This window comes from Brucella intermedia LMG 3301 (assembly GCF_000182645.1).
In the GTDB taxonomy this organism is placed as follows: domain Bacteria; phylum Pseudomonadota; class Alphaproteobacteria; order Rhizobiales; family Rhizobiaceae; genus Brucella; species Brucella intermedia.
Window position 1 is genome coordinate 1,488,358 of sequence record NZ_ACQA01000001.1, and the last position, 57,671, is coordinate 1,546,028.

Below are 57,671 nucleotides of genomic sequence, written 5' to 3' on the forward strand. Positions count from 1 at the left end.
GCCAAGGCCTGCGCAATGTCATCGCCGCCGGTACGCATATTCGACGTGCCCCATGCGGTCAGGCCGAAAGACGTCGGCCATTCCCCATGATCCTGTGTGTAGCGGGTGATCAGGAGTTCGGCCGATTTGCGACCAAGTTCCCATGCCGCCGGAGTGGGAACGGCCCGACTGTCGGTAGAGAAGAAATTGCGACCGGTCGGCAGTACATCGGGGCGACCACGCGTCGGCGCGCCGGAGGGTCCCGGCGGCACAAATCGCCCATCGAGTGCGGCAAGAAACCCGTCTATCTCCGAAGGCCCGCATGAAACGACCCTGGGGCGCAGATGCTCCTCTATGGATTGCAGCACCGCCCGCGTCTGCGACCAGTCTTCGGGGCAGTCCGTTTCACCCGCAACAAAACTCGCGGCCAGCAGTTCGATACGTTCCACCGTATCGCCTGCTATGCGCCACGTTGCAGGGCTTGCGACGCACAGGAGTTCCTGTTTGGGCCCGGTCCAGGCTTCGGCCATATTGCAATCGAGCGGATCGAATGTTTCGCCAAGTCCACAATCCGCAGCGATTGCCCGCTGGAGACTTTGATCGCCCGGCGCACCACCGAGCGCAACCGGAACACCGCGCGGCACCCGGGCCAGCGCGACCAGAAGATCAGTCAGTAGCCTGCCTTGAGGTGCAAGTCCGAAAATATGCAGCCCGTCGCGTATCTGCATTTCCTTCAGATCGCAGAGATAGGCATCGAGCTTTTGCAAAGCCATGTCTTCATCGTCATGATCGTGGATGCCCGCATCCCGATCGAGCCCGATGTCGCGCACGAGATCGAGTATCTGTCCTTTCAGCCCCAGCAGGCGGCGAGGATCGACACCGGAGGCCTCGTAATATTCGTCCACCAGCGCTTCCAGATCTTTCAGCGGACCATAGCTTTCGGCGCGTGTCAGCGGCGGCGTCAGATGGTCGATGATGACCGCACCGGCACGACGCTTGGCCTGCGTGCCTTCTCCGGGGTCATTCACGATGAAAGGATAGATATGGGGGGTGGGACCAAACACGGCTTCAGGATAACAGTTTTCGGACAGCGCAAGCGCCTTTCCCGGCAGCCATTCTAGATTTCCATGCTTGCCCATATGCACAATGGCATCAATGCCTGCGACCTCGCGCAGAAACGCGTAGAAGGCAATATATCCGTGTGGAGGCACCAGATCGGGCGAATGGTATGTCTCTTTCGGATCGATATTGTAGCCGCGCGCGGGCTGAATACCGACAAAGGTTTCACCCAGCCGCATTAATGGCAATGCGAAAGCGACAAGTTCCTTCGCAAAGTAAGGATCGTTTTCCGGCGCACCCCAGCGATCTTCAATCTCTTTCTGAATCGCAATGGGAAGTCTTTTGAAGAAAGCCTTGTATTGATTCAGTGAAATCGTTTCGCGTATCTCTCGCCCGTCACGCGCAGCATTGGTCGGACCAGCCGTCAGGGCGCGCATCAAAGCATCCCCGTCCACCGGCAGGTCAGAGAGGGAATAGCCGCCATCCGCCATCGCGTGCAGGACTTCGACCGTCCCGGCTGGCGTATCGAGCCCTACCCCGTTTCCAAGCCGCCCGTCACGGTTCGGATAATTCGCAAGAATAAGCGCAACACGTCTTTCTTCGGGTGATTTCCGTTTCAACCGCACCCAGTTTGCCGCAAGTCGCGCCACAAAATCCACGCGGTTTTCATGCGGCTCGTGGGCAACGATATTCGCCTCCACTGCCGCGTCGAACTGTTTGGCCGACTTGAAGGAAACCGCACGTGAAAGCACGCGCCCGTCCACTTCCGGCAAGGCGACATTCATCGCCAGATCGCGCGCCAGCAGCCCTTGCTGCGACGATTCCCAGACGGACTTCGGCGTACCGGAAAAGATGACTTGGAGCACCATGTTGCCGCGCTTGTCGAGCACGGTCGGCTTGCGCTCGGCCCCCGGCGAAGAAATCGCAAATCCCGTGGCATTCAATACGATATCCGGCGGACAATCCTCAAACAGACCATCGACAACGGCTGCTGACAATCGATCCTTGAGGCTTGAGACGAATATCGGAAGCGGGTTGATGCCCCTTGCCTGCAACGATGCGATCAGCGCATCGACGGGCTGCGTCTGTCCGCTTTGCACCAGCGCCCGGTAAAAGATGATGGCAGCGACAGGTGCTTTTGCGTCGCTCCAGTGCTCGCGGATGCTGTCCAGCGACGATACATGGTCTCCCGGCCACCACAGACCAGCCTTGAGCAGAGGTGCGGCACTCTCCGGCTTCTCGGAACCTGAAATCAGCGCGGCGCAATATTGAAGAAATGCGCCCGTATTCGCTGCCCCGCCTTCGATCAGATACTGCCAGAGTTCATTTCGATCCTGGGCAGAGATGGTCGAAAACCGGTCCAGCCCGTGGTCCGGTTTGTCGTCTCCCGGCAATACGGCAATCTTGATGCCATGATTGACGGCGCAGGCATGCAGCGCTTCCAGCCCGTAAGGCCAATAGGTCTCACCGCCAATGATGCGCACCACGATAAGGCTCGCATGTCTGGCCGTACGCTCCACATAGGCATCCACCGACATGGGATGAGTGAGGGTCAGGAAATTGGCCAGCCGCAAACTCGGCAAATCCGGCGCGAGCCTGTGCGCCTGCGCCAGACTGGCCAGTTCCGTATCGGCGGCGGAAAGGAACAATATCTCTCCCGGCGTCTGGCCGAGATCGACGGCCTCATTGCCGTCGCTGATTGTTCCTTTCTGTGCAAGGAGAAGATGCATCGGTCAGCCGGCGTCTTTCACTGCCTTGGCGATGGCCGCCTCATCAATGTCATGCAACCCGATCACGACCAGTCGCGTGGAGCGCGCCTCATCCTTGCCCCATGGACGGTCGAAATAATGCTCGATGCGCGGGCCGACTGCTTGCACAACCAGACGCATCGGTTTGCCCGGCACATCGACAAAGCCCTTCAGACGAAGAATGTCATGTTCCGCGATAACCGCTTTCAGCTTATCCGCAAATAGCTTGGGATCAGCGACAGAACCCGCTTCAACCACAAAACTCTCGAATTCGTCGTGATCGTGCTCGTGTCCATCTGCATGATGGATTTCATGGTGAGACTTGCGGTTGGCGATATCGTCTTCAGTGCCGACACCAAGACCGAGCAGAACATCGGCGCCAAGCTTGCCGAAGCTCGCAGGAACCATATTCACGCGGCGGGGCGAACGCTCGGCGACATCGGCCTTGACGCCTTCCAGTCTTGATGAATCGATCAGATCGGCCTTGTTGAGAACGATAAGGTCGGCTGCATGAATCTGATCCTCAAAAAGTTCCTCCAAGGGGCTTTCATGATCAAGGGATTCGTCCGCTGCCCGCTGGGCATCAACCTTGTCGTGGTCATCAGCGAAACGACCTTCGGCAACAGCTGCGGCATCGATCACCGTCACCACGCCATCGACAGTCACCTGCGTCTTGATCTCCGGCCAGTTGAAAGCCGCGACCAGCGGCTGCGGCAAGGCAAGGCCGGAGGTTTCGATCACGATATGATCGGGGCGATCAGCGCGATCCAGAAGCTTGGTCATGGTCGGGATGAAATCATCGGCAACAGTGCAGCAGATGCAGCCATTGTTGAGCTCGATCACATCTTCCTCGCGACAGGTCTCGATACCGCAGCCTTTCAGAATACCGCCATCGACCCCGAGATCACCGAACTCATTGATGATCAATGCAATGCGTTTTCCGTTGGCGTTTTCCAGCAGGTTGCGGATCATCGTCGTTTTGCCCGACCCAAGAAAACCCGTGATAACAGTTGCGGGAATTTTCTGTCCCTGCATTGATTTATCCCTTCATCTTCAGCGGCAACCCTGCCGCTATCAAATAAACTTCATCCGCAACCGCGGCCACTGCCTGATGCAGAAAGCCTGCGTGGTCGCGAAATTCCCGTGCCATGCGATTTTCCGGCACGATTCCAAACCCAACTTCGTTCGAAACAAAAACCACAGACCCCGCGAGGTTAGGCAGCATGGCGACAAGTCCTGCCGTCTCTGCCGCTATGTCGCGCTCGGCCATCATCAGATTGGTCAGCCACAGGGTCAGGCAATCGACCAGCACGAACCGGTCTACGGCAACATGCAGCGTGAGTGCACTGACGAGATCGAGCGGCTCTTCTACTGTCTGCCAGTCGGATCCACGTCGGTCCCGATGAATGGCAATGCGGTTTTCCATTTCGTCGTCGAAGGCGCGCCCTGTTGCAAGATAGAGCGGCTGCAGCCCCGAGGACTGCGCCATTTTCTCGGCATAGGACGACTTACCCGAACGGGCTCCGCCAAGGACCAGAACCGATTTTCCCGGCGAAGCCATTTTCGTCAGCCCTCAATCTCGGACGATGCATAATGCTGGATGAACCCGCCGAGCGCGAGGCCGATCACCGCCCACATGAACAAGTTGGTCGCCAGCGAGGCGACCGCATATTGCGACGCAAGCAGCGCGGGAACGGGAGACGAGATATCTTCCGGATGCGGTGCTCCATAGAGCTGTGGCGCAGCGATCAGAACCAGCCCCAGGATTTTCGCCCAAATTTCCTGACGCAACACGACGAGATATATACCGAGACCGCTCAGCACCACGGCAGCAATCCACCAGAGCTGCCGCTCTGCCAGATCGGCCGCAGGCATTGCCGGCAACTCCGGCGAGAGCCCCAACGCAGGCAGAAATGCCACCGCGAAGAAGCCTGCAACGCCCCAATAAATGCCATTCTGCACGGTAATACGACGTCCGAGCAGCAACGCCACGCCGCCAAGCAGCAGGGCAAAGCCAGCCCCCGCAACAAGATTGGCAAGGATCGTGTTACCCAATCGTCCGAACGGCAGTTCGGCACCTTCCTCTTCGGCATCTAAGGTAACAGCGCCATGATCATGCGGTGCGGCCTCGCCGTGGCTATGGCCACCACCAGTTCCTTCGAAAGTTTCAGCCTGCAGGATCAAAGGCACTGTTTTCAGATACATGGCAGGCGTAACCAGCAACCCGGCCAGAAGACCGGCGGCGAGCGTCGCCAGCAAATAACGGATCAACATTTCTGTCCCCAATAGCAATTCCGCGCTGATGGCCGTCCACCATCAAGCTTTGCTCAACTTCAATTCTGACAGCTATTCGACTGCTCAGTGGCAGGGAAAACCATAGGAATGGCGCGTATCGTGTGCCGAATCGTGCAGCGTATCGGAATGGGCAAGCCCTACGCCGTAAATCAGGAACGCGCCAAGAAGCAGCGAAACAACAGCCGTGCCCAGACGGGCAGCGAGCGGCATTGCGAGTGTGCTGGAAACAGAATTCTGAGTACGTGCAGCCATGACAACCTCCGTGCAGGCAGCAGGGAAAAACCTCCCATGGGGTGCGGGCTCAATGCCTCACGCAACAGGCAGGTCTCCTGGCTCACGGGTCGCGGGGATTGAAGCTACCTTCCCAGAGGCCTTTTGCCTCCAGTGGTTACCGGTTATCCGGTTTGCCTCATCCCTCTCCGCTCTACAGTCGCGGGGTCGGCTGCGATAAAGACGCCCGGATTGGGTCCGTCCGTCGCATTCCCTTTTTGGTATCGCCGGGTTTCGTCCCGACAAAAACCTATTGCATGGTTTGATATTAGGCTTTCGCCCCACCGGCGTCAATCGCGGCAGAATATCTGCAATCTCATTTCAAATTAAACAACGCGTCGATATTGAGACATTCTTCCAGTCCTTCGGCCAGCTCATTCAATGCATCTTCGACGCCGACGCGATAGTTTACCGAACTGCTTCGCACACCAAGCCTCTCCAGAAATTTTCGCCGAAATTCGTCCGCATTGAAAACACCATGGAGATAGGTTCCCATAATCCGGCCATCCAGCGATATCGCGCCATCGTGATGCTCAGCTAACCGGGCGAAAGGCCGCGCCATATCCGGTCCGGTCGTGCGACCGATATGGATTTCGTAGCCCTCCAGCGGTACATTGTGCAGACAAGAAGTCGCTTGCACATTGCGGACCACTTTTTCAGGCGCCATCACCGTTTCTATATCGAGAAATCCGAGGCCATCGATGTCGCGCACATGCCCTTCGATACCAGCAGGATCGCTGATGTGGCGACCAAGCATCTGAAATCCACCACAGATACCCAGCACGTGACCACCCCGTCTCACATGGGCGGACAACTGCCGATCCCAGCCATTGTCCCGAAGCGCCATCAGATCAGCTATCGTAGACTTGGTTCCGGGCAGAATGACGAGACCCGCATTGGCGGGAATACTCGAACCGAGCGGCACCATGACCACTTCCACATCCGGCTCAGCTTTCAGCGGATCGAGGTCATCGAAATTCGCGATGCGCGGCAACATCGGCACCGCGACCACAAGCGCCTTCTTGTGCCCGGCCACAGCACGTTCAAGAACAACCGAGTCCTCGGCAGGCAATCGCGACACTGCTTTCAGCCAAGGCACCAGCCCAAATGAACGCCAGCCGGTAAACCTGGTAATCGCGGCCAGCCCGTCATCAAAAAGCGAAATATCGCCCCGGAACTTGTTTATCAGGAACCCGCGAACCATCGCGCGATCCTGTTCGGAAAGAATGGTGTGCGTCCCTACAAGAGAAGCGATCACTCCGCCCCTGTCTATATCGCCGACGAGAACGACCGGAACATCGGCCTGCGTAGCGAATCCCATATTGGCGATATCACCAGCACGCAGATTGATCTCGGCAGGTGATCCAGCCCCCTCCACCAGCACAAGGTCTGCGCCTTCGCTGACATGAGCGAATGATTCCATGACCGCTGCCATGAGCTGCGGTTTCAATTCCTGATAATAGCGCCCGCGCGCCTCGCCTCGCACCTGCCCCTGTACGACGACCTGGCTGCCCATGTCGGTCTGCGGCTTCAGGAGCACCGGGTTCATATGGACGGACGACGGTACTCCGCAAGCCAGAGCCTGCAGCCACTGCGCCCTGCCGATTTCTCCGCCATCATCGCTGACTGCCGCATTGTTGGACATGTTCTGCGGCTTGAACGGTCTGACTTTGAGACCGCGATTGCGTGCAACGCGGCATAATCCGGCAACAAGAACACTTTTGCCGACGTCCGAACCCGTACCTTGAAACATGATTGCGCGTGCCATGGAAAGGTGCGTAGCTTAAACTCGAGGCGCTGGCAACGGCATGCCGTTCGGCCACCTTCTATGCAAAAATGCGCATCAGTTTATTACAAATGTGAGCAACATTATTCCAATGGAGCGTTGGCAGCCTCACCCGGTTATGATCTAGTTCGGCGGAGGGGTACGGTGCTACAGGGAGGAAACCATGGATGCTGCCGACCAGAATCAGTTCGAACTGAACGAAGATCAGCTTGCCATTCAGGATATGGCGCGAGCCTTCGCCAGTGATCGTGTCGCGCCGCATGCATTGCAGTGGGATCGTGACAAGCATTTCCCCGTCGATATATTGCAAGAGACGGGACCGCTCGGCATGGGCGGCATTTATGTGCGTGAAGATGTAGGTGGCTCGGCGTTGAAACGGCTCGACGCGGTGCTCATTTTCGAAGCGCTGGCAACCGCATGTCCTTCATTCTCGGCCTTCGTCTCCATCCACAACATGGCCGCATGGATGATCGACACTTTCGGAAACGAAGAACAGCGGCAACGCTTTCTGCCGAAGCTCACGTCGATGGAATCGCTTGCGAGCTATTGCCTGACAGAGCCCGGATCAGGTTCGGATGCTGCAGCGCTCAGAACACGCGCCACGCGCGATGGTGACCATTATATTCTCAACGGCTCCAAGCAGTTCATTTCTGGTGCTGGCGCAACAGATATCTATGTGACAATGGTGCGTACCGGCGAGGACGGTCCCAAGGGAATTTCCACCATCGTTGTGCCAAAAGATGCACCCGGCCTTTCTTTCGGCGCCAATGAATTCAAGATGGGTTGGAATGCGCAGCCGACGAGAACCGTCATTTTCGATAATTGCCGCGTTCCGGTTGAAAATCTTCTAGGTGAGGAAGGAACCGGTTTCCGCATCGCAATGGCAGGGCTTGATGGGGGGCGGCTCAACATCGCTGCCTGCTCGCTCGGTGGCGCACAGTCAGCGCTCGACAAGTCGCTGGAACATTGCAGCCAGCGCAAGGCATTCGGCCAGACGATTGACCGATTTCAGGCGCTGCAATTCCGTCTGGCCGACATGGAAACCGAACTCTCGGCCTCGCGTCTTCTTCTCTATGCCGCAGCCAGCAAGCTTGATCGTAAAACCCATGACGCAGGAAAATGGTCCGCGATGGCCAAACGCTTCGTCACGGACACGGGGTTTGATGTAGCAAACGAAGCGCTCCAGCTTTTCGGCGGCTACGGCTATCTTCATGAATACGGGATCGAAAAGCTTGTCCGTGATTTGCGCGTGCACCAGATTCTCGAAGGCACGAACGAAATCATGCGCGTCATCATTGCACGCCAGATGATCGGGCGCTGACTGAATTAATAATCGCCAAGGGAGGAGTTCATTATGGCCAAAATAGCATTTATCGGCCTTGGCAATATGGGCGGGCCAATGGCCGCAAACCTCGTGAAAGCCGGTCACACCGTGCGCGGTTTCGACCTTTTGCCGCAACATCTTGATGAAGCAAGGAAAAACGGTCTCTCGGTCGCCTCGAGCGCCCAGGACGCAGTTGCTGACGTGGACGTGGTGATCACCATGTTGCCGGCGGGAAAGCATGTTCTCGCCGTCTATGAAGACATTGCACCAACGGCGCGCAAAGATTCACTTTTCATCGACTGTTCGACAATCGATGTGGATTCGGCGCGCAAGGCACATGAACTGGCCGCAAGCCACGGACATCTTTCCATCGATGCGCCGGTTTCCGGCGGCACCGGGGGCGCTTCCGCAGGCACATTGACTTTCATGGCTGGCGGAAGCGACGAGGCGTTCAGGCGCGGCGAACCGATCCTACAGCCCATGGCCGGAAAAATCGTGCATTGTGGTGGCGATGGCGCGGGACAGGCCGCAAAAATATGCAATAATATGATACTCGGCATATCGATGATCGGTGTCAGCGAAGCCTTTGTTCTTGCGGAAAAGCTGGGGCTTTCACATCAGGCCCTCTTCGACGTGGCTTCGACCTCATCGGGGCAATGCTGGTCGCTGACGACCTATTGTCCTGTTCCCGGCCCCGTTCCTACGTCGCCTGCCAATCGAGACTATAAACCCGGCTTTGCCGCAGCCCTGATGCTGAAAGACCTCAAGCTCTCTCAGGAAGCCGCTCAAAGCGCTGGCGCTGAAACGCCGCTTGGAGCACATGCGCAGGAACTCTACGGTCTCTTCGCCAGCGAGGGCCACGGCGGCGAAGACTTTTCAGGCATCATCAATTATCTGCGCGCTAAATCTGGAGCAAGGTAAACAAATCCCCATGCAAAAAACTTGCATTGTTTAGATTTGCTTAAGTGTCTGATAACCGTACGGTAACGATGTTGAGCTAGAAAGGAGCAAGAGGCGGTTCACACCGGCTCGACGCTCCGGATCTGGTACTGCGTACCGGAGCTCAGTATATCCCGCCAGTGTATTGTTCGGCGGAGATGCCATGCGTAATTGGCAAAACCGTGCACCTTTGGCAGCGCGGTTTTTGCCGTTCCTGGCCTGAAAATACTGCCGTATCAGCACTAGGCTCAGGAACTGTTAATTTGACGGAAATGGTGTGAGGCTCGCAGCTTTTGTCATTTCCATTGCTGGTCTCCATTAAATTGTTGGGTCGTGAGCCTAGACCTCTTGCCCCCACGTGATTGCCCAATTACACGCCTTTGTTACAAAGCTTTTTGAGCCGTCCGATTGAAATCCGGACATAATCCTGTGAAATGCAGTGTGCCTCCACTGGCGCGCCTGCACAGGCCATATTTTATTCGGGGCAATGAGTTTGACCGCACAACGATCAGCCACCGCTGTTTCCAGCGCAGACAGGAAACTCTTCGGCCTGCCCGTGGCTGTCATTTTCGTGCTGTGCTATTTTGCGTTTCAGGCCGTTCTTGTCACTGTTGTTTCGAACGGTGCCGGTCTCGATGACGCTGAACAGCTGGCGAATATCGGCTATCTGGACTGGGGCTATGGCGGATCGCAACCCCCTCTCTATACATGGATTACCAACCTGGCGGCGTCATTGCTCGGCACCTCGATGCTCACGCTGCAGATCGTCAAGTTCAGCCTTCTCGCAAGCCTGTTCCTCAGCGTTTACGGCGCGATGAAGTTGCTCGGTTTTTCGCGCATGATTGCGTCGGCCAGCATGCTCGGATTGTTCCTCATTCCGCAAATCGGATGGGAATCGCAGCGCGCATTGACGCATTCAGTTGCAGGTACCGCCGGTTGTGGCTGGGCATTTCTCGCCTTTGCCTGGCATATGCGGGCGCGTCACGCGGGGTCTGCTGCCGCTCTTGGCGCCGCGATGGCTGCGGCACTTCTCGGCAAGTTCAACGCGTCCTTTTTCCTGATCATGCTGATTGTGACGGGCCTTCTCATGCCCGAATATCGCCGGATACTGCTCTCCAGGCTTAGTCTCGTAACGGTTCTGGCATTCGCGATCTGCTTCGGGCCAACCGCGACCTGGATGCTGGCGCACAAATCGAGTGTCATGGCGCGTGCGAGCAAGTTTGAGATCGGCGCTTCCGGCAATCTGCTCTTCGACAGGCTGATGGGCGTCGAAAGCCTCATTGAAGCGGCATTTCTATTCTCGATCCTTGCAATCGCGATTGCTGGCATTATCGCGCTTATTCACTGGAGAAAACGTACCGCACCCGCAACCTCGCTGACCACCGGCGAAAAATTTCTCCGTCTCCTCATCTTGGTCGGGCTGGTTATTGTGCTTGTGGGTGTTGTGGCGACCGGTGCGAATAACGTGAAAGACCGCTGGCTGCAGCCAGTGCTGTTTCTGACTCCGGCACTGATGGCGAGCCTTATGGGGCGTTATCGGATCGGAGATCGACCTTTGATCGACTATGCCGTCGTCAGCGCTGTTGCCGCGCTGATTGTTCCGCCGGTGTTGAGCTACAATCTGACCTACGGCTCCGGCTCACCGCCTTACGGCCAACTCGACTATCGACATCTTTATGAGGAAGTGCAGGCGAAAGGCCCATTCAAGACGATCCTGACGGACAATGCCCAGATACCGGGCAATTTCAGATTGTTTGATTCTGCCTTACGAGTAGTGCACCCAGAAACACCGGATACCAGAGCGCATTTGACGCCACCTGTCCTCGTGATGTGGTTTGGGGGGGCTGAACCAAATGAGCGCATTGCCGCCTTGTTGCAGAACGCAAATATAGCCGTGCCTGATGAAAACATCGTAACCACGGACGTTGTATACAAAACCCGGCCCGACAAGCATATGACGGTCAGCTATTTTCTGGTGCCGTAGCGAAATGGCCCGGGTCTTCCCGGGCCATTTGTTCTTTATTCTACGGTATCCTGGACCGCATGTGCGGTACTCTTTACATCGCGGCCAACGCCTCGAACCGTGTTTGCGCAGGAGGCGAGCGTAAATGCGCAGAGAACGATAGCTAATGGGACAAGTCGGGTCAGCTTCATGACAGTCTCTCCAATGGGATGCGCGTTTCTGCCCTTTTGAAGGAGCAGACGCCTAGAGTTCCAAGCCTATTCAAACCAGTTATGCCTCCCGCCGCATACAAGCCCCTGCTCGGCAGCTGGCGGTGAAGCCGATTCACTCGGCTGTCACACAAGAAATCTAGCGCAGCGTTTTTCACTGGCAAGAGAATGCTTTAGTCCTATCCCAATAAACTGCGATCTTCATCAGCATGCACGGAAGGTCTCGAACCGCCCGGAGCGACGATAACCTTCGAAAACACTTCGCAAATGGTCGGCGACAACCTGAATATGCGGACCGGCTTCCGGTTTCACAACCATGCCAAGCTGATAGCGGCCAAGAGCAGGCAGGCCGTGCTCAGGCCCCAAAGCAACGATTCCCTCACTCAACAGCGTTTTACCGAAAGGCGCGATGGCAAGATCAGCCATGATCGCCGCCCGCTGCCCGGTTGAGTGTGAGCTCATATAAGCGATCCGATAAGGACGCCCGCTGCTTTCAAGCGCTTCAAGCGCATTGCCCCGCCAGGCGCAGCCCTCTTCCCATATGGAGAGCGGCAAAGGGTCCCGGCGATAAGCCGTACCACACTTGGCGCCTGCCCATACCAGTTCTTCGTCCAGCAGAACTTCCACATCGCCTTTGTTGGGCACGGTGTGGGAAATATTGATCAGCGTCACATCCAGTCGGCGCTCGTCCAGCCGCTTGCGCAGGTTGCTGCTTTGGTCGATCACCACATCGACCGTTACCCCCGGATGGCTTTCAGAAAAACGCTTCAACACGAGAGGCAGGACACATTCGCCAATATCGTCCGGCGAGCCCAACCGGACCACGCCGGTCACCGTGGGCGCAACGAATTTCGACACCGCTTCGCGATTGAGAGCCAGAAGACGCCGCGCATAGCCGAGCAGAATCTCACCATCGCTGGTCAACGTGACCGAACGCGCGTCACGGTCGAAAACCGCAACTCCCAGCTGTTCTTCCAGTTTCTTGATCTGCATCGAAACAGCAGACGGCGTGCGGAACACCGCGTTCGCCGCTGAAGAAAAGCTTCCGGTATCGGCAATCGCCACAAATGTGCGCAACACATCAATATCGAGCATCGGAAGGGGATGTTGAACGGGCGCTGTCATGACGGACTCCGTTTCTAGCACTTTGTTCAAATTTTCTGATCTTAATCCTTTCTATATTTCGTTTGATTGAACGTCAAGCGGAATACATATTCAGAGCATCAACAAGGCGAGCTGCAGCGAACGCATCAACCGGACTTTCTGAACGAGGAGAGAGAAAATGACCGTTCAATGCCAAACCGCTTCCCATGGCAAGGCGGCGACAGTTCGCTTCCTGCCAACTTGGACCGTCACAAATGCGCCGTCATGGCTTCTGGAACTTCACTCCAGAGTACGGCAGCAGCTGCAAATCTGGGCTTACGAGGGACGCGTGAAGCGCAGCCGCCGGGTGCTGGAATCATTGCCTGAACACATACTGCACGATATTGGCTGGCCCAACGTGGATGACCGGCTGGCCGGCACCCCGCGAAATCCGGCCGAGTTCCCGCGCAAAAACTGAAATCGATTGAGGGCGACCATGCGGCCCGCCCTCAATTTCCCGACATTGAAATACCTTTTCGCGGCAGGCATTTAGCCGCACTTTGCAACCTACCCGTTCTGTGTCTCAATAGAACACTATCTTGTTTGCGTCATCACCTGCCCCCTGTGAATCCGGGTATGCGCGACAAGATCGCCGGTCTGAAAGCGACCGGATAGAAACCGGGCCCCAAATGACCCGGAGTCGTGACGGAGACACAAGGCCTCAGCTGCGTCGGGAACCGCGGCCAAAGCCTTCGAGAATGGGAACGATCGGGCATGATCCAGGCTTCATCGGTTAAGCGGTCTATTGTCTTTTTTCTTGTTCCAAATTTTTCGATGATTGCTTTCGCAACGGCCATCGAGCCATTGCGCATTGCAAATCGAATGCTGGGCTATGACGCCTATCGTTGGCGACTGACATCTGTCGACGGAAAGCCGGTGACGGCCTCCAATGGCGTGGAATGCGCTGTCAACGCATCGCTAGAAGACGAGCGGCGCTTTTTACAGCGCGAACAGCGTCCATCGATGGTGTTCGTCTGTTCAGGCGTCTACGTAGAAGAATTCAGGAACAAATCAGTCTTTGCGTGGCTGCGCGAGGAGTATAATCGCGGTGTTGCCGTCGGCGGGCTTTGTACCGGCGCCCACATACTGGCGGCAGCCGGACTTCTATCCGGAAAGCGCTGCGCAATTCACTGGGAAAATCTTCCGGGTTTTTCGGAGGCTTTCCCCAAGGCGGAAGTCTATGCCGATCTTTTTGAGGTGGATAGCAACCTCTACACCTGCGCCGGTGGAACAGCTTCTCTCGATATGATGCTGAAACTGATTGGCGACGATTTCGACGCGAACCTGGTCAACAAGATTTGCGAGCAGGCCCTGACCGATCGTGTTCGCAGCCCACAGGATCGCCAGCGCCTGCCACTGCGCGCCCGCCTCGGCATTCAAAATTCGAAGGTACTGACCATTATCGAGATGATGGAAGCCAACCTTTCGGAACCGCAGGCGCTGATCAATGTCGCCCATACGATCGGCCTGTCCCGCCGGCAGGTTGAACGACTTTTCCGCCAGGAAATGGGCCGATCTCCGGCGCGCTATTACCTCGAAATCCGGTTAGATCGGGCACGGCACCTGCTGCTGCAATCGTCCATGCCGGTCGTTGAGGTTGCAGTTGCCTGCGGTTTCGTATCCGCGTCGCATTTTTCCAAATGCTACCGGGAACTCTATGGGCGCTCGCCGCAACAGGAACGTGCAGAGCGCAAAATGCTCGTCGCTGCCTGAGCACGATATCGAACGGGAACGGTGTCGGCTCTTGAACGGGAGGGCCCGGCACTTCCGGCTTTCGAAAGAAAATCAAAACCATACAGTTCTTTTCGGAATCAATTTCATAAGGCGTGCTGTGTGCCACCTCGGATGGGCGAACACGTCGCGAACAGAACAGCATCTTTCCGCCATTCGGCGATTTCCAGAAGCTGCCATGCAGTCGTCTGGCGCTGCGAATATGTCGTATAAAGGCAAATGTCACGGCCAGCCAACGACTATGGTTTTGTGAAAATACCAACTAGGGTCGCATAAAATGGCAGAGTTTCCTAAGAAGGCGAAAGTTGTGATTGTCGGGCTGGGCGGTATCGTCGGGGCTTCGGTTGCACATCATCTGATCGAGCGGGGCTGGGATGATATCGTCGGCATCGATAAATCCGGCATTCCGACCGACATCGGCTCGACAGCCCATGCGTCAGACTTCTGCTATGCGACGAGCCACGACTTCCTTTCCTGCTGGACGACGCTCTATTCCATCGATTTCTACGAAAAGATGGGGCATTACGCGCGCGTCGGCGGTATCGAAGTGGCGCGCGTTGGCGACGATGCCCGCATGGACGAAATCAAGCGCAAGGTCGCATCGGGCAAGGCCTTCGGCACCCGCGCGCGGTTGATGGAACCGGCGGAGATAAAGGAAAAGTTCCCTCTCATCGAGGAGAGCCTCGTTCAAGGCGGCCTGTGGGACCCGGATGCCGGCCTGGTTATCCCACGCTCACAGACCGTTGCCGGCAAGCTGATCGATCAGGCAGAGGCCGCAGGCAAGCTGCAGAGTTTCGCCAACACGCCTGCACAGTCGCTGATCGTGGAAAACGGTCGCATCAAGGGCGTCGTCACGCATCGTGGCACCATCGAGGCCGATTATGTCATCATCTGTGCGGGACTTTGGGGCCGCCTGATTGCCGAAATGGTTGGCGAAGACCTGCCCGTCATGCCGATCGATCATCCGCTGACATTTTTCGGTCCCTATACCGAGTTCGAAGGAACGGGCAAGGAAATCGGCTGGCCGCTCATGCGCGATCAGGGCAACTCGGCCTATATGCGCGATACGGGCGATCCAAAAACCGCTGAAGGCGGACAGATCGAATGGGGCTATTACGAAGAAAAGAACCCGCGCTTGTGCCATCCGCGTGACCTTCTGGAAAAGCACGAAGCGCGTCTCTCGCCATCGCAGCGCGACCTCGAAATGGACCAGATTCTGGAACCGCTGGAGCGGGCAATCGAACTGACGCCCATTCTGGGCGAACTCGGCTATAATGAAAGCCACTCCTTCAACGGCTTCCTGCAAGTCACGACCGATGGCGGTCCATCCATGGGCGAAAGCCAGAAGGTGCGCGGCCTGTGGTATGCCGTCGCCATCTGGGTCAAGGACGGTCCCGGCATGGGCAAACTCATCGCCGACTGGATGACCGACGGCCGCACATCCATCGACCATCACGCCATCGACTATTCGCGCTTTTATCCGCATCAGATGACGGAACAGTACATCTGGGACCGCTGCACGGAAACCGCGATGAAGGTTTATAATCCGGCAGTTCACCCGCGCGAACCCTTTTCAAAGGGCCGCAACATCCGCCGCTCGCCATTCTACGAACGAGAAGTCGAACTCGGCGGCTATTTCATGGAATTGGGCGGATGGGAGCGCGCGCATGGCTATGCCGCCAACGAGCACCTGCTGGAGAAATACGGCGACCGCGTACCGGTGCGCGAGAACGAATGGGACAACCGCCATTTCTGGCGCGTTTCCAATGCCGAACATCTCGAACTCACCGAAAACTGCGGCATCATCAATCTCTCCCACTTCGCCATGTACGATATCGAAGGCCCCGACCATGTCGAACTGATGGAGTGGCTGTGTGCCGCCAAGATTGGCGGCGACGCCAATATCGGCAAGGGTATCTATACCCACTTCCTCGATGACGAAGGCATGGTGCGCGCCGACTTCACGGCAATCCGCATGGCTGATCGTATCCGCATGATCAATGGCGCCGATGCCGGGCCTCGTGACTTCCACTATATGCGCCGCGTAGCCGAAGATAAGGGCTTTGACGTCACCATCATTGATGTGACCGAAAAATACGTCACCATCGGCATATGGGGTCCGAATGCGCGTGAAAACCTGAAAAAGGTGGTTGAGAACCCGGAAGGCCTTGATGCGGAAAACTTCCCGTTCGCTGCCATCAAGCCTATCAGGATTGCAGGCAAAGACGTTACCGCCTTCCGCATTTCCTATGTCGGCGAGCAGGGCTGGGAACTGCATATGCGTTACGAAGACGGCCTCGCCGTCTGGGATGCGCTTCGCTCCACCGGCGTGATTGCGGTTGGTGTCGAAACCTATGCCAACACGCGCCGCATGGAAAAGAGCCTGCGCCTGCAGAATGCCGATCTGCTGACCGAATACAATCTTCTGGAAGCAGATCTTGCCCGTCCCAAGGTCAAGGAAGCTGACTTCCGCGGCAAGGCAAAGCATCTGGAATACCGCGCCCGCGAGCACCAGCCAGCGATGCTCTGCACGCTGGTGATGACTGACAATCTCGATAAGAACGGCGTGGCCCGTTATCCGGTCGGCATCATGCCGGTACAGGACCCTGAAACGGGAGAGACGCTTGTCGACGAGTTGGGCCGCCGGTCTTTCACCACATCCGTCGCTTATGGCCCAACCATCGGCAAGAATATTGCTCTTGCCTATCTGCCCTGGGCTTATTGCCAGGAAGGCCGCAAATTGAGCGTGGAATATTTCGGTGAGACTTATCCGGTCGAAGTGCGCTCTATCGGTTATAAACCGCTCTACGATCCGGAAAACTTGAAACCTCGAAGCTGAACACTTTTAATAAGAAAAGCCGAGGGTGTCGCCTCGGCTTTTTTATTACCGGAGGAATTGTTATTTCAGTGTTGCCTTGCCACCGCTGATCGTGATCTTTTCATCACCGGTCAATGCTTCACGATCCCCATTGGGAAAGGTCACAAAACAACCTGAAGCGCAGAAATCCACCGTCTCACCCGGCGCGACGATCATTTCGCGCTTGGAAGCGCCTTCCGTAACCACAACCGTCTGAGGGCCGCTATCATTATTGGATATCTGGGCAGCGTAGGCGCCGCCAGTCGAGACCGCAAAACCAATTGCTGCACCAAGAACAAGTTTGCCCAAACTGTTGAGCTGATTTGTGTTCATATCGTCCCGACCTTTCTATCGCTCCCGCTGCGATATATCCTCTGTCGCGTGAGCCCTATTGCCCTGAGACAGCCCTTTATAAGCGGACAAAACTGAACTGCAACTGAACGCAATGTTCATCAAGCGCGATCATCGTCCTTGTCCTTGGCTTCCGGCTTTTCCGCACTTGCCTTTTTTGTCCTGACCGCAGACGAATTCTCTCTTTCCTGCTGCATTAACCCGGAAAGTTTTTCGATTTCCGGCACGCTGAGGACGAGATCGGTCGAGGATGACGACAGATGCAGTCCTTCTTCGTGGAAACGCTCGACGATCTGGAAACGCAGCTCATTCTTGATGCCGCCGGTCGATGTAATATCGGCTACATGGGCATAGATATCAAAAACCATCAGTGAATCGTTCATGCTTTGAAAAGCGACGAAAGGCTCCGGATTCTTCAAGATTGATGGATGGCCACGAACGATTTCCAGCAGCAATGCATGAACCCGGCGCGGTTCCGCAGTATAGGAGGCCTGCACGTTGATATCGATGCGTCCAAGCTTGTTGCGATGGGTCCAGTTGCCAACGTTACCATTGATAAGCGTCGAATTGGGCACGATGATCGACTGCTTCTGGAAAGTTTCGACTTCCGTTGCACGCACGCTGATCTTCTTGACGATACCGCTGACCGTGCCGGCCTCCACCCAGTCGCCGACCTTGAAGGGACGCTCGGCGAGCAGGATGAGACCTGAAACAAAGTTCTGAACGATATTCTGCAGGCCAAAACCGATACCGAGTGAAAGACCACCAGCAATAAGGGCGAGGTTCGACATGTTGAACCCGGCTGCCGATATCCCCATCAAGGCCGCCAGACAGAGACCGACATAGCCTATGACCGTGCGGATCGAATTGCGTACGCCGGAATCGACGCGCCCGCGCGCCATGACACTGTTGTCGAGCCAGTTCTGGAACCATCGCGTCAGCAGATAACCGATCACAAACAGCAGCACGCCTGACAGCAGCCCCATCAGCGAGATTGACATATTGCCGATCTGGAAGCCGGTCATCAGCTGATAGAACGTGCTTTTCAGTTCCGCCCACTGGAAGCCCAGCTGCATCAGAACAAGCGGAATACCGATCAGCGCCACGACGAGATTGATCAGGATGCCCGCTGCGAGGCCAAGCTGATCCAGCGTCGCGTCATCGAAATGAAAGCGCTCCCGCATTGCCCTGCCGATCTGGCTGGATGCAAAAGCCTGCTCCTCGGAAATCGCACGCCCGGTCAGGAAACCCATATACATGGTCACAAGGAATGCGCCCGTCACCACGATTTGCTGCGATATGAAGCGCGCCATGCCTATATAGCCGAAGACAGCAGTCAGAATAGGCAAAAGCCCCAATATGATGAGGAACGTTCTGAACGCACGCGGCCACGACCGGACAATGCCATCCTTTTCGCGCTCAACGGGCTTCAGGAAAGCAATTGCCAGAATAAGGACACCGACCATTACGGTAGCGAGCAGGCTTTTCGCCATCGTCAGCGACAGCGGCGAGGAAAGTATCTGATTGACCGTTCCGAAGAAGGAATCGAGCCCGCTTGTCAGCGCCGTTCCCGTTATCAGCCAGCCCAGAACACGTCCCGGACGTGGCGCGACCGGAACCAGCCGCCATTGCGGCATATCAGAGCTGATGCAGGCGGATGCCAGCCTGTGGATGAAGAAAACCAGCCCGAGCACCAGAAAAAGTGACTGGAGAAGAGATGCAATGTCGGTTCTCAAGACATTGAAATAATTCAGAAAAAAGTACGTGGTCGCCAGGAATACACCGACAGCCGCCGATGGTATCACCGTAGACCAGAAGGCCACCGACAGTCGGCTCAGATAGGAGGGCGACTCCACCGTTGGATCACGCTGATACAGCGTTCCCAGAACGCGCCGCGCACCCAGCTGGATGACCAACGCGGCTACGAACGCAAAAAAGGCGGCGGCGAGAAACGAATTGAGCTTGAACGTGCTTACAAAGCGCCACCATGACTGGACGATGCGCCAGAGCGATACCATTTGAGAGCTCGCCGCCGATGCAACCTCAGTCCCAAGCGTCGTGTCGATGTTCACGCGCTGGGAAAGCGTCCTTGCAAAAAGATCCCGGCGCATATCCCCGATTTTTGCGGACATCTGGTTGACGGAAAGCGACGTATCTTCCGTCTCGCCGACAATCGCATTGATTTCCGCCTTTTCGGAGGTCAGCCGGGCACGTTCTTCGCTGACGATGGCCGGTTCAGGCGGCTGATCGCCCGACGGCGCTGGCCCCAGCTGTTCCAGCCGCGTGTTGATTTCGCTTAGACGCGGACGGAATGAAACACCGGCATCAAGAAGCTTCTTTGAAAGAGAATCCAGCTGGAGCTTGAGGTTGGCGAGCGTTTCATCGTTTGAAGCCGCCTTGGGAAGCTGATCGCTGATCCGTTTCGTCTGCTGCTTCAGATCGTCGATAACGGGCCTTTGCTGCTTGACGACACTGGAAACCGGCGTCGGCGTTTGTTGCTGATCAGTGACAGCAGGCGTTTGCTGGGCTGTATTGCTTTGGGGAGCCGCAACTGGTGCGGCTTGCGTCGCAGCCGGTGTCGGCTGCTTACTGTCCTGTGCGATGGCGGGCGCAAGGCTCCCCGGCGACAGAACGCCGATCAGAAGAGAAAATGCAAGAACACGAAACGTCGATGAATATGCCAATTCAATTCTGCCGTTAAACAAGACATGGTTTCAACATAAAGCGCCCTAAAACGGATGCAAGGCGTGGCTGTTTACAAGATTTCACCGCGCGTAGGAAGCGGACAGATACCGTATAAGACAAGCCGTGATGCCAGTATTTCCTTGTTCCCGCGAACACAAATGATTAATGAGGATTCGCAATGAGTGTGAAAAGCTGGCTCGACTCCACGGATAGACTCTAGAGAAAGTCTTGGCGATTTGATGAAGGGGATGACAAACACGGAACAGCACAAACGGCATGGCTTCATGCTGTTCGTGACCTGCGTTCTGTCTTTTACCGCTTTTCTCTTTGCCGTCGATTTTTCGTCCATTGATGAGGATGCAGCCCGCAGCCATGCCGGCGGGATCGTAGCAAGACAGGTCGAAGGCAGTCCGGCGACACCTGTTCGCCAGCAGTCCGCTCCCTCACCCCAGCCCATGCGGGCAATCCTGATCGAAGCCATAGCGGCCAAAATCAAGACAGCTTATCTCGATGGCACCGGGGCGGCCCTGCTTGTTGCTTCGGCAGGCGTGATACTGCCAGAGACGAAATCAGCCGAAGCGGCGCAGAATTTCCCGCGTCTCGCGGTCTTGCAGAGACATTTTGGCTCTGCCCGTGCGCCTCCGAAAAGCGCATAATACGCCATTCTTGATGATTGGCCCTTACCAATCCTAACGCCCGTAATAAACAAAGCCCGCACCGCCACTCAGTTAGTGGCAATTGGGGCGCACCAACCGGAACCTTAATCCATGCGTACTTCGAAATGGGTGGTTGCGCTGTATAGCCTGATCGTTGTGATCGGCGTTATCATCGCCTTGCCCAACTTTTTTACCCAGAAGCACCTCGACGCGATGCCGTCCTGGTTCCCGAAGCGTCAGGTCACGCTCGGTCTCGACCTGCGCGGCGGCTCCTATCTCGTGCTTGAAGTTGATGCCGCTGGTCTGAAAAAGGACCGTCTGCGGACCCTGCTGGACGATGCCCGCAGCAAGCTGCGCGCCGAGCGTATCCAGCCGCAGTCCATCCGCGCAGTTGGCGATGCCGTTGTCGTCACCATTCCCGACGCCGATCAGCGTTCCAAGGCGGAAACTGCACTGCGCACCTTGATCTCGCAGGTCAACACCAGCGGTTTCGGCACTGCGATCAACGACATCGATGTCGCCTCGACCGACAACCAGGTGCGTCTGACCCTGACCGAGGCGGGCTTCAACTACCGTCTCGACGCCGCTCTCCAGCAGAGCCTCGAAATCATCCGTCAGCGCGTTGACCAGGTCGGCGTTGCCGAGCCTTCCATCCAGCGTGTGGGTTCGGATCGCATCGTCGTTCAGCTTCCCGGTCTCCAGGACCCGGCACAGCTTCGCCAGCTTCTCGGAAGCACGGCGAAGATGAGCTTCCACATGGTTGCTGATGCCAATCCGAACGATCCGCCGCCTCCCGGCGTAACGATCATGCCGGATTCCAAGGACCCGAACATCAAGTTCCCGATCGAGGATCAGATCGCCCTTTCCGGCGAGCGTCTCACTGACGCGCGTGCGGGCTTCGACCAGCGCACCAATGAGCCGATCGTCTCCTTCCGTTTCGACAGCCTTGGTGCCCGCCAGTTCGCGGACATTACGACCAAGAACGTCAATCGTCCGTTCGCAATCGTGCTCGATGGCAAGGTGCTGAGCGCACCGGTCATCCGCGAACCGATCACCGGCGGTTCGGGCCAGATTTCCGGCAGCTTCACGGTCCAGGACACGGTTGTCCTTTCCGCGCTCCTTCGCGCTGGCGCCCTCCCCGCTCCGCTTACCGTTATCGAAGAACGAACCGTTGGTCCGGATCTTGGCGGTGACGCTATCAAGATGGGCCTGATCACTGGCATCGTCGGCTTTGTGCTTGTTGCGGTCTTCATCCAGCTGCTTTATGGCGTCTGGGGTACCATTGCGAACGTGGCGCTGCTGCTCCACACCTTGCTCACCTTCTCTGCATTGAGCCTTATCGGGGCAACGCTGACATTGCCCGGTATTGCCGGTATCATTCTCGGTATTGGCATCGCGGTCGACGCCAATATTCTCATCAACGAACGTATTCGTGAAGAAACGCGCCGAGGCCTCGGAGCCATGGCGGCGCTGGACAAGGGCTTCCACAGCGCTTTCTCCACCATCGTGGATGCGAACGTTACGTCCCTGATCTCAACCTTGCTGCTCTTCACGTTCGGCACGGGTCCGGTTCGCGGCTTTGCCATCACCATGATGCTCGGTATCGCGATCTCCATGTTCACGGATGTGACGCTGGTGCGCATGGTCATGGCCTGGTACGTACGCAAGCGTAAGCTGAAGGTGCTCGTCATCGAGCCATTCCTGAAATTCGTTCCCGAAAAGACGAACATCAGCTTCATGAACGCCCGTTTCGTCGGCATCGGCGTCTCGATCGTCCTGTCCATCCTTTCGATTGGTCTGTTCTTCAAGCCGGGTCTCAATTACGGCATCGATTTCAAGGGCGGTATCCAGGCGGAAATCGTCACGTCACAACCTGCCGATCTGGCACAATTGCGTGAGAAGCTTGGCGCGCTTGGCCTTGGTGAAGTAGCACTGCAGTCTGCAGGCAGTCCGAATGACGTACTGATCCGTGTGCAGCGTCAGGATGGTGGCGAAGAAGCGCAGACGGCCGCCGTCAACAAGATGCGCCAGGCCGTAACCGAGCTTGATCCCGGCGTGAAGATCGAACGGACGGAAGTCGTCGGTCCGAAGGTTTCGGGCGAATTGGCCCGTTCCGGCTTCATCGCCGTTGTCCTTTCGGCACTCGGTATGCTCATCTATCTGTGGTGGCGTTTCGAGTGGTTCTTCGCGATGGGAGCGATCATCACGCTCATTCTCGACACCACGAAGATGGTCGGCTTTTTCGCGCTGTTCCAGCTCGACTTCAACCTGACCGCCATCGCAGCGCTTCTGACCGCCATCGGCTACTCGGTAAACGACAAGGTCGTGGTTTATGACCGCATGCGTGAAAACATGCGCCTTTATAAATCAAAACCACTGCGCGAGATCGTCGACATGAGTATCAATCAGGTGCTCGTGCGCTGTATTTATACATCGGTGACGACATTCCTGTGTATGGTTCCGATGGCCATCTGGGGTGGCAGCGCGGTTCATAATTTTGCCGTGCCGATGCTGTTCGGTATCGTGATCGCAACGTCGTCGTCGATCTTCATCGCTGCTCCGATTCTGCTTCTGCTGGGCAACTGGTGGCAGCACCGGAAGGAAGCCCATCAGGCTATCGAAGACAGCGCTGCAGCGCAGAAATAAAATCATTCGCCGGGCAAGGCTCAGTCCTTGCCCGGCATCCACATGCAAAAACCGAGAAGCCAGAGGGGGAAGGCACCTGATGCCCCATGACACGCCTTTGATTGCGACAATCGTCATCGGGTTATGCCTGGCCTTCATCTTCGGTGCGATAGCCACCCGTTTGAAAATATCGCCTCTCGTTGGCTATCTCCTTGCCGGTGTTATTGCCGGTCCCCATACTCCCGGCTTCGTCGCAGATCAGGACCTCATCCTTCAGCTCGCCGAAATCGGTGTCATCCTGCTGATGTTCGGTGTGGGCTTGCATTTTTCGCTTAAGGATCTTCTTTCCGTCAAAGCCATCGCGGTGCCCGGCGCGCTTGCGCAGATTGCCGCCGCCGCCGCACTTGGCACGGGCCTCGGCCTGGCCCTCGGCTGGGATGTTCAGGCGGGTCTGGTTTTCGGCCTGGCCCTTTCAACCGCCAGTACAGTCGTCCTGCTCCGCGCCATGCAGGAGCGCCGCCTGATCGATACAGAGCGTGGGCGCATTGCCGTCGGCTGGCTGATCGTCGAAGATCTCGCCATGGTCATGGCCCTGGTATTGCTTCCGGCCATTGCCAGCGTCACCGGTCGCGCTGAAGGCACGGCAGCAAGCGATCCAATTGTTTCATGGCTTGGCCTCGGCATAGGCGGCATCATTCTTCTCACCATTGCCAAGGTCATTGTCTTCGTTGCGCTGATGCTCATAGTCGGGCGCAAGGTCATACCGTGGCTTCTCAACGTCGTGGCCCAGACCGGCTCGCGTGAACTGTTTCGTCTCGGTGTGCTCGCCATAGCACTGGGCGTTGCCTTCGGCGCTGCCCATCTGTTTGGCGTTTCCTTCGCGTTGGGCGCGTTCTTCGCCGGCATGGTGATGAGCGAATCCGAGCTCAGCCATCGGGCAGCGGAAGAATCCCTCCCCTTGCGCGACGCTTTCGCGGTGCTGTTCTTCATTTCCGTCGGCATGCTGTTCGATCCGATGAGCCTTGTTCGCGATCCGCTCCCGCTACTGGGAACACTCGCCATCATTCTCGTCGGAAAATCGGTTGCGGCGTTCTTTATCGTTCGCGCTTTCCGTCGCCCGATCAGCACGGCGCTCACCATTTCCGCAAGCCTTGCGCAAATCGGTGAGTTCTCCTTCATTCTTGCTGGGTTGGGCGTCAGCCTCAATCTACTCCCTCCGGCGGGGCGCGATCTCATTCTCGCTGGCGCAATCCTCTCGATTTTCCTCAATCCGGTCATGTTCATCGTGGCAGAGCGGATGCGGCCATGGATCGAGAAGCGGAGCAAGGGCGAAATTACAGCTGGTGACAACAGCGATGTCGAACCCAGCATTTCCGAGCCCGAGCCTTTACCGCAAACATTGCTGGTCGGACACACGATTGTCGTTGGCTATGGCCAAATCGGTGCGGGGATCGCAGAAGGATTGCAGGCGCAAACTTCGCCTTTCCTCGTGATTGAAGATTCGCCGAAAGTCAGCGCATCTTTGAAGGATAAAGCCATTGAGGCGATTACCGGCAATGCCTCCGATTCGGAAATATTGGAGGCCGCCAATCCGTCAGCTGCTCGAAATCTAGTCATCGCGATACCCAACGCCTTTGAGGCTGGTCGGGTGACAGCGCTGGCTCGAGCTGCCAACCCGGAAATCAACATCGTCGTGCGCGCCTGCTCGAAGGCAGAAGCACAATATCTGCATGATCTTGGCGCCAATTCTGTCATTCTGGGAGAAGCAGAAATTGCAGCCGCCATGGCGAAGGCAATCGGCACCGAGATCAAGAGGAAAAACGCCGACACCGTTTCGGAAGGCGCCCCTCAGACAGGCATAATGGGGATAATATCGGACGGAACAACCGATATTATGGGCAAAAAAGGGGATGATATGAAGCATGAAGGCGTGGTGACCGGTTGATGAAAGCAAAGGATTACATCTGGCCGGTCGTAGGCATTTGCGCAGTTGGAATTTCGGTCTGGCTCCTTTATCGAGAGCTTCGCAGCATCTCGCTGGATGATGTTCTGGACAGTTTTTATGCCATCCGCACCCATCATTGGATTCTTGCGGCTGGCTCCGCGCTTCTCGCCTATAGTTCGCTTGCAGGCTATGATCGTATCGCGCTCCTGCATCTCAAGCGCAAAATCTCCTGGCTGTTCATCGCGCTCTGCTCTTTCACCACCTACGCCTTGTCGCACAATATCGGGGCCTCCGTCGTCTCCGGCGCCGTGGTGCGCTATCGAGCGTACTCCTCGCAAGGCATGCCCGGCAGTGAAATCGCCGTTCTCATCGCTTTCTGCTCCTTCACGTTCATTCTTGGCGTCATCATAACTTCCAGCGTCGTTCTTCTACTCGAACCGCACATTCTGATGCGATTCAACGAGGAGCTGACACCGACGGTCTCTATCGTTATTGCTCTTTTGATGCTGGCATTCGTGCTGGTTTATGTCTTCGGCAGCTGGTTGGGCCTGCGCCCGCTGAAGATCGGCAGCTTCCGTCTGGAATATCCGCGCATGTCGGTGGTTGTGCAACAGCTCATCGTCGCTCCTCTGGAACTGATCGGCGCCGCCGGCATCATATATTTTGCCCTGCCCGAAGCCGGTAATCCCGGATTTCTCATTATTCTCGGCATTTTTCTGGTCTCGTTTTCGGCAGCCCTGATATCGCACGCTCCCGGTGGTCTCGGTGTCCTGGAGCTCGTTTTCCTCACAGGTCTGCCGGACATGGATCAGGCCGATGTCCTGGCCGCCCTGATCGTCTTCCGCCTGCTCTACCTGCTTATTCCGTTCGCAATGTCGCTCGTGGTGGTACTGGTTTTCGAAAAGTCCCAATTTCTGCTGCGCTGGAACGAAAAACAGCAGAAATAGGAGCGGACCCAGGGCAGAGTATATTTTTCACAAACTCTGCCCTTATTTGAATTTATCTTCCTTAAAATAGCGGCTGACGCCGCCTATCTTGGAACCAGTTTCGAGAAGCATCGACATTGCGAAATTGAACGCCCTCCCAAGGCTTTATCCAAGAGGAAAAAACGCATGCCTGCGACATTGATCATCCCCGGTTACAAGGGATCGGAAGCAGGCCACTGGCAGCGCCAATGGTTGCATGACGATCCGTCAGCATTGCTCGTCGAACAGGACGACTGGCACTATCCCGTTCTATCCGACTGGATGCACGCGCTCGAAGCCAAGCTGGCTGAAAATCCCGGCGCAGTTCTGGTTGCCCATAGTCTGGGCTGTGCGCTCGTCGCACATCTGGCTAGCCGCCCATCGGCCGCTCATGTGGCGGGTGCACTTCTCGTTGCACCGGCCGACGCCGAGACCATGGCCCGCAAGGATAGCCGCTTCCAGAGCTTTGCTCCGCTGCCCCGCCGTGAACTGGGTTTTCCTTCCATCGTCGTGGCAAGTCGCAACGATGAATATATGAGCTTTGCCAAGGCTGAAGCGCTTTCGCATGTGTGGGGATCGGGCTTTGTCGATCTTGGTCATGCCGGTCACATCAACGTGGCAAGCGGATTCAGCCGCTGGCCTGAGGGGATTATCCTCGCCTCCTCTCTTCACAGAGAACCTGTAAACAACACGCTTTCCCAAGCAGCGTGACCGCCAGCCGCCCATTTTTCGAATGGGCGGCTCTTCATTTCAGGCACCTTGTCTGCGCTCAAGCAGTATCTTCAAGACAAGCGTCACAAGTGCGATCAATGCCAGCGTCGAGGCTGCGGCGAAAGCACCGGCGACATTATAGTCATTGAACAGCAGCTCCACCTGCAGGGGCAGCGTATTGGTTTTGCCGCGAATTGCGCCCGAAACGACCGACGTTGCCCCAAACTCCCCCATCACACGTGCATTGCAAAGCACCGCGCCATAAAGCAACGCCCATTTGATATTGGGCAATGTGACATAGAAAAAGGTCTGCCAGGCGTTGGCCCCCAGCGTCAGGGCCGCTTCTTCTTCATCGCTCCCCTGCACTTCCATAAGCGGGATCAACTCACGTGCCACAAAAGGCGAAGTCACGAAGAGGCTGACAAGAAAAATCGCCGGGACCGTGAACATGATCTTGATGTCATAGGACTCCAGCAACGGCCCCAGCAAACCCTGCGATCCATAGAGGAAGAGATAGGTCACACCGGCCACGATAGGTGACACGGAAAACGGTATTTCGACGAAAGTAATGAGCAACCGCCGCCCCGGGAACCGAAACTTGGTTACCAGCCATGCAACACAGACGCCAAATGCCATATTGATCGGCACGACCACAATTGCCGTCAGAATGGTCAACCAGACCGCATGCAATGTATCCGGCTTCAATATCTCGCTGAAAAAGACATCGACTCCCTTGCTGAAGGCATAGGAGAAGATGACGGCGAGCGGCGCCCCGATACAGATGACCGACAACAGGGCCGCGAGCCAGATCAACAGGCTGCGCATTGGCCCTGAATTTCGCGCCTGCATGCTTGCGCTAGCGTTCTGCATAACGAAGCTGCCTTGCCTGAATGAGATTAGTCACGAGAAGCATGACAAAAGCCGTGACAAGCATCACGAATGCAAGAGCAGCCGCGGCTGGATAATCATACTCATCCAACCGGATGAAAACGAGCAGTGATGTCACTTCGGTTTCGAAGGGCAGATTGCCGGAGATGAAGACAATTGAGCCAAATTCGCCAAGGCTGCGCGCAAAGGAAAGCGACGAGCCTGCAAGGAAAGCGGGAAAGATCGTCGGCCAGATAATGTGGGAAAACGTCTGCCACGAACTGGCACCAAGGCTGCGTGCGGCCTCTTCCACATCGGCACTCATATCCTCCAGGACCGGCTGGACCGTGCGGATGACGAACGGGATGCTGGTGAAGAACATCGCGATCATGATGCCAAGCGGTGCGTAAGCGACCTTTATGCCGATCGGTTCAAGAAACCGTCCGAACCAGCCGTTCTGGGCAAACAGTGTTACCAGCGCCAGACCCGCAATGGCAGTTGGCAGCGCGAAAGGAAGGTCGACAGCGGCATCGATCAGACGTTTGCCCGGAAATTCATATCGCGTCAGTACCCAGGCCAGCAGAAGACCGAACAACCCGTTGAACACGGTCGCCACTGCAGCGGCGCTCAAGGTGATCTTGTAAGTCGCCAGCGCCCGCTCTGAAGTCACAATATTCCAGAAGTCGCTCCAGCCGAGACTCGCCGTTTTCAGGATCATTGCCAACAGCGGCAAGGCTACGATCACGGCCAGATAAAGCAAGGTGCAGCCGAGGGTCAGCCCGAACCCCGGCAACACCGAATTACGTTTCATGCTTAGAAGCGCCACTGGATTTTCCAAAATGCGAGGCGACCCCGCCCGGGATCGCCAGTTGGCTTTATTATTTGCCTTTGAAAAGCTGATCGAGCACTCCGCCTTCGGCGAAATGTTCCTTCTGCACCTTCTCCCAGCCACCGAAAGCATCCTCAACCGTTACAAGGCGCACATCAGGGTAGATATCCTTGTGCTTTGCGATGACGTCCTTGTCATGCACGCGGTTGAAGTTCTGGGCCAGGATTTCCTGCCCCTCCGGTGAATAGAGGTAGTCGAGATAAGCTTCGGCGATCTTGCGCGATCCCCGCTTGTCTACCACCTTATCCACGACCGTAACCGGGAACTCTGCCAGCAAACTGACTTCCGGTACGACAACATCGTACTTGTCCAGCCCCAGCACCTTTTCGGTCCCGCGCGTTTCCGCCTCGAAAGTCACCAGCACGTCGCCAATGCCACGCTCGGCAAATGTTGTCGTTGCCCCGCGACCGCCCGTGTCGAAGACCGGAACGTTTTTGAAAATCTTCCCAATGAAGTCATGCACCTTTGCCTGATCACCCTTGAACGCCTCGTTCGCGTAAGCGGTCGCAGCAAGATAGGTGTAGCGCGCATTGCCCGACGTTTTAGGGTTCGGGAAGATCACCTTGACATCGTCGCGCGCCAGATCATCCCAATTCTTGATGTTTTTCGGATTCCCCTCACGTACGAGGAACGCAGGGAAGGAATAATAGGGCGACGAGTTGTTGGGCAACCGCTTCTGCCAGTCCGCCGGGATCAAGTTACCCTTGTCATGGAGGACCTGCACGTCCGTCACCTGATTGAAGGTCACGACGTCAGCTTCAAGCCCTTCCAGAATGGAACGCGCCTGCTTCGACGAGCCGGCATGGGACTGGTTGACAGTCAGATCTTCACCGGTCTTGGTCTTCCAGTCGGCGATGAAGGCCTTGTTGACCTGTTCGTAGAGCTCTCGCGCGATGTCATAGGAAACGTTGAGGATTTCCTTTGGCTCCTGCGCATGAACAGGGGCAGAGCCCAAACCGAGCGCGACCGCCGCATATAGGATAATTTTTCTCATTAGACCCATCCCCACCGCGCCGTTTGCGAGAAGCGCTATAAACTGGATTGTTTTCGGAAAACAAATCTAACGAGAGAAGAGACAAAATCAATCTAAATCATTGATTTAAATATATAAACTACTTTCATATTCATTCATGGAACCTGCACCCAATCCATTTGCTGGCATGAGAAAATAATTCTCACCTGGGGCAAAACCATAAAATGCAATGCAAAAGGCAGGAGCCGTCCCTCTCCTGCCTTCAAAACTTTACGCGCTTGCGCGGATTTACCAGAAACCGCGATGCTGCCAGCACCAGAGAAAATTATGCTCGCCACGCTCGACCCGACTGCGGCGGCGGGCTGCAATTTCCTCGGCATTCAGCTTCATTTCGCGCCATGGCTGCTCAAGAAAGGTCGGAATACGCAAGAACGCATTCTTCATTTTAGTAGCGACCAATTGAACTATTCGCTTCATGCCAAAGCCTCCTCATCACCTCACGCTCAGATATTGCCGCGCTTTCGCCGCAACAATGAACGACAGGTTAATTTTGTAGGCTTCCGGGAATTTGTCAATAACCTACTTATTTTATGGGAGTTAACATCATGAAATAATTTGCGAGCCAAACCGTTTGGCCCGCAAATCTGTTCCAATCACACCTCGTAATCGACGGGCGTCGAAATGCGGACCTTGCCGATATGACGGCCATTCATCGACTCGATCTTGAACTCCAGCCCGTCAGCGGCGAAGCTCTCTCCTCCCAGGGGCAAGTGTCCCAGATGCCAGAGGACATAGCCCGCGAGCGTCGTATAGCGATCAGCCTCGTCAACCAGATCGCGCTCCAAGAGCCCGCTCAAGCGGCGAATATCGGTGAAACCATCAACGAGATAGCCGCCCTTCCCGTCCGACTGAGCGACAGCCGCTTCTTCGTCTTCATCCGGAAACTCGCCAGCGATAGCCTCAAGAACATCGGTCGGCGTCACAACGCCTTCGAATGAGCCATGCTCGTCCACCACTACCGCGATCTGAACAGGAGAGTTACGCAATTGCTCCATGACGCGGAGCACGTTTGCATTCTCATGCACGACCAGCGGCTGCTTCACGGTTTTATCCCAGTCTATGGGTTTCTTGTCACCTATATCCAGCAGAAGGTCCCTGACCAGAGCCACACCGACGAATTCATCCACCTGACGGCGCGCAACGATGACGCGCGAATGCGTCAACTTGCGAATAGCTGCGTCAAGTTCCGCCGCGTCTTCATCAAGGTCGAGCCATTCGATCTCATTGCGTGGTGACATGATGGAGCGTACAGGCCGATCAGCCAGATCCAGCACACCGCGGATCATCTCCTTTTCTTCCGGAAGAAAGACATCGCTGGCCGCCGTCTGCTGAGCAATTACGTCAACCGTATCGGAGAGCGGGTTTTCACCGCGCCCGCCGCCGAGCAGACGCAAGACCGCGCCTGCCGTGCGTTCTCGCAGATCATTGGTGGTGACCAGCTTCTCGCGATTGTGTCGCGCCATCTGGTTGGCTGCTTCGATCAGTACGGAGAAGCCGATAGCTGCGTAGAGATAGCCCTTTGGAATATGGTAGCCGAAACCTTCCACGACCAGGCTGAAACCGATCATCATCAGGAAGCCAAGACAGAGGATGACAACCGTGGGGTGCTTGTTGACAAAGTCCATCAGCGGCTTGGAAGCAAGCATCATCACCGCGATGGCGATAACGACGGCAAACATCATGACCGGCAGGTGCTGAACCATGCCCACTGCGGTAATGACGCTATCCAGCGAGAACACAGCATCCAGCACGACAATCTGAACGATCACCTGCCAGAATACGGCATGCACGACCTTGGAATTTTTGGGTCCATGTGCTCCTTCCAGACGCTCGTGAAGCTCCATCGTGCCTTTTGCAAGGAGGAAGAGACCGCCAATCAGCATGATGATATCGCGTCCGGAGAAGGATAATTCCATCAACGTGACCAAAGGCTCACGCAGGGCAACGATCCATGAAATGGAGGCGAGCAGCACAAGGCGCATCAAAAGCGCCAGACTGAGGCCGATCAACCGTGCACGATTGCGTTGATGCGGCGGCAGTTTGTCGGCGAGAATGGCGATGAAGACGAGATTGTCGATACCGAGAACAATCTCGAGTACCACCAATGTTACCAAACCTATCCAGGCATTGGGGTCGGCAATCCAGTCCATGGACCAGTCCATGATATGTCGGCTCCTTTAAAGTTCAGCAGAAACAGTGAATGGAAATAACGCTGCAAACAGGTGCTCGCCGGACCACTTTGAGCGGACCAGCCCCATGCAGGCGAGCCCCATGCAGGCGAGATTGTCGGGAGTTGTGCAACGCGCAGGAAGCCCGGAACGTCCCTCTAGGGAATCCGGACTTCGGGAAGACGAATCGTCAGAACTGTCGTCGGGCATAAAGCGCGATGAACCTTATATCGGGCAATGTGAAGCTCGGCGCCTCAGCGAATACCGGTTGTCATATGGAACATATCGTTCGTTATTATGCAGACGGAAACCAGCCGCACAAGAGATTACTATTCGGCCGGTGACACATGAACGCGACGCTTGCGTTCGCGGCGCGGACGCGCCTTGAAAAACCGGACACCAATGACGGTCACGATAATCGTGGCGATGGTGATCCCGATCACGAACCAGAACATGTGATCCCCGTCCATCCTGGCAAAAATGCCAGCGCCGCGGCCAGCCAGCCAGCCGGGAAGGAACATCACCGGAGCCCACACCAGCGCTGAGAGGATATTGGCGGTCTGGAAGCGCGTCTGGTCCATCGACATCATACCTGCCACCATCGGCACGGTGCAGCGGATGGGGCCGAAGAAGCGCCCCAGAAACACTGCCGAAAAACCATAACGGCGGAAAAGAAGGCGCGCACGCGCCACGCCGCTGCGGTGCTTGTTGAGGGGCCATTTGTGGATGATGTTACGGCCCAGCCACCAGCCAAGAAAATAGGAAATGATATCGCCGATCACCGCACCAATGATCGCGCCGATGATGACGGGAATGGGTTCGATGATTCCAGCGCCCACAAGGCCGCCGATGGCGATCATGATCGGTGTGGCCGGAATGAACATTCCTATGATGGCGAGAGATTCGCCAAAGGCGATGATGCCCACGATAGGCCCAGCCCATGCCCGATGATCGGAAATAAACTGTCCGAGATCGCCTATTATGCTTTCCATTCCGTCCTCAAATACCGCGAACCGGATTCCGAAACGACATGAACCGTTCCTTTATTCGGCAAGGGCAACTCCGGTGCATGAATCGCCTTGCTCTCATAACTTTGGGCGGTACGGGTGCCCTCCTGTCCAAGACGACTACCAACCGATCAAGTCTTTTATATGCCGTAGCTTCTCAGACAAGCATCAATAATTGATGACATGGCTGCGACATTTGCAGCGTAGCCCTACTCCCCGCTCAACCTCCCGCCGCACATATTATACTGGGCAACGCCGAATATGGAGTCGGCCAGCTCTCCATACAACGCCACAATGGAAAAAAATGAATCAAATCAAGAATTTCCCTTTTTTGATTCTCAAACACGCGCTGAAAATCCACAACCACAGTAAGCATATTTCAAAGAGACACTGGTAGCGTGCAAAATCGGGAATTTACAAATCCCGCATTTCCGGGCTTTTTACGCCATCTGTCATTTTTTTCAGAAAATTTGCAGTTGGAGGCTGGACAGGTGGAAAAGAGGCCGTTATAGAACCGCTCACTTCACCGGGGCCGCCGCCTCGGCAAAGCGAGTGGGTGATTAGCTCAGTTGGTAGAGCAGCTGACTCTTAATCAGCGGGTCGTAGGTTCGATCCCTACATCACCCACCATTTTCTCTTCAGAAAACAAACGCTTCCGCTGATAAATTGTCCTGAGCGACTGGATAAACCCAGACTCCTCCTTATGGAGCATATGCTTCGATGCTTCGGGATTCCCCACACCTAGGAAAGGTCTCGTTGGACCGCTGCTATTGCTCTCTGATACATTACCGATAATTAATTCGCCCATTCATATGCGGTTCATCTAAAATGACAGACATTACTCGCACGCCATTTAGCGGCGCCCCTGTAAAAGAGTAATGGAGTTAAATAGCCATGAAATCCAAGACCGCACTTATCGCTGTAATTGCAACGTCTTTGCTTTCCCTACCCGCATTGGCACAAGAAAAAAGCAATTCAAATACTGATAAACCGGCGACAGAGACGACCGCTGCACAAAACACTGACACGAAGGTCAGACATGGCCCCGTTGATCTCGACAAATTCTCACGCATGGACGATCTCCAGGCAGCCGACACGGATGGCGACGGCGTACTCTCTCGAGCCGAAATCGAAGCGCTGGCACAAAAGCGCATTGTGAGCCGTGCGGCTGACCGCATGGAGCGTCGTCTCGATATCAACGGCGACGGCAAGGTCACGCTTGCGGAAATTGAGAACCAGCGCAAGAAGGAATTCGCTGCACTGGATCGGAACGAGGACGGCAAGATTGATCGCAGCGAAATGCGCGCAGCGAAGATGCACCACGCCAGAGGTTCTCACCATAAGGGTCCCCATCGTATGGAGCACCATAAGGGCGGAGAGCACAAAGGCCCGATGAAGGGCCAGGCAGAAAAGCCGCAGGAATAAATCCAAACAAAAGCCCGGGCTCAATGCCCGGGCTTTTTTCGCATAGTTATCAGCCACAGGTTCAGGAGCGGATGACACCCTTCTTGAAGATGATATTTCCGTAGAGCCTCTTTTCGCCCGTCCGAATGATCGCGAAAGCGTCACGGGCGCGGTGATAGAATGCAAATCTCTCCATTGGATCGACGGAAATCTTACGCCCTTCGGCCTTTTCAATGACGGTTTCAAACTCCTTGAAAATCGCCGGCGTTTCATTCGGTGCCTGCATGACAGCCGCTGGCTTGTCGACAAAATCATCTAGAGGCAGCAGCGACAGCACGGCCTCAGCCATATCTGTCGCAGTGATTCCCGGAAAATCGAGCACGTGCACACCGGAAGACTGCGCCGGATAATTGGCATCAACAATCACCAGATCGTCGCCATGCCCCATATCTGCGAGGACTTCCAGCAGCGAGCCCGTCAGCAATGGATTGATATTCTTCAACATAAGGAGTCAGTTCCCATAAAAATTCGAACAGGTCACACTAAACAACTCGCTTTCAGAATCGCAAGGTCCAAGTGCTGGCGGAGGTGACGGCCCTATCGGGTTGTCGGGTCCAGCTTGTCACGCAGCCAATCGCCCACAAAACTGATCGACAGCGTGGTGAACATGATCACAAATGACGGCGCGAGCATGATCCACGGCGCGCGGGTAAGATACTCGCGACCATAACCGACCATATTGCCGAGGCTGGTCATTGGCGGCTGCACGCCGAGACCAAGGAATGACAGACTGCTTTCAAGCAGAATGATCTCCGGGAATGTCAGCGTCATCGACACGATCAGCGTTGAAGCGATATTCGGGAGAATATGCTTGAGATAAACGCGCGACGGCGTAGCGCCGAGCTGCGTAACCGCCGCAGCGTAGCCTTGCGCATTGGCAGAAACGGCCAGTCCACGTGCTATACGGGCATAACGCTCCCAACCGTAGAAGCCCATCAGGCAGGTCAGCAGCAGGAGCGAACTTCCGAAGAATGCAAGCACCGCGAGCGAAAGAATGAGGAATGGCAGTGCTGCCTGAAAATCAGCCAGCATGACCACAATCTGTTCGACCGCCCCCCGAAAATAGGCCGCAAGGAAACCGAGCGTTGTCCCGAACACTGCGGAAATGATCGTCGCGCCAAACGCGATGAGCAGCGAAATGCGGATGGACTCGATAAGGCGCGAAAGCACGTCGCGACCGAGCTCATCGGTTCCCAGCCAGTGCTGTGCGTTCCCGGGCAGCGCGAGGCGATTTTTCAGGTCGAAGGCTGTGATGTTGTACGGTCTTATCCAATCTGCGGTGACCGCAATCAGGATCATCGCCGCAATCCAGACAAATCCGATGATGACCATCAGTGGAATGCGCCTGCGGTTCTTTTTCAGTTGCGTGGAAACAGCGGCGGTATTGGCAATCATATCCGTCATCGGTTCAGCCTCACGCCTTGCCCTGCGCCTGACGCAGACGCGGATCGAGATAACCATAGAGAAGATCGACCACGAAATTGGAGATCACCATCGTCGCGGCCACGAGAAGCAGGATGCATTGCACGATTGCGAGATCGCGATTGGCTACCGAAACCACCAGCAATCTGCCCACCCCCGGCCAGGAAAAGAGCGACTCTACCACCACTGCGCCTGCAATCAGCGATCCGACCATAAACCCAACGATCGTGACAATCGGAATAGCCGCGTTAGGCAGTGCGTGCCGCCAGACAACATTGCGCCAAGACACGCCTTTGGCGCTCGCCGTGCGAATATAGGGCTGCCCCAGAATCTCGATCATCGCGCTGCGGGAAAAACGCGCCAGAATAGCCGCACCGCCCAGTCCCATCGTGATGATAGGGAGAATGGCGTGCATCCAGCTATCCTGCCCCCCCGAAGGCAACCATCCAAGCGATACCGAGAACACGAGCACGAGCAGCAGGCCGAGTACGAAACTCGGCAACGTGAAGCCAATGACAGCCGTTGCCATGACGGCCCGGTCAATGAAGCTGTTGCGGTGCAGCGCCGCATAAATTCCCGCGGGAATGCCAAGCCCAAGCTTGATCAGCAACGCCGGTATCGTAAGCTGAAGGGTGGCAGGGATGCGCTCCGCCACGAGCGTGATCGCAGACTGACCGTCGCGCATCGATATTCCAAGATCGCCACGCGCGATGGCTCCGAAATAACGCAAATATTGCTGCCAGAGGGGATCATCGAGACCCCAGTTCTTCCGGAATGCAGCTATGGCTTCCGGCGGAGCGTCCGGTCCCATGATGATCTGGGCTGGATCGCCAGACATGCGCAACACCACAAAGGCAAATGTCACCACCAGAAGAATGGTCACAAATGCACGGAATCCGCGAACCATCAGAAATCTAAGCATGAATATTGTCCGTCTGCGCGGTTCCGGCAAAATGGCAGGCCACTTTGCGTCCCGCTGGCATGTCGAGGAGTTCAGGTACCTCGCTGCTGCAGCGTGGAGCGGCAAAACGGCAGCGGGGATGAAAGGCACAGCCATTGGGCCGCGCCGCAGGATTAGGCGGCTCACCCTGCAGAATGATGCGATCGCTGAGCGGCGTTCCCGCGACAGGAACGCTCGACACGAGTGCCTGCGTATAGGGGTGAAGCGGCTTGGCAAAAACTTCGTCAGAGGAAGCTTCTTCGACGATACGGCCCAGATACATGACCGCGACACGATCCGATATATTGCGCACCACCTTCAGATCATGGCTGATGAAAACCATCGCAATGCCTTCGCGTTCCTGCAAATCCCGCAGAAGGTTTACGACCTGCGCCTGAATAGAAACATCCAGCGCTGATACTGGTTCATCACAGACAATAAGTTGCGGCCTGGACGCGATGGCCCGCGCGATGACGACGCGCTGACGTTGCCCGCCGGAAAGCTCATGCGGGTAGCGTGAAGCCTGATCGGGACGAAGCCCCACCGCTCGCATCAATTCGGCGACACGGGCTTTCCGCTCATCCGGGGTCCCAATGCCGTGTATTTCCAGCGGCTCGGCTATCTGACGGCCAATAGGTAACCGCCGGTCCAGAGCAGCAAGAGGGTCCTGATAAACGAGTTGCATGCGCGCGCGTAAAGCGCGCCAGCTCGCCGTCTTTTGACGCGGCAGAGCTGAGCCCTCAAAGGTGACTTCCCCTTCGCTGGGATCTTCCAGACCGAGAAGCAGGCGTCCAGTTGTGGATTTGCCTGAACCGGATTCGCCAACAATTCCGAGCGTCGTCGCCGGAGCTACCGACAGGGAAAGCCCATCTACAGCGCGAACTGCAACTGGTTGCGCGAACAGCCCTTTGCGTGACGTATAGGTTTTGACAAGGTCGCGGGCTTCGATGAGAGCGGCTGTCATTGTGCTATCGCCTTTGTACTCGCTTGCGTTGAAACACGACCGCGCATTGATGGCAGTGAAGACGACGCTGCCGGATAGGGATGAAAACAGGCGACCATGCGCCCCTCACCGGCGTCGTCCTGCGGAACACCAAGCCTTGGAAGACTTCGCGCGCAGAGGTCGCTCGCGCTCAGGCAGCGTGGCGAGAATGCACAACCATGTGGAAGCTTGCCGGGTTCGGGAACCGTGCCCTCGATGGGGATCAGACGATTGCGCCCGCCATCAAGGCTCGGAATGGAATCAAACAGGCCATGCGCATAAGGATGACGGGGCGCGGCGAAGAGCGCTTCGGTCCGGGCCTGCTCGACAATACGTCCCGCATACATGACGGAAACCCGTTCGCATATTTGCGAAACAGCGCCGAGATCGTGGCTGATAAACACCAGAGCCATTCCGGTTTCCGCGCGCAGGGCAGCCAGCAGATCGAGTATTTGAGCCTGGATCGTCGCATCGAGGGCAGTCGTCGGCTCATCAGCGATAAGGATGTCAGGGTTGCCCGCGAGCGCCATGGCGATCATCAAACGCTGGTTCTGGCCACCTGAAAATTCGTGCGGGTAATTATCAATACGTCGACGAGCATCGGGAATTCCAACAAGCTCCATCAATCGCAACGCCTCTGCCCGGGCCGCAGGTCCTCTCAGGCCGCGATGTAGCCGCACGGCTTCCTCTATCTGTCGCCCCACCCGGATAACCGGGTTCAAGGAACTCGACGGGTCCTGAAAGATCATTGCGACGCGACCGCCGCGAACATTTTCGAGCGTGCTGCGGGAGGCGGTCAGCAATTCCGTTCCTTCGAGGAGAACACTGCCGGAGATCGTCGCTTTCTTCGGAAGAAGGCCGAGCGCTGCCAGCCAGGTCACAGACTTGCCGCAGCCGGATTCCCCGACAAGCCCCACAGCTTCGCCACGCCCAATCGAGAGGTCGATACCATGCAGAACCGGCACACCGTCAAAGGCTACGTGGAGATTGGAAATTTCGACCAGCGGCATCATGCAATCCTTCTGGTTCATTCACATTGGCGGGGCGGGAAGCCCCGAAGGACAAGCGAGCCCGGTCAGACCGGGCTCGCTACTACAAATGGTTCAAGCCCAGTTGTTCTTGCGGAAGTCCATCGCGAAAGCGGGTGCCCGCCTTCCACTTCAATGACTTCGGCTTGGCCGTGAACGTCGCGTTCTGATGGAGGACCGTGTAGGCTGGGTCTTCACGTTCGCAGATTTCCAGCATCCGCTTGAACGCTTCCTTGCGCTTCGCGTGATCCGTGCTTGTTTCCAGAATGACGGAAAGCTTGTTTGCTTCCTCATTCGTCCATTCGCCGACCTGCTGCTGCTGGCCGTTCGGGCCGTGCTGGCTGACGATGGAAGAAACAGGATCGTTGAACGGCGCAGAATTGGACCAATCACGCACTGCGCGTCCCGGGCTCTTTTCCAGGATTTGCTGCCAGTTTTCCTTCATCTGGATTTCGACGTTCAGGCCCACCTGATTCCACATCTCCACAAGGATCTGCGCGGTCGGGGTCTGGTTAGTGTAGTAATTGTTTAGCAGGCGGTAAGGGATTGCATCACCCTTGTAACCGGCCTCTTTCAGAAGCTGCTTGGCGAGATCGGGGTTATATTCCGGAACATTCCAGCCCTGGACGAACATATCGCCATAATAATCCCACTGAAGCCCTGCCGGAACGACCGTGCGGCCAGCCCACAGCGAATCCACGATCGCCTGACGATCGATGGCGTGGGTAAATGCGCGACGCACCAGCGGATTTTCAAGCTGCGGATGGAACTTGTCGAAAACGGTCAGACGATGGTTAAGGATCGTACCGCCTTGGACCTCGAAAGCGTCGTTCTTTTCGATGCCCTCGATCTGGTCCGGCGGAATGTCGCAGGCGAACTGATACTCACCAGAGAGCAGACCATTGATGCGGGAGGCTACTTCCGGCACTTCGATGAAACGGATTTGCTTCAGCGGCGGGCGTCCGCCCCAATATTCGTCATGAGCTTCGAGCACCAGCATGTTGTCTGGCTTAAACTCGACAACCTTGTAGGGGCCGGTGGTGATCGGCTTGCGCGCCCAATCGAGATAGCTTGGGGATTCCTCCCAACCGCGGCGGCTCATGATCTGGCTGCCGTAACGCGAGATGCGGCCTTCCATGGTGACGTCCGGCGTACCGTTCTTGAAACGCACCGTATATTTGTCGACCACTTCCACACCCAGCAGGGCTGGCCAGGAACGGCGGGCAGTCGCGGGTACTTCCAGCGGCAGTTCCTTGCTTTCGCGACCGAGCGGATTTTTCTCCGTAACATAAATCGTCTTGCCTTCGGCTGGCTGCGTGTCACCGAACATGCGTTCCTTGCCGAAGGTAAAGGCAACGTCTTCGGCGGTCATCTCGTCGTCATTGTGGAACTTCACGCCCTGACGGAGTTTCAATTCGACGGTCTTGTCGTCAATGCGGGTCCATTCGGTCGCAAGGCCCGGCACGGCAGAAAGCCCGCCCAACCAGTCACGGTCGATCAGCGCTTCCCAGATACTGGAGAAGAAGACGCGTTCGCCGACATTCGACTGTTCGCGAAGGACGTCGAGCGTATTGCTGTTCGCCACCTTTTGCACGGCAATGGTGATCGATGGGCGATTGTCAGCCTGTGCGATGGCAAAGCGCGGCAGGATGAGCGAACCCGCGGCACCGGCTGAAAGTCCAAGCATCCCGCGTCGGGTCAGATTGATCATTGGTTGCTCCTGAGATCAATGGTTGCGCGTTGTCAGCCCTTGCGGGCTGGATCTGTAATGGGTGAGTGTCCGGTCGGCATGAGACAGCCGCCACGACAATGCCTTCTGGGCATAGTCACGAACGAGGGCCGCATAAGCAGGATCGCCAGCCAGATTGTTGAATTCATGCGGGTCTGCCTTCAGATCGAAGAACAGCGGCGGCAGGGCGGCGAAATGCACGTACTTGTAGTTTTCGTCCTCGATCACACAGAGGCTGCAATCATCCTGAGAAAGCTGGACCGAGTTCTGCGGCTGATCGTAGAAGACATCGCGAAAATCGAACTCGTAATGCAGTTCCGTGCGCCAGTCGGAGGGCTTTCCCTCAGCCAGAAACGGCAACAGCGAACGGCCGTCGCAGGCGCGAGGCGTTTCCCCGCCCAGCCATTCGAGGATGGTCGGCATGACGTCGATGCTTTCGGAGAAGCCTTCTTCGATCCGGCCTGCGTGCCGGTTCTGTCCCGCAACCTTTATGACCAAGGGAATACGGAAGCTTTCGGCATTGTAACCGATCTTGCCGAGCAGGTGATGATCGCCCAACTGTTCGCCATGATCGCTCGTGAAGATGATCAGCGTGTCGTCCCACTGACCGGTTTCATCGAGATAGGCAAAGACCCTCCCCAGGCAATCGTCGATCTCGGTGATCAGTCCGCAATAGGTAGCGCGCATCTGGCGAATTTCGCCCTCATCAAGCGTTGCTCCCGAGCCTTCCGCGCCATGGAAGAACGAACCGCGTCTGATGTGATCGATATAGTGCTTCATGAGCGGATGCTGTGCCGCTTCGGCATCCGGATTCTCCGCACGTATAGGCGCAGGCATATCTTCGGCCTTGTACATCGCATGGTAGGGCGCGGAGGCTACGAAAGGCGGATGCGGGCGATAATAGCCAAGATGCAGGAAGAAAGGCTTGCCGTCCCTGCCCTTCAGATATGTCAGAGCGCGCTCCGTGAAGAATGTCGAATCCGAAAATTCCTTCGGAATGCGCGACGGTTTGTCGGTAGCGCCGGGAACGGAATGTTCACCTTCCGGCAGCCAGATATCTTCGCGGTTCTCTGGCAGTTCGAAGCCGTTTTGGGCCACCCAGCCAAAATACCCATCCATATTGGGCTCGAATGCGCCAACCGAACGAAAGCCGTCCATAATGTCGCCCAGGACCGTGAAACGCGGATCCCTTGCAGAGGTTGTGCGCGGATCAGGTGTCGTGGTGGTGTAACCAATGAGCGCGGGATCGTAGCCAATGGCGCGCAGGGCCTTGCCAAGGTTTAGATGGCGCTGGTCAAGCGGAACAGTGTTCTGCACCGCCCGGTGGTTCATCAGGTAGAGGCCCGTTAGCAGGCTTGCCCTTGCCGGACCACACGGCACGCACGTCGTGACATGATTGCGGAAGGTCAAGCCTTCCCGACAAAGACGATCAAGATTGGGAGTTTTAAGGAAAGGTTCGCGCCCCTCCGCCCGCATCAGGTGAGGGATAAAATCTGCTCGCCATTGATCAACGACGATAAGCAGGACATTTTTTCTGGTCATGTTGGCCTCGTTATTTCCGAGGCTTACTAGGACCCTTGTATTTCAAGGGCATGACCCTTGTGTAATGTTTTGGTGAAGCTCTGATTACAAGAACGCCGGCCAAAGGCCGGCGTTTCGCTTATGTCGATTGAATAGCCGATTATTCCGTCTTGGCTTCGATATCGACCTTGTCGAGCAAAGTGAGCGGATCCTGCGACGCAGCTACCATTTCAAGGGCGCCAATGCCCTTATCGGCTTTCGCCTTGACGGCCAGCTCGAAAATATTCGGCTTTGCAAGGAAGGTAGAAAACGCCGCCGCAACATCCTGTAACTGCGGCTGATCCGCTGCCAGTTCCTGTAGAGCGGCTGCAGCTATCAGAGACACAGTGCTGCGCACTTCGTCTTCGGTCATATTATTTTCCTGGGCATACATTTTGATGCCCTTGGCGATGATACCCTTTTCCTGGATTTTGAGGTTTACCTGCTTGGCCTTGAGCCCAAGCAAAGCGACCTGTGTCATCACCTTGTCACCTGAGAAGAACTCCTTGGTGAAGCCCCCCATCAAGCCCGACATGGACACGGACCCCATATCCTTACCGCTGACCGAGATGTCCTTGATGATCAGATTCTGGTTTGCTTCATCCCAGTTGGCCTCGAAATTTGAGGACATGGTGAGACGGTCATAACCAAGTTTGCGAAGCTGCTGGTAGAATTCGTCATCGCCCTGTGCCGGCACTTTGAGCGACATATCTTCGTAAGCCACGCGCACGTCGGTCGGAATGCCGTTGTAAGGCTTGTTGAGAGAGACTTCATAGCTCTTCATGGCAAACTGAATGCGTTTCGGCAGCGAAGGAACCGACGTTTCTTCCGTGGCAGCCTGATCCGCATCGTCCGCGTTTTCTTCGCCTGTATCTACATCTTCAGATTCGTCGTATGGCAGGTCTGCGTCGATTCCCACAATCCGAAGCGTACCGAATTCTGGAAGCATGGTCGTATAAGGGAAGTTCTCAATCTGATCGTCGCTCAGCGCCGCAAACTTTTTCAACGCTTCGATTGATGTCGCCCAGGAGAAGCCCTGCAAGGAAGCTTCTTCCATCTTCATGTAATCCGGGCCTTCCGCAAACCCGAAACCCTTGATGGTCGTGTCCATCTTCTGATTGTCGAAAGCGACCGCAATGCGTTCGATGCCGCCCTTGCCCTTCGAGGCGTCGGTAGGCTCGATCTTCATGCCGATCAGCTCGACATCACCCTTGCCGATCGTCTCGAACAGGGAGGTCAGCTGGAGAATAAGCTCACGCGTTTCTGCCGGGGAAGGTTCGTCCATCTTTTCGAGAGCTTGCAGCTTTTGCAAACTTTCGGTGAATGGTACGGCAGGCATACGAGCTGAAAAGCCGTTGCTGCGAACTTCATCGTAGCTGAAGGTCACATCCTTCGTCTTCATGACGATATTTTTCGCCGAGAACGGACCGTAGACCGGCTTGGCCTCCTTGTCGTCCGGACCTGCCTTCTCGGTATAAAGGCGTGCAAGGAAGACACCATCTATGTCCTTGCCTTCTGCGGCACCGATGGTGCCCGTCATTTTGTCTGTGGCTTTTTCGCCGTCTTCGTCAGGAACTTCAACCGTAAAGTCGAAATCTGTGCTGCCAGCGGTATAGCGAGCAACCTTACCGAGGTTGATATCTTCCAGCGCAACGTCCTTGTAGACAATGTTCTGTTCGTTATTCGCAACCGTCTGGACGACCTTGATTTCCTGCGCGGTGAGGCGCTTTGCCGAGAAACGGCCAACGCGCTCCGGCAGCGTGAGACCGCTATTGCCGAAAGTGTCCTTCAGCATGGCGCTATCGAAATTGGCGTCTTCGATCGCCACGCTTGGAATGGAAATCTTGTAGTTTCCGATCTCTGTATCGATGCCCGACGCATTCAGCATCCCCGTGAGGAACAGGAACTTCGGGCGACCATCGACCGACGCAATACGAACGTTAGAGCCATCCTTCAGCGGCAACGTCACGTCGCGCAGGTGGATACGTCCGAGAAAATCCGCGTCGACGGAAGATGCCTTGCCGCCACGCTTTTCAAGCTGCGATGTAATGGTCTTCTCAAGTGTGAATTTGTATCCGGTCAAACCGGCGGCAGCGATAGCGATTATCGCAACAGCCGCCCACAGCGCCTTGCGCCCACCCTTGCGGGTTCCGTTCTTTGCCTGCTCCACGATGCTGGTCCTTTCAGCGCAAATTAAAACGGTGTCTGTGCCAGCTTATTGTCTAGAGCGAATTCGCAGTCGAAAGGGAGGCTTTGACATTGCGTTAATACGGCTGAAACAACTGCTTGAAACACACAGCCTGAATCGGTCAGGCAGACAGATGCTCTAACTACCTGAAATTGCAAGCGCAAGAAGGGATATAAAAATTTCTCACAATATTTTATGCTTTGCTCAAGCAATACTCGAACAAAGCAACATACAAATATTCGCAATCTCGACGGAAATATCTATCAAACCATTTCAGTTGGCAAACCAGGCTCCAACCCCTCATTCGAACATACGGATACTGTCAGCCGCTAAAGCGGCTGATCTGGATGCGGAGATGCACCATACGCGCCCCAGACGGATTGATCGAAATTCACGATGGCGCCGGTCATCAATCCGGATTCTTCTGAGGCCAGGAAAGCTATCGCACGGGCAACTTCGGCCGGATCGATCAGCCTTCCGAAAGGCTGGCTCCGGGCCGCTTCATCGAGCCAGTTCGCCGGCGCATTGTGAAATTCGCGCTGGATCCGATCCTCGCCGTCCGATGCCATCCAGCCAATATTCAGGCTATTGATGCGAATGCGGTTGCGAAGCACCGAATAGGCCACGTTGCGGGTCAACGTGTCGAGCGCCCCCTTGGAAGCACAGTAAGCTGCAATGAATGGCTGGCCGCCCATGGAGGACATCGAAGAAATATTGACGATGGTTCCCTCAATCTTGTCGCGTCGGAAGAGCTTTATCGCTTCCTGAATGAGGAAGAACGGCGCTCGCATATTCACCGCAAACAAACGGTCGAACAGTTCGGGGTCGGTATCCAGAATGGTGCCCCGATCCGTCAGACCAGCAGCGTTTACGAGGACGTCGAGCCGTCCAAACACACTATCAGCTTCCGAGATGATCTTGCGGCAGTCTTCCACGTTCTGAAGATCGGCCTGAACGAAAACGGCTTCTGTTCCCGTATTTATCAACTGATCGACCTGTGCCTGCCCCTTCTCAGCCGAACGCCCGCATATCACGAGACCTTTCGCCCCTCTTTCAGCAAACAGTTTCGCCGTTGCTGCTCCCAGCCCTTGGGTGCTTCCCGTTATGACAGCAACTTTACCGCTGAATTGTCCGTTCATTCTACACTCCGAAAATCCCGGTCAAACCCTGCCGCCCAGTTCGGCAGTCAGGTCGGCAAGCTCCTGCCCACCCGCCATCAGGCTTTGCAGTTCGTCCATGTCCACATCGTTCTTGGTTCGCGTTCCAAGCGTTACGCCGCGATTGAGAACCGTGAACTTGTCGCCGACCGCATGGGCATGACGAACATTGTGGGTGATGAAGATGACGCCCAGCCCCCGCGAGCGCACGAGATTGATGTATTTGAGCACCATCGCTGTCTGGCGCACGCCCAGCGCCGAGGTAGGCTCATCAAGGATGAGCACCTTCGCCCCGAAATAGACGGCGCGGGCAATCGCCACACACTGGCGCTCGCCGCCGGAAAGCGTTCCCACAGCCTGCTGCGGATCACGAACGTCAATCCCGATCTTGCGCATTTCCTCGCGTGTTACCTCTTCGGCCTGTTGTGCATCGAACCAGCGGAAAGGTCCGACGCCCTTTGTCGGTTCGCGCCCAAGAAAGAAATTGCGCATGACGGACATCAACGGGATCATAGCTAGATCCTGATAGACGGTCGCGATGCCGTGATCGAGCGCATCACGCGGACTGTTGAAGAAGACAGGCTTCCCCTCAACCAGAAAGTCGCCGCTCGTCGGCTTATGCACGCCGGACAGCGTTTTGATCAGGGTCGATTTACCCGCGCCATTGTCGCCAAGCAGACAATGCACCTGCCCCGGTTCGACGCTTAACGAGACGCCGTTCAACGCGATGACCGGGCCGAAATGTTTAACGAGATTGCGGACTTCGATGATGGGCGTCGTCATGGCAAACCTCCTCAGCGCTCACCGGTCGCACGCTTGCGAATGAAATTGTTGAAGAGCACCGCGATCAGCAGCATTCCGCCGAGAAAGACCAGATACCAGTCCTGATCGATCTGGGTATAGGTCAACCCAATCAACACCATGCCGAATATGATCGCGCCGAAGAATGCCCCGATCGCAGAGCCATACCCCCCCGTCAGCAGACAGCCCCCAATCACCGCGGCAATAATCGCCTCGAATTCCTTCTGGAAGCCGCGGCGCGCGTCGGTTGAGCCAGCATCCAAAACGGTAAGGATAGCCACCAGTGCTGCAGCCATTGCCGTGCACATGAAGAGGGTCGTCTTGACACGGCGCACGGGAACACCGGAATTGCGGGCGGCAAGTGCATCACCGCCTGCCGCGAAAATCCAGTTGCCGAAGCGGGTGCGCACCAGCACATAGGTCGCGATAAGCGCAATGGCGATGAACCAGAGAACTTCGACGGGGACGCCTCTTACCGATGGCTCTCCATTGGGAAATTTGGCGATCAGGTCGTTTTCAGCCATCCAGGCAAAAACTCCCTGAAAGGCATCGCCGGAAAAAAGCCCGGCAAGATAACTGCCCGCAACGGCTTCCTTCACACCGCGCAATTGGGTGGCTCCGCCCGTGGCCCATTTCAGCCCAACCAGCGACAGACCACGCAGAATGAAGAGGAAGGCGAGCGTTACGATAAAGGATGGCAACCCCGTTCGGATAACTATCTGGGCATTCACTACGCCCACGAAAGCTGCAAAAAGCAGGGTGACGATGATGGCGACGGCGAGTGGCACCTGCCACACGACGAGGGCAGCGGCGAAGATCAGGCCAGCAAAGGCGACCATCGAGCCGATGGAGAGATCGAACTCGCCGCCGATCATAAGAAGCGCCGCAGCAACGGCCAGAATGCCAAGCTGCGAAGCAGGCGCCATGAAGTTCATGATACCGGCTGCCGTGAACATCGCAGGATTGGCAACAGAAACGAAAAAGATCGTTATAAGGACCAAGCCAGACACCGCCCCCAATTCCGGCCGGCTCAGGAGCCGCTGCAACGGGCTGGCCGATTGCAAACGCTCATCCTTTGACAGCGGTGCCGTTCCGGCCTTTTGATGGGGAAGTGGCTCACTCATGATCTTCTCCTGATACATTCCGGGCGCAGAAACCCATTCCCGCCCATTGTCATGGGCGGGCTCAATATCTGATGGTCGAAACGAGGTTACCGGATACCCTTGGCCGAAAGTTCAACGACCTGCTTGGCCTTGTCCTTGGTGATCAGGTTCGGACCCGATGGAACATTGCCGCCCGGCATCAAGCCGTACTTCGCGTTAAGCGCGAGAAACGATACCGGCAGATAGCCTTGCAGGAACTGCTGCTGGTCGATGGCGAAATCCGCCTGTCCCTTTTCGACGGCCTCCAGAAAGCCAGCCGACATATCGAACGTCGCAACGTGGATACCGCTGCGACCGCTCTCTGCAGCAGCCTTCACCGCTGGTTCACCCGCGAGTGTCGCATTGAGAGTAAGGATCGTGTCGACGGCAGCATCGGATGCCAAAGCCGCACGAACCTTGGCTTCGTTTTCTGCAGGATCCGTCGACGTAGGCAGAACCGTCACCTCACCAAAGCCTTCCTTGAAGCCTGCACAACGCTGATCGAGCGAGACGTTTCCGACTTCCTGATTGACGCAAATGCCTTTCTTTCCGCCAGCATTCTTCAATGCTTCACCGGCAACCTTACCGGCATCGAATTCATCCTGACCGACATGCAGCAGAGCGCCGAGCTTCTTCGAAGCATCGGACCCGGAATTCATGGAAATGACGGGAATACCGGCTGCGACAGCACGTTGAATCGACGGTCCAAGCGCATCCGCATCTGGAATGGAAACCACGATACCTTGTGGTTTCTGGTTGATCGCAGCATCGATAAGCTGCGCCATCTGCACCATGTCAAAGGTTTCCGGTGCGCGGTAATCGACCTTCACACCCGTATCCTTCGCCGCTTCCGCAACGCCATTCTTCACGACAGACCAGAACGGATCGGATGCCTGACCATGGCTGACCACGACGATATTAATATCAGCTGCCTGGGCTGCGACAGAAGCAGCCAGCAAGGCCACCCCGGCTACGGCCGACTTCAATAGAGATTGCATGTTCACTCCTCCCTTGTCCGGCACTCCCCGCCGGTTTGCGTTAACGCTTTACCTTCGTCTGCGGCATCCCGGCGCTCCTCCAAGCGTTTGTCCGGCAACTCATGCAGAGGTTGGGTTTATTCAATAGAATGAAACATTCATAACAAATTATCGTGGAATTATAATTCCATTTCTGGTAGCTGATGTCAATCGCATAAGCTGCCGACGATATGCTTATTTCGCAAAGGAGTTGCGCAGCGCCAAACACCTCGACCATCGTTTCGGGAGGAATGCCATGACTGGTAGAACTGAGCTTCTGACGGTCGGTTTGATCGGGTCCGGTTTCATGGGCAAGACCCACGCCCTTGCGCTCGCAAACGTCAACCGGGTGTTCGACTTGCCGATTGAAGTGCGGCTTCACACATTGGCCGATGTGAATGCGGAAACGGCGACAAAAGCCGCAAAACAACTGGGCTTTGCAACTGCCACCGGCGATTGGCGTACGCTAATCTCAAACCCGGATATCGATCTCATCGACATCACTACGCCAAACCGGTTTCACAGGGAAATGGCGCTCGCCGCCATTGAAGCAGGCAAACACGTCTATTGCGAAAAGCCGCTTGCACCCACCGCGGCCGAGTGCCTCGAAATGGCGCTCGCCGCTGAACGGAACGGTGTTCAGACTGCAGTCGGATTCAACTACCTCAAAAACCCGATGATAAAGCTGGCAAGGGAAATCATCGAAAGCGGTGAACTGGGCGAAATCCGCAATTTTCGCGGCATTCACGCTGAGGACTTCATGGCCGACGCCCGTATCCCCTGGACCTGGAGGCTTGATCCGGTGGGCGGAGGCGGAGCACTGGCCGACATCGGCAGTCATATCATCGCTGCTGCGCGCTATCTCGTCGGACCGATCACAGCCGTCATGGGAGATGCAGTCACAGTTATCAGCGAGCGTCCGGATAGTTTGAACCCTTCAAGGATGAAACCCGTGGAAGTGGACGACGTTTCGCGTGCTTTCCTGCGTTTTGAAAACGGAGCGACCGGAACGCTCAAAGCAAGCTGGATCGCCAGCGGTCGCAAGATGCAGCATGATTTCGAGATTTCCGGATCGAAAGGTTCGCTATGCTTTTCGCAGGAACGCTTCAACGAGCTCGACCTGTTTCTCTTTTCCGACAAGAAAGGACAACAGGGCTTCCGCAAGATATTCGCAGGGCCTGAGCACGAACCCTATGGAGCCTTTTGCGTCGCGGGCGGTCACCAGATCGGCTTCAATGATCTCAAGACAATCGAGGTCCGCGACTTCCTGCTTGCCATCGCCGGACAGAGGAACGGTCACGCCGATTTTCGCGAGGGTTATGAAGTGCAGAAGGCTGTAGAAACAATCTACGCCTCATCCCGGGACCGCCAATGGAAAAATATCTAGCCTCTACGCGAAGCAGGATGAACGATGAACTCGCCGTCGACTGTCAGTATTTTCGCATGTATGCCATAGACGTCTTGCAATAGTTGCGGCGTGAGGACCTCCGTTGGCGCCCCGTCCGCAACGATTTGCCCCTTGTCCACCACAAGCAGGCGCGTGCAATGCTGGGCCGCAAGGCTCAACTCATGCAATGAGGCAACAACCGTTCTCCCCTCCTGCGCAAGTTCGGAAAAACTCTCCATCAACCCCAGCTGATGAGAAGGGTCGAGGCCTGCCACGGGCTCGTCAGCGAGTATCATCGGCGTATCCTGCGCCAGAACACGCGCAATCAGTACCCGCGCCCGCTCGCCGCCGGAAAGCTCCATTGCGGACCTGTCCCGAAATTGAGCAACATCCATGCGCTGCATTGCACTATCGACAAGCGACTTGTCCTGCGCATTCATGCTCGCAAAGACCGGTTTCAACGCAGAACGGCCCAAGGAAACAAGCATCTCCACTGATACCGGCCACGCCACATCACGCTCCTGAGGCAGATAGGCAAGCTTTTGCGCTTTTTCCGAAGCCGTCATTCGGCGCAAGTCGTCCCCATCAAGCGAAATCTCTCCTCGGGACGCAACAAGCCCCAGCATAGCGCGCAACAATGTCGTCTTTCCTGCACCATTGGGTCCGATCAACCCGATGAATTCACCGTCCTGAATAGCGAAACTTGCATCGCTGAGCGCAGCTTTTCCACCGAGCGTAACGGAAAGATTTTTTACCGAAAGCGATGTCATACGAGCCGCCTCCGATATTTGAAAACCAGCCACAGGAAGAACGGCGCACCGATGATTGCCGTGAGGACGCCCAGTTTCAGCTCACGCCCCGGCATGACGATGCGCACCAATATGTCAGCCGCCAGCAAAAGGCCAGCGCCACCGAAACCGCTTGCGACCAGCAATCGCGATGGACGCGAACCCACAAGTGGACGCAAGAGATGAGGAACCACCAGTCCTACGAAACCGATTGCCCCGGCAACCGCAGTGGAAGCACCGACGCAGGCCGCTGTACCCAGCACTGCAAAAAGCTGCACACGAGCCAGATTGACGCCCATCGTGGCGGCAGCGTCGCCCCCTAATGTCAGGCTGTCGAGAGACCGCCCGAGTGCCAGAAGCATCGCCCAGCCGACGAGAATAAATGGTGCGGCAAGACCGACATGGGTCATTGATCTGTCTGCCAGCGATCCGAGCATCCAGAACACGATTTCCATTGCTGCAAATGGATTGGGCGACAGGTTGAGCGCCAGCGCCGTCAATGCTCCGGCAAGACTCGTCACCGCGACACCAGCCAGAATGACGGCGAGCGTACCCGCATTCCGCCCCGCCAGAAGCTTGACGAGAAACACCGACACAAAAGCCCCCGCCAGCGCAAGCAGCGGCAAGGCCAGCGGAAACAGAAGCGACAGGCCGCTATAGATAGCAATAACCGCTCCGAACGACGCCGATGCGCTCACTCCCAGCAAACCCGGTTCCGCGAGCGGGTTGCGCAGATAGCCCTGCAAGGCAGCGCCAGACAGCCCAAGCGAAGCTCCGATAAGGAGCGCGAGCAATGCCCGGGGCAGACGGATTTCGCGCATCACTAGCACGATCATTTCGCTGTCATCGCCGAAAAGTGCCTTGAGACTGTCGGGGATGCTGATTGCCGCAGGTCCCGTCAGCAGCGAAACAACGAAAAGCAAAGCCACGAGCAGGGCCAGCCCGACCAGCAGAAGATAGAAGCGGTTACGCTCAGTCACGCGCGGCCTCCGCGAGTTCTGCCACGGCTTCCACACTGAATGGTCCACCGCACACGGTCAGATTGTCTGCTATCGTCACCGCCTTCGCCTGTCTTTCGAGCGCCCGCAAGGCCGGGTGTTCGAAATTCTCGAAAGCCAACGCAGGCGCGCGTTCTCTGGAACTGCGCACCAGAATATCCGGCTTTTCGAGCACCAGTTTTTCCAGTGATAGCGGCGCAGAACCACTGACGCCTGCCTTGTCGGCTAGATTATCAAGTCCGGCAAGGCGAACTGCTTCATCGACCAGCGTGCCCCGACCGGATGTGTAACTGTTGGCGTAATAAAGCGCGACCGTCTTGCGACGGACAGGCTGCTGGATTGCCGCTAAAGCAGCTTTCATCTTATCGATTTCCCGGCTGGCTTCCGCCTGTCTTCCGAGCAACTCGCCCATGCGACGCAGATGATCTTCTATATCGCTGAACGAGCGGGCGGGTGCGAACTCTTCCACCCGTACGCCGAGCCTCCGCAATAGTCCAACCGTCGCTCGCGAGGAGAATGTTCCCGCCAGCACAAGGTCGGACTTCATCAGGAAAACTTCTTCTGCCTGCGCATGGTTGGCCGGCAACTGCCGGGCTTTCGCAGCCATGACGGACAATTCCGGGTCCTGCGATAGATAGGAAACCGATTGTAGCTGCCCTTCCCTGGCCAACAGTATTGCGAGCTGATCGGTACATACATTGATGGAAACAACCCGCTTTGGACTATCCGCTGCATCTGCCGGATTTCGAACGAAAAGGGCGAGCCCCGCCGCGAGGCAGAAGCTGATGATCCAGTTTGCGGATGCCCTTTTCATTCTCTGTTCAGCCTCAGAAATTCCGGGTCAATCCGACATTGATCGTACGTCCTGGCGCAATATAGCCAGAGCTGGACTGATAGTCCTTGTCAAATATATTCTCGACCGAAAACTTCAGTTGCGATTGCTTGTCGATGGAATAGAGCGCCACGAAATCAGCGGTCACATAGTCACCGAGTTTCTTGTTGTTCGCAGCGTCCGCGTAGCGGGAGCCGCCGTAGATCAATCTTGCAGTCAGATCGAGCTTTTCAATCGGCGTGAAATTGACCTCAGCCGCCGCCTTGAAACGTTCACGATAGGGAAGATCGTTTCCGGTGTCTTCATCGATAGGCCGCTTGAAATCCACCATGCCTTTGGCACCCCACTGGTCGTTGAAGCGGTGGTCGAGCGTCGCTTCAAAACCGGTAATGTGGGCTCGGTCAACGTTCACCGGCAACCAGAGATGTGTTTGCTCGTTTTCTCTCCAGCTGATGCCCTGCTTTAGTCTGGTATCGTAGAAAGCCATATCCAGACTGGTGCGAGCGCTGATCCGCCAATTCAAACCGAGTTCATAAGAACCCGATTTCTCGGGGTTCAAATCAGGATTTCCCGACAGCGGATAGTAAAGATCATTAAATGTCGGCGCACGGAAACCGGTTGCGTAAGAAGACCTCAGCACCAAATCCGGCAAAATTTCATAGCTTGCGCCAAGGTTATAAGTGGCGACGTTGCCGAATTGACTGTTGTGGTCATAGCGAATGCCACCGTCAACGCGCAACGCCTCATATTCCAGCGAATATTGACCGAACACGGCAGCCAGGTCGCGGCTGGTTTCATCATAGGCAACCGTGGTGTTGATCTCCTCACGATAGGCTTCCACGCCAGCGGTGACCGTATGACCAACGTTGCCGGTATCGAAGCTCTTCTCGGTCGATCCAAAGACCCCGTAACGCCTGGTTTCAAACCGGTCAGATCCGTTCACGCCCTTGCGGAAGTTACGGCTATTGTCGATACCGGTGCTGAATTCCAGTGTTGACGACCAGTCCGCCGAATGATCGATCCGCGTTCCGATCTTGCCGTTAAATGCCGTGCTGTCAGCCTGGTTCGGCGAAGGCGCTTTGGCGTCATACTGGTTACGCCCCCGGCTGAAGAGACCATCTGCATAAATCCTACCCCAGTCGAAATCCTTCGCCAGCGCAAAGTTGAAGGAGCCCTGCAGAAATCCATCGCGGTCAGGCTCATGACCGTACGCATCCGATGTGGTGAAGTCATATCCTTGCGTGCCGGTGATGGCCGCGCCGAAAGCGTAATCGACACCATCTTTGCTGCGCCCCTGAACGGAACCGGAAACATAGCCGCCCCATGGATGGCTGACCCCGGTAGAAAGACTGCCGCACCAGGAACGCTCGCCACAGGCGCCACCCTGCTTGGTAATGATATTGACCACGCCACCCATGGCGTCGGCGCCATACTGGGCAGAATGAGGGCCTTTTGCGATCTCAATGCGGTCGATTGAGCTCAGGGGAATATTCGCCAATCCCGTTGCGCCGCTTGTCGCGGACGCGGTGCGCACGCCATTGACCAGCACGACCGTTTGCGTGGCGGACATCCCACGAATGAAGATACCAGCCGAAGAGCCCTGTCCGCCATTCGTCTTGATGGAAATACCGTTATAGGATTTCAGCAGTGACTGCAGATCGGGAGCGGCCGACCGCTCGATATCCGCGGAATCGATGACAGTCACCGATGATGTTGAGCGCTGCAGTGAAGACGCGCGGCGCAATGGCGTGACCACGATTGTATCGAGAACGACGCTGCCCTCGCTTTCCGGCAGGTTTTGCGCAAGCGTCACAGACGGTAGTGCAAGAACACTGGCCGATACCAATAGAACCGATGATTTCAAAAGATGCATTTTTTCCTCAACCTGCCGTATCGGAGGACCGATGACCGGCTTTTCCTCTCACCGCAGGTTGAAGTGATAGTGGCGTGATACGCCCTTCTTCCCGGCGGCAACATTTCAACAATGTCACCGCCACGGACAGCCGCGCCTGGACACACCCCGTATCCATGCATGGGTGACCGGATACGGCAGGTCTCCTGACTTTCCGGGTCATCGCTTTTCCGCCGCCTTCCCGATCGCACGATAGCTTTCAGTGGCTTTCACCGCTTGCACGGCTGTGGAGGATAGCTCTCCGGTTACAGTTGCGGGGGCAGTCGCGGCATCAGCCCGAATGGCTTCACCGTGTTCCCTTTTCATCCGCCTGAACAGCGGAACCGTTTCCTGATGATTGCGATAGCAACATGGTTAAGGATTCGCAACTGCGACGAAGCGCAATCCGGGAGAGAAAACTGAATCACATTGGCAAGGAATGGATTCAGCCTCCTGTTTTCAAAGAATTTTCCTATCGCAGGAACGCACGGAAACGCTGGAGCGCGAAGTAGAAAAGCAACGAGCCGATCACTATCAGGGCCAGAAACTGCGGCCACACGACGCTTAGCCCTGCACCGCGAAACAGGATCGACTGCGCCAATATGACGAAATGCGTGTTTGGCGCAGCCAGCATGATCGTCTGGATGATCTCAGGCATGCTTTCACGAGGGGTTGTGCCTCCTGAAAGCACTTGCAATGGCAGAAGTACCAGCATCAGCAGCATTCCGAACTGCGGCATGGAACCAGCCGCGGTCGCCAGAAAGATACCAAGACTGGTCGTCGCAAAAAGCTGCAGCGCCGCACCGACGAGGAACAACGACACCGATCCATAGATGGGAACAGCGAGCAGTCCCTGCACCACCACGACCAAGGCAAAAGCTGAAGCAATCAGGACGACCAGCCCCATAGACCATATTTTGCTGACCATGATTTCGACGGGCGTTACCGGCATCACCAGCAGATGCTCTATGGTTCCGTGTTCGCGCTCTCGAATAAGGGCTGCGCCCGTCAGAATGATCGACAGCATCGTCACCGACGAAATCACATTGTTGATCGCCCCGAACCAACCCTTGTTCAAATCCTGATTGAATCTCGCCCTCAGATTGAGTTCGACGGGTGTTTGTGCGCTGCCGCGATAGCGATTGAGAAATTCGTTCACCTCGCTCGTCACAATTGCTTGCACGTATCCTCCCCCGGTAAAGGCCTGGCTCATCCGCGTCGCGTCGACATTAAGCTGGATCGTCGGGGAACGCCCCGCCAGAAGATCCCGCTGAAAATTGGGCGGGATGTTGAGCGCGAACGTGTCCAGACCTTCATCCATCCGGGCATCCATTTCATAAGATGAAATGAGTTTCGGAGGTACGAAATATGGCGGATAGAACGCTGTCGTGATGCGGGCCGAAACGGGTGACTGATCCTCATCGACAATCGCTATGGCCGCATTGTTGAGCGTTTCGGGCATCGCCTTGGAAGCCGTGTAGATCGCAAGCGTAAAGGCATAGACGATGAGGATCAGCAGCATCGGGTCGCGTGCGAGGCCCCGCAGTTCTTTCACACCAAGGTGGACTATGTTGGATATCCGCATCTCAGCCCGCCTGTTTCTTGAGAAGAATGATGGCGAGCGCCATGAGTACCGGCACCGCGATCAACAAGGGCAGAAACGACCCTGCGAGATCGGCAAATCCTAATGCCTTGGAGAAAACGCCACGCGAAATGGTCACGAAATGCGTTGCAGGATAGATTTTGCCGATGAAAGCGCCCGCGCCTTGCAGCGACGACACAGGGTCAATAATGCCGGAATATTGCACCGCCGGAATGAGTGTCAGCAGCGCCGTGCCGAAGATTGCAGCGATCTGGCTGTTCATGAAAGTGGACAGCACCAGCCCCATTCCGGTCGCGATCGTGACATAGAGCAATGCCGCCAACGCATAGGTTGGGAAGCTGCCCGTAAACGGTACCCGAAAAATGAAGACTGCAAAGGCAGTCAGCATCAGGAAATTGAGAAACGCCAGCCCGATATACGGCAATTGCTTGCCGAACAGAAACTCGAATTTCGTCACTGGCGTCACGTAGAAATTGATGATGGAACCCAGTTCTTTTTCACGGACTACGCTTAGCACCGCCAGCATCGCCGGGATCATCAGCAGCAGAAGCGGAATGACCGCCGGCACCATGGCCACGAGGCTTTGCACATCGGGATTATAACGGTAGCGGATTTCCAGGTTGAAACTGCCGACAGTCGCCGCGCGTCCATAAAGCTCACGCGCTTTCTGCGTCAGCCAATTGGCATGCATCCCCTGAACATAGCCTTTGATTGTCTCCGCGCGGGTTGGCATCGCGCCGTCGATCCACGCGGCGATTTCCACCGGGCGTCCGCGCATGACATCTGCGCCGAAATTCGGCGGTATTTCGATGGCGAGGCTAATTTCCCCCTCGCGCATTCGCCGGTCGAGATCGTCATAATCGGTTATCGGAGCCTGTTCGGAAAAATAACGCGAACCTGCAATCTGCTGGACATAATTACGGCTGATCGTCGTGTCGTCCCGGTCGAGAACAGCGAATTTCAGATTCTCGACATCCATGTTGATGCCATAGCCGATGACAAACATCAGGATAACGCTGCCAAGGATAGCAAGCGTTGCACGGATCGGATCGCGCTTCAATTCCAGCGCCTCGCGCCGCGTATAGGCCAGCATCCGTCGCAGGTCCGGCAACCAGCTTGAAGCCTTCTTTTGATGCGATTCATCTGCCTTTGCCGCTTGATCCGGCAGGACTGCGGGCAATTGCGCGGGCTGTCCTGTTTCGCCAATAGCATCCTGAAGATAAGCGACGAAGGCCTCCTCCAGAGTTTCCGCATGGCGACTTTCGGTAATCGCCTTGGGGGTATCGCTAATCAACACCTTGCCCGCATGCATCAGCGAAATGCGGTCGCAGAGTTCCGCTTCGTTCATGAAGTGGGTGGAGACAAAAATGGTGACATTGTCCTTGCGCGACAAATCGGCAAGGATTTGCCAGAAGGCGTCACGCGCGACCGGGTCGACACCAGATGTCGGCTCATCGAGAATAAGGATATCGGGCGAATGGATCAAAGCCACAGCCAGTGAGAGCCGCTGGCGGATACCAAGCGGCAGGGCGTCGGGC

46 protein-coding genes, 1 tRNA gene, 1 pseudogene and 2 riboswitches (2 of these 50 only partly in view) are annotated in these 57,671 nt (G+C 56.2%); of the genes and pseudogenes, 14 read left to right on the plus strand and 34 right to left on the minus strand.

The window, feature by feature from the left end:
* The 6 genes from cobN to OINT_RS07175 form a co-directional block, all read right to left on the minus strand.
* Positions 1–2,768 carry the 5' portion of a cobaltochelatase subunit CobN gene (cobN, locus tag OINT_RS07150; protein WP_006467110.1) on the minus strand. Its footprint begins 1,012 nt before the window's first position, so the window shows 2,768 of its 3,780 coding nt (coding positions 1–2,768); its start codon is at positions 2,766–2,768; the stop codon falls past the left edge of the window.
* Between the two features lie 3 nt (positions 2,769–2,771).
* Positions 2,772–3,821, minus strand: a complete 1,050-nt coding sequence (gene cobW / locus OINT_RS07155; RefSeq protein ID WP_006467111.1) for a cobalamin biosynthesis protein CobW — start codon at positions 3,819–3,821, stop codon at positions 2,772–2,774.
* 4 nt (positions 3,822–3,825) lie between these two features.
* Positions 3,826–4,347 (minus strand): bifunctional adenosylcobinamide kinase/adenosylcobinamide-phosphate guanylyltransferase, encoded by a 522-nt coding sequence (cobU, locus tag OINT_RS07160; protein WP_006467112.1) that lies wholly within the window; start codon positions 4,345–4,347, stop codon positions 3,826–3,828.
* Between the two features lie 5 nt (positions 4,348–4,352).
* Positions 4,353–5,060 carry a CbtA family protein gene (locus OINT_RS07165; RefSeq protein ID WP_006470282.1) on the minus strand — a complete coding sequence of 236 codons (708 nt, stop codon included), beginning with the start codon at positions 5,058–5,060 and terminating at the stop codon, positions 4,353–4,355.
* An 84-nt stretch (positions 5,061–5,144) separates the two neighbouring features.
* Positions 5,145–5,333 carry a CbtB domain-containing protein gene (locus tag OINT_RS07170; protein ID WP_006467114.1) on the minus strand — a complete coding sequence of 63 codons (189 nt, stop codon included), beginning with the start codon at positions 5,331–5,333 and terminating at the stop codon, positions 5,145–5,147.
* Between the two features lie 50 nt (positions 5,334–5,383).
* Positions 5,384–5,620: riboswitch (cobalamin riboswitch) on the minus strand.
* Positions 5,621–5,667: 47 nt separating this feature from the next.
* On the minus strand, positions 5,668–7,119 hold the full coding sequence (locus tag OINT_RS07175; protein ID WP_006467115.1) for a cobyric acid synthase: 1,452 nt from the start codon (positions 7,117–7,119) through the stop codon (positions 5,668–5,670).
* Between the two features lie 181 nt (positions 7,120–7,300).
* Between OINT_RS07175 and OINT_RS07180 the strand changes: the two genes are divergently transcribed.
* The 3 genes from OINT_RS07180 (at position 7,301) to OINT_RS07190 (ending at position 11,384) form a co-directional block, all read left to right on the plus strand.
* Positions 7,301–8,458, plus strand: a complete 1,158-nt coding sequence (locus OINT_RS07180; RefSeq protein WP_006467116.1) for an isobutyryl-CoA dehydrogenase — start codon at positions 7,301–7,303, stop codon at positions 8,456–8,458.
* A gap of 33 nt (positions 8,459–8,491) precedes the next feature.
* The gene (gene mmsB / locus OINT_RS07185) at positions 8,492–9,382 is read left to right on the plus strand and encodes a 3-hydroxyisobutyrate dehydrogenase (RefSeq protein WP_006467117.1); all 891 of its coding nucleotides are present in this window, start codon (positions 8,492–8,494) and stop codon (positions 9,380–9,382) included.
* Between the two features lie 505 nt (positions 9,383–9,887).
* Positions 9,888–11,384 (plus strand): glycosyltransferase family 39 protein, encoded by a 1,497-nt coding sequence (locus OINT_RS07190; RefSeq protein ID WP_036564500.1) that lies wholly within the window; start codon positions 9,888–9,890, stop codon positions 11,382–11,384.
* A 35-nt stretch (positions 11,385–11,419) separates the two neighbouring features.
* Here OINT_RS07190 and OINT_RS22865 read toward each other — a convergent pair whose 3' ends face one another.
* Together OINT_RS22865 and OINT_RS07195 are read right to left on the minus strand one after the other, a co-directional pair.
* Complete coding sequence (locus OINT_RS22865) at positions 11,420–11,554, minus strand: entericidin A/B family lipoprotein (RefSeq protein ID WP_006470280.1); 135 nt, start codon at positions 11,552–11,554, stop codon at positions 11,420–11,422.
* 222 nt (positions 11,555–11,776) lie between these two features.
* Complete coding sequence (locus tag OINT_RS07195) at positions 11,777–12,697, minus strand: LysR family transcriptional regulator (protein WP_025090461.1); 921 nt, start codon at positions 12,695–12,697, stop codon at positions 11,777–11,779.
* A gap of 157 nt (positions 12,698–12,854) precedes the next feature.
* On the opposite strand from OINT_RS07195, the gene OINT_RS07200 reads away from it, so the two are divergent.
* The 3 genes from OINT_RS07200 (at position 12,855) to OINT_RS07210 (ending at position 17,285) form a co-directional block, all read left to right on the plus strand.
* Positions 12,855–13,133, plus strand: a complete 279-nt coding sequence (locus OINT_RS07200) for a hypothetical protein (RefSeq protein WP_006467120.1) — start codon at positions 12,855–12,857, stop codon at positions 13,131–13,133.
* Positions 13,134–13,429: 296 nt separating this feature from the next.
* Entirely contained in the window at positions 13,430–14,428 is a 999-nt protein-coding gene (locus tag OINT_RS07205) for a GlxA family transcriptional regulator (protein WP_006470279.1), read from the plus strand.
* Between the two features lie 295 nt (positions 14,429–14,723).
* Entirely contained in the window at positions 14,724–17,285 is a 2,562-nt protein-coding gene (locus OINT_RS07210) for a GcvT family protein (RefSeq protein ID WP_006467122.1), read from the plus strand.
* 60 nt (positions 17,286–17,345) lie between these two features.
* On the opposite strand, the gene OINT_RS07215 is transcribed toward OINT_RS07210, so the two are convergent.
* Both OINT_RS07215 and OINT_RS07220 read right to left on the minus strand, forming a co-directional pair.
* Positions 17,346–17,636, minus strand: coding sequence for a hypothetical protein (locus OINT_RS07215; RefSeq protein WP_006467123.1), 291 nt, complete (start codon positions 17,634–17,636; stop codon positions 17,346–17,348).
* Positions 17,637–17,755: 119 nt separating this feature from the next.
* Complete coding sequence (locus tag OINT_RS07220) at positions 17,756–20,338, minus strand: mechanosensitive ion channel family protein (protein WP_006473322.1); 2,583 nt, start codon at positions 20,336–20,338, stop codon at positions 17,756–17,758.
* A 240-nt stretch (positions 20,339–20,578) separates the two neighbouring features.
* On the opposite strand from OINT_RS07220, the gene OINT_RS07225 reads away from it, so the two are divergent.
* From OINT_RS07225 to OINT_RS07245, 5 genes are all read left to right on the plus strand, one after another.
* Positions 20,579–20,995 (plus strand): hypothetical protein, encoded by a 417-nt coding sequence (locus tag OINT_RS07225; RefSeq protein ID WP_006473321.1) that lies wholly within the window; start codon positions 20,579–20,581, stop codon positions 20,993–20,995.
* Between the two features lie 111 nt (positions 20,996–21,106).
* Positions 21,107–23,641, plus strand: a complete 2,535-nt coding sequence (gene secD / locus OINT_RS07230; RefSeq protein WP_006467126.1) for a protein translocase subunit SecD — start codon at positions 21,107–21,109, stop codon at positions 23,639–23,641.
* Between the two features lie 79 nt (positions 23,642–23,720).
* A complete protein-coding gene (gene ybaL, locus OINT_RS07235) occupies positions 23,721–25,565 on the plus strand; it encodes a YbaL family putative K(+) efflux transporter (RefSeq protein WP_006467127.1) in 1,845 nt (614 codons plus the stop codon).
* Positions 25,565–26,512 (plus strand): lysylphosphatidylglycerol synthase domain-containing protein, encoded by a 948-nt coding sequence (locus OINT_RS07240; protein ID WP_006471720.1) that lies wholly within the window; start codon positions 25,565–25,567, stop codon positions 26,510–26,512. The genes ybaL and OINT_RS07240 overlap by 1 nt, the downstream gene beginning before the upstream one ends.
* Before the next feature lie 165 nt (positions 26,513–26,677).
* Positions 26,678–27,241, plus strand: a complete 564-nt coding sequence (locus tag OINT_RS07245) for an alpha/beta hydrolase (protein ID WP_006467129.1) — start codon at positions 26,678–26,680, stop codon at positions 27,239–27,241.
* 39 nt (positions 27,242–27,280) lie between these two features.
* On the opposite strand, the gene cysW is transcribed toward OINT_RS07245, so the two are convergent.
* The 6 genes from cysW to OINT_RS07275 form a co-directional block, all read right to left on the minus strand.
* Entirely contained in the window at positions 27,281–28,111 is an 831-nt protein-coding gene (gene cysW, locus OINT_RS07250; protein ID WP_006467130.1) for a sulfate ABC transporter permease subunit CysW, read from the minus strand.
* The gene (gene cysT / locus OINT_RS07255) at positions 28,098–28,919 is read right to left on the minus strand and encodes a sulfate ABC transporter permease subunit CysT (RefSeq protein ID WP_006471719.1); all 822 of its coding nucleotides are present in this window, start codon (positions 28,917–28,919) and stop codon (positions 28,098–28,100) included. Before cysT ends, cysW begins: the two co-directional genes overlap by 14 nt.
* Positions 28,920–28,986: 67 nt before the next feature.
* The gene (locus OINT_RS07260; protein ID WP_006471718.1) at positions 28,987–29,991 is read right to left on the minus strand and encodes a sulfate ABC transporter substrate-binding protein; all 1,005 of its coding nucleotides are present in this window, start codon (positions 29,989–29,991) and stop codon (positions 28,987–28,989) included.
* 267 nt (positions 29,992–30,258) lie between these two features.
* A complete protein-coding gene (locus OINT_RS23515; protein ID WP_022568359.1) occupies positions 30,259–30,447 on the minus strand; it encodes a hypothetical protein in 189 nt (62 codons plus the stop codon).
* Positions 30,448–30,623: 176 nt separating this feature from the next.
* Entirely contained in the window at positions 30,624–32,192 is a 1,569-nt protein-coding gene (locus OINT_RS07270) for a TerC family protein (RefSeq protein WP_006467134.1), read from the minus strand.
* A gap of 335 nt (positions 32,193–32,527) precedes the next feature.
* Positions 32,528–33,190, minus strand: a complete 663-nt coding sequence (locus tag OINT_RS07275) for a DedA family protein (protein ID WP_006467136.1) — start codon at positions 33,188–33,190, stop codon at positions 32,528–32,530.
* Positions 33,191–33,759: 569 nt separating this feature from the next.
* Between OINT_RS07275 and OINT_RS07280 the strand changes: the two genes are divergently transcribed.
* A tRNA-Lys gene (locus OINT_RS07280) sits at positions 33,760–33,835 on the plus strand.
* A gap of 264 nt (positions 33,836–34,099) precedes the next feature.
* Entirely contained in the window at positions 34,100–34,630 is a 531-nt protein-coding gene (locus OINT_RS07285; protein WP_006467137.1) for an EF-hand domain-containing protein, read from the plus strand.
* Between the two features lie 61 nt (positions 34,631–34,691).
* Here OINT_RS07285 and OINT_RS07290 read toward each other — a convergent pair whose 3' ends face one another.
* From OINT_RS07290 to OINT_RS07345, 12 genes and pseudogenes are all read right to left on the minus strand, one after another.
* Entirely contained in the window at positions 34,692–35,114 is a 423-nt protein-coding gene (locus OINT_RS07290; protein ID WP_006467138.1) for an RbsD/FucU family protein, read from the minus strand.
* Between the two features lie 92 nt (positions 35,115–35,206).
* Positions 35,207–36,073, minus strand: coding sequence for an ABC transporter permease (locus OINT_RS07295; protein ID WP_006467139.1), 867 nt, complete (start codon positions 36,071–36,073; stop codon positions 35,207–35,209).
* Between the two features lie 10 nt (positions 36,074–36,083).
* Positions 36,084–37,013, minus strand: a complete 930-nt coding sequence (locus OINT_RS07300) for an ABC transporter permease (protein WP_006471716.1) — start codon at positions 37,011–37,013, stop codon at positions 36,084–36,086.
* Positions 37,006–37,995 (minus strand): ABC transporter ATP-binding protein, encoded by a 990-nt coding sequence (locus tag OINT_RS07305; protein ID WP_006467141.1) that lies wholly within the window; start codon positions 37,993–37,995, stop codon positions 37,006–37,008. Before OINT_RS07305 ends, OINT_RS07300 begins: the two co-directional genes overlap by 8 nt.
* Entirely contained in the window at positions 37,992–39,026 is a 1,035-nt protein-coding gene (locus tag OINT_RS07310; protein WP_006471715.1) for an ABC transporter ATP-binding protein, read from the minus strand. Before OINT_RS07310 ends, OINT_RS07305 begins: the two co-directional genes overlap by 4 nt.
* 90 nt (positions 39,027–39,116) lie before the next feature.
* Positions 39,117–40,752, minus strand: a pseudogene (locus tag OINT_RS07315) (ABC transporter substrate-binding protein).
* Positions 40,753–40,767: 15 nt separating this feature from the next.
* Entirely contained in the window at positions 40,768–42,312 is a 1,545-nt protein-coding gene (gene pehA, locus OINT_RS07320; protein ID WP_036565182.1) for a phosphoric/sulfuric ester hydrolase PehA, read from the minus strand.
* A gap of 139 nt (positions 42,313–42,451) precedes the next feature.
* On the minus strand, positions 42,452–44,500 hold the full coding sequence (locus tag OINT_RS07325; protein ID WP_006467145.1) for a hypothetical protein: 2,049 nt from the start codon (positions 44,498–44,500) through the stop codon (positions 42,452–42,454).
* Between the two features lie 347 nt (positions 44,501–44,847).
* Positions 44,848–45,657, minus strand: coding sequence for an SDR family oxidoreductase (locus OINT_RS07330; RefSeq protein WP_006467146.1), 810 nt, complete (start codon positions 45,655–45,657; stop codon positions 44,848–44,850).
* Positions 45,658–45,678: 21 nt separating this feature from the next.
* Entirely contained in the window at positions 45,679–46,458 is a 780-nt protein-coding gene (locus tag OINT_RS07335) for an ATP-binding cassette domain-containing protein (protein WP_006467147.1), read from the minus strand.
* 11 nt (positions 46,459–46,469) lie between these two features.
* Positions 46,470–47,600 (minus strand): ABC transporter permease, encoded by a 1,131-nt coding sequence (locus tag OINT_RS07340; protein WP_006471711.1) that lies wholly within the window; start codon positions 47,598–47,600, stop codon positions 46,470–46,472.
* Between the two features lie 86 nt (positions 47,601–47,686).
* The gene (locus tag OINT_RS07345; protein ID WP_006471710.1) at positions 47,687–48,616 is read right to left on the minus strand and encodes a sugar ABC transporter substrate-binding protein; all 930 of its coding nucleotides are present in this window, start codon (positions 48,614–48,616) and stop codon (positions 47,687–47,689) included.
* Positions 48,617–48,890: 274 nt separating this feature from the next.
* Here OINT_RS07345 and OINT_RS07350 point away from each other — a divergent pair, with 274 nt between their 5' ends.
* Entirely contained in the window at positions 48,891–50,021 is a 1,131-nt protein-coding gene (locus tag OINT_RS07350; RefSeq protein WP_006471709.1) for a Gfo/Idh/MocA family protein, read from the plus strand.
* On the opposite strand, the gene OINT_RS07355 is transcribed toward OINT_RS07350, so the two are convergent.
* From OINT_RS07355 to rbbA, 6 genes are all read right to left on the minus strand, one after another.
* Positions 50,018–50,791, minus strand: a complete 774-nt coding sequence (locus OINT_RS07355) for an ABC transporter ATP-binding protein (RefSeq protein ID WP_006471708.1) — start codon at positions 50,789–50,791, stop codon at positions 50,018–50,020. The two genes, OINT_RS07350 and OINT_RS07355, sit on opposite strands and share 4 nt — an antisense overlap.
* Entirely contained in the window at positions 50,788–51,789 is a 1,002-nt protein-coding gene (locus tag OINT_RS07360; RefSeq protein ID WP_006471707.1) for a FecCD family ABC transporter permease, read from the minus strand. Before OINT_RS07360 ends, OINT_RS07355 begins: the two co-directional genes overlap by 4 nt.
* The gene (locus OINT_RS07365) at positions 51,782–52,621 is read right to left on the minus strand and encodes an ABC transporter substrate-binding protein (RefSeq protein WP_006467154.1); all 840 of its coding nucleotides are present in this window, start codon (positions 52,619–52,621) and stop codon (positions 51,782–51,784) included. Before OINT_RS07365 ends, OINT_RS07360 begins: the two co-directional genes overlap by 8 nt.
* Before the next feature lie 13 nt (positions 52,622–52,634).
* The gene (locus OINT_RS07370) at positions 52,635–54,512 is read right to left on the minus strand and encodes a TonB-dependent receptor domain-containing protein (protein ID WP_006467155.1); all 1,878 of its coding nucleotides are present in this window, start codon (positions 54,510–54,512) and stop codon (positions 52,635–52,637) included.
* 158 nt (positions 54,513–54,670) lie between these two features.
* Positions 54,671–54,894, minus strand: a riboswitch (cobalamin riboswitch).
* Between the two features lie 108 nt (positions 54,895–55,002).
* Positions 55,003–56,115 (minus strand): ABC transporter permease, encoded by a 1,113-nt coding sequence (locus OINT_RS07375; RefSeq protein WP_006467157.1) that lies wholly within the window; start codon positions 56,113–56,115, stop codon positions 55,003–55,005.
* A 1-nt stretch (position 56,116) separates the two neighbouring features.
* Positions 56,117–57,671: the 3' portion of a ribosome-associated ATPase/putative transporter RbbA gene (gene rbbA, locus OINT_RS07380; RefSeq protein ID WP_006471706.1), read on the minus strand. It continues 1,226 nt past the right edge of the window; 1,555 of the gene's 2,781 nt are visible here — the last part of the coding sequence; its start codon lies beyond the right edge, outside the window; it ends in the stop codon at positions 56,117–56,119.

Excerpts from the sequence above, each read along its gene's own strand:
- cobW (WP_006467111.1), bottom strand. The coding sequence starts at position 3,821 with ATGCAGGGACAGAAAATTCCCGCAACTGTTATCACGGGTTTTCTTGGG.
- cobU (WP_006467112.1), bottom strand. The coding sequence starts at position 4,347 with ATGGCTTCGCCGGGAAAATCGGTTCTGGTCCTTGGCGGAGCCCGTTCG.
- OINT_RS07165 (WP_006470282.1), bottom strand. The coding sequence starts at position 5,060 with ATGTTGATCCGTTATTTGCTGGCGACGCTCGCCGCCGGTCTTCTGGCC.
- OINT_RS07170 (WP_006467114.1), bottom strand. The coding sequence starts at position 5,333 with ATGGCTGCACGTACTCAGAATTCTGTTTCCAGCACACTCGCAATGCCG.
- OINT_RS07175 (WP_006467115.1), bottom strand. The coding sequence starts at position 7,119 with ATGGCACGCGCAATCATGTTTCAAGGTACGGGTTCGGACGTCGGCAAA.
- OINT_RS07180 (WP_006467116.1), top strand. The coding sequence starts at position 7,301 with ATGGATGCTGCCGACCAGAATCAGTTCGAACTGAACGAAGATCAGCTT.
- mmsB (WP_006467117.1), top strand. The coding sequence starts at position 8,492 with ATGGCCAAAATAGCATTTATCGGCCTTGGCAATATGGGCGGGCCAATG.
- OINT_RS07190 (WP_036564500.1), top strand. The coding sequence starts at position 9,888 with ATGAGTTTGACCGCACAACGATCAGCCACCGCTGTTTCCAGCGCAGAC.
- OINT_RS22865 (WP_006470280.1), bottom strand. The coding sequence starts at position 11,554 with ATGAAGCTGACCCGACTTGTCCCATTAGCTATCGTTCTCTGCGCATTT.
- OINT_RS07195 (WP_025090461.1), bottom strand. The coding sequence starts at position 12,697 with ATGACAGCGCCCGTTCAACATCCCCTTCCGATGCTCGATATTGATGTG.
- OINT_RS07200 (WP_006467120.1), top strand. The coding sequence starts at position 12,855 with ATGACCGTTCAATGCCAAACCGCTTCCCATGGCAAGGCGGCGACAGTT.
- OINT_RS07205 (WP_006470279.1), top strand. The coding sequence starts at position 13,430 with ATGATCCAGGCTTCATCGGTTAAGCGGTCTATTGTCTTTTTTCTTGTT.
- OINT_RS07210 (WP_006467122.1), top strand. The coding sequence starts at position 14,724 with ATGGCAGAGTTTCCTAAGAAGGCGAAAGTTGTGATTGTCGGGCTGGGC.
- OINT_RS07215 (WP_006467123.1), bottom strand. The coding sequence starts at position 17,636 with ATGAACACAAATCAGCTCAACAGTTTGGGCAAACTTGTTCTTGGTGCA.
- OINT_RS07225 (WP_006473321.1), top strand. The coding sequence starts at position 20,579 with ATGAAGGGGATGACAAACACGGAACAGCACAAACGGCATGGCTTCATG.
- secD (WP_006467126.1), top strand. The coding sequence starts at position 21,107 with ATGCGTACTTCGAAATGGGTGGTTGCGCTGTATAGCCTGATCGTTGTG.
- ybaL (WP_006467127.1), top strand. The coding sequence starts at position 23,721 with ATGCCCCATGACACGCCTTTGATTGCGACAATCGTCATCGGGTTATGC.
- OINT_RS07240 (WP_006471720.1), top strand. The coding sequence starts at position 25,565 with ATGAAAGCAAAGGATTACATCTGGCCGGTCGTAGGCATTTGCGCAGTT.
- OINT_RS07245 (WP_006467129.1), top strand. The coding sequence starts at position 26,678 with ATGCCTGCGACATTGATCATCCCCGGTTACAAGGGATCGGAAGCAGGC.
- cysW (WP_006467130.1), bottom strand. The coding sequence starts at position 28,111 with ATGCAGAACGCTAGCGCAAGCATGCAGGCGCGAAATTCAGGGCCAATG.
- cysT (WP_006471719.1), bottom strand. The coding sequence starts at position 28,919 with ATGAAACGTAATTCGGTGTTGCCGGGGTTCGGGCTGACCCTCGGCTGC.
- OINT_RS07260 (WP_006471718.1), bottom strand. The coding sequence starts at position 29,991 with ATGAGAAAAATTATCCTATATGCGGCGGTCGCGCTCGGTTTGGGCTCT.
- OINT_RS23515 (WP_022568359.1), bottom strand. The coding sequence starts at position 30,447 with ATGAAGCGAATAGTTCAATTGGTCGCTACTAAAATGAAGAATGCGTTC.
- OINT_RS07270 (WP_006467134.1), bottom strand. The coding sequence starts at position 32,192 with ATGGACTGGTCCATGGACTGGATTGCCGACCCCAATGCCTGGATAGGT.
- OINT_RS07275 (WP_006467136.1), bottom strand. The coding sequence starts at position 33,190 with ATGGAAAGCATAATAGGCGATCTCGGACAGTTTATTTCCGATCATCGG.
- OINT_RS07285 (WP_006467137.1), top strand. The coding sequence starts at position 34,100 with ATGAAATCCAAGACCGCACTTATCGCTGTAATTGCAACGTCTTTGCTT.
- OINT_RS07290 (WP_006467138.1), bottom strand. The coding sequence starts at position 35,114 with ATGTTGAAGAATATCAATCCATTGCTGACGGGCTCGCTGCTGGAAGTC.
- OINT_RS07295 (WP_006467139.1), bottom strand. The coding sequence starts at position 36,073 with ATGACGGATATGATTGCCAATACCGCCGCTGTTTCCACGCAACTGAAA.
- OINT_RS07300 (WP_006471716.1), bottom strand. The coding sequence starts at position 37,013 with ATGCTTAGATTTCTGATGGTTCGCGGATTCCGTGCATTTGTGACCATT.
- OINT_RS07305 (WP_006467141.1), bottom strand. The coding sequence starts at position 37,995 with ATGACAGCCGCTCTCATCGAAGCCCGCGACCTTGTCAAAACCTATACG.
- OINT_RS07310 (WP_006471715.1), bottom strand. The coding sequence starts at position 39,026 with ATGATGCCGCTGGTCGAAATTTCCAATCTCCACGTAGCCTTTGACGGT.
- pehA (WP_036565182.1), bottom strand. The coding sequence starts at position 42,312 with ATGACCAGAAAAAATGTCCTGCTTATCGTCGTTGATCAATGGCGAGCA.
- OINT_RS07330 (WP_006467146.1), bottom strand. The coding sequence starts at position 45,657 with ATGAACGGACAATTCAGCGGTAAAGTTGCTGTCATAACGGGAAGCACC.
- OINT_RS07335 (WP_006467147.1), bottom strand. The coding sequence starts at position 46,458 with ATGACGACGCCCATCATCGAAGTCCGCAATCTCGTTAAACATTTCGGC.
- OINT_RS07340 (WP_006471711.1), bottom strand. The coding sequence starts at position 47,600 with ATGAGTGAGCCACTTCCCCATCAAAAGGCCGGAACGGCACCGCTGTCA.
- OINT_RS07345 (WP_006471710.1), bottom strand. The coding sequence starts at position 48,616 with ATGCAATCTCTATTGAAGTCGGCCGTAGCCGGGGTGGCCTTGCTGGCT.
- OINT_RS07350 (WP_006471709.1), top strand. The coding sequence starts at position 48,891 with ATGACTGGTAGAACTGAGCTTCTGACGGTCGGTTTGATCGGGTCCGGT.
- OINT_RS07355 (WP_006471708.1), bottom strand. The coding sequence starts at position 50,791 with ATGACATCGCTTTCGGTAAAAAATCTTTCCGTTACGCTCGGTGGAAAA.
- OINT_RS07365 (WP_006467154.1), bottom strand. The coding sequence starts at position 52,621 with ATGAAAAGGGCATCCGCAAACTGGATCATCAGCTTCTGCCTCGCGGCG.
- OINT_RS07370 (WP_006467155.1), bottom strand. The coding sequence starts at position 54,512 with ATGCATCTTTTGAAATCATCGGTTCTATTGGTATCGGCCAGTGTTCTT.
- OINT_RS07375 (WP_006467157.1), bottom strand. The coding sequence starts at position 56,115 with ATGCGGATATCCAACATAGTCCACCTTGGTGTGAAAGAACTGCGGGGC.